Source organism: Nocardia sp. NPDC050697 (assembly GCF_040654395.1).
Lineage (GTDB): Bacteria > Actinomycetota > Actinomycetes > Mycobacteriales > Mycobacteriaceae > Nocardia.
The window spans coordinates 124,461-179,898 of the sequence record NZ_JBFAHY010000009.1 but is presented as its reverse complement, the minus strand read 5'-3'; the positions used below and the strand labels follow the sequence as shown (position 1 = coordinate 179,898).

Sequence of the window (55,438 nt, the reverse complement as noted above, 5' to 3'; positions counted from 1 at the left end):
GACCGGGGGTGGAGCGGCCCCGTCGTCGGCCCCGGCTATCAGCGCGCGCCGCAGGAGGGCCACGTGCCGCACGAGCCCGCGGTGCCGCTGATGAACATCGCGAACATCCTCACCATGCTGCGGATCGCGATCGTCCCGCTGTTCGTGCTGGCGCTCTTCGCCGCGGGCGGCCACGACACCGCCTGGCGCATCGGCGCCACCGTGCTGTTCGCGGTCGCCGCCATCACCGACCGCTTCGACGGGCAGCTGGCGCGCAAGTACGGCCTGGTCACCGATTTCGGCAAGCTCGCCGACCCGATCGCGGACAAGGCGCTGGTCGGCGCCGCGCTCATCGGGCTCTCCGTGCTCGGCGACCTGGCCTGGTGGATCACCATCGTGATCTGCGCCAGGGAGATCGGCATCACGCTGCTCCGGCTGGTCGTCGTCCGGCGCGGGGTGATCCCGGCCGGGCGCGGCGGCAAGCTCAAGACGCTGGTGCAGACGCTGGCCATCGGGGTGCTGCTGCTGCCGCTGAGCGGTGCCTTCGAGACCGCGGGGATGGTGCTGATGTACGTGGCGGTGCTGCTCACCGTCGCCACCGGGCTGGACTACGTCGGCCAAGCGGCCCGGGTCTGGCTGGCCGGCCCGGGGCGGGCCAGGGAATCGTGACCGACCCGCTGGCGGGCGCCGGCGCCGCCGAGCTGGTGGCCGCGCTGCGCGGCGCCGGGCAGACCGTCGCCGCCGCCGAATCGCTGACCGCGGGGCTCTTCACCGCCGCCCTGGCCGGGGTGCCGGGGGCGAGCACCGTACTGCGCGGCGGGCTCGTGGTCTACGCCACCGACCTCAAGCACACCCTGGCCGGGGTCGACGCCGAGCTGCTCGCCGGGCTCGGCCCGGTCGCCGCGGGCACCGCCGAGCAGCTCGCGGTCGGCGCCCGCACCCGCTGCGGCGCGGACTGGGGCGTCGGCCTCACCGGGGTGGCCGGGCCGGACCCGCAGGGCGGGCAACCGGTCGGCACCGTCTTCCTCGCGATCGCCGGACCCGGGCACACCAGCACCCAGCGGTTGAAACTCGCCGGTGACCGGTGGACCATCAGACTCGGTGCGACGCGCGCGGCGGTCGAGGAGTTGCTGCGCACGGTCGAGGCCGCCGAGCGGCCCTGACACCGGACCCCGGGAAACCAGCGGTGACCCGGGACAACCCGGAGCCGCGGCGGGCGGATCCGCGCCGTGAAATCCGGGTGAACCCGGAGGAGGAGCGGGAACCGATCGGCGCCGCGGCGCGTTGTGCTGGAGAACGGGTTGCGCCGGAGGTCCGGTCGCGCTGTGGCGCCGGGCGGATGGGCGGCGGCCGGTGTGCGAGGAAGAGGAGTGCGAGATGACGCTGCTGCGAGAGGCCATCGGGGACAGTCTGCGGCGTGCGCGGCTCGCGCAGCACCGCACCCTGCGCGAAGTGTCCGGCTCGGCCCGGGTCAGCCTCGGCTACCTCTCCGAGGTGGAGCGCGGGCGCAAGGAGGCCTCCAGCGAACTGCTGGCCGCCATCTGCTCGGCGCTGGACGTGCCGCTCTCCCGGGTGCTCTGGGACGTGAGCACGATCATGGCCGACGCCGACGGGTTCGGGCCGCTCGGTGAGCTGGAGCCGGTGCTGGCCGTGGCCCCCGCGGAGCGGGCCGAGGCGGCGCCGGAGCGGGGCGCCGAGACGGCCGGTTTCACCGACGCGAGCGGTCGCGCCGATACGGCCGCCGAGCACGGCGTCGGCTCGGAGGCGGCGGCAGCCCCGGCCGGAGCCACCATGTCGGCCGGGCCGGCCGACGTGCCCAGTCGGTTCACGCCGCAGCCGCTCGGAACGCCCGAGCCGGACGGCGAGGCGGTCCCGGTCCCGGTCGGAATCGGCACCGGGCCGGACGCGGTCGGCGCACCCGACGCCGCCGATCTCCCGGCCGGCGCGATCGTGCCCGGCAGCGTGGTGATGACGCCCGGCGCGGGCCGCCCGCTCCCGGTGGAGACCAGGATCGTGATCCCGGCCCCGCGCGGCGACACCCGCGCCCTGGTGAACAGCTGGTGACCGGCGGCGCACGCTGCGCGGGCGAGTGGTCAGCGACTAGATTCGGGGGGCCCGGCCTCGGTGGATCCGGGTGCCACATGGTGGAGGATAGAAACCGACAACGGGTGCGTGACGGTCGCGCACCGCAGCCGCGTCGTGACGTGGCGCGTCAGATGGAGGCGGGATCAATCGATGGCTAATCCGTTCGCGAAGGCCTGGAAGTACCTGATGGCCCTCTTCGACTCCAAGATCGAGGAGCACGCCGACCCCAAGGTCCAGATTCAGCAGGCGATCGAGGAGGCCCAGCGGCAGCACCAGGCGCTCTCGCAGCAGGCCGCGTCGGTGATCGGCAACCAGCGCCAGCTGGAGATGAAGCTGAACCGGCAGCTCGACGAGGTCGAGAAGCTGAACGCCAACGCGCGGCAGGCCGTGCTCCTCGCCGACCAGGCCATCGCCGCGGGCGACACCGAGAAGGGCGTGCAGTACACCAACGCCGCCGAGGCGTTCGCCGCCCAGCTGGTCACCGCCGAGCAGTCGGTGGAGGATCTCAAGGTGCTGCACGACCAGTCGCTGCAGGCGGCCGCGCAGGCCAAGAAGGCGGTCGAGCAGAACGCGATGCTGCTGCAGCAGAAGGTCGCCGAGCGCACCAAGCTGCTCAGCCAGCTGGAGCAGGCCAAGATGCAGGAGCAGGTCTCGGCCTCGCTGCAGCAGATGGACTCCACGCTCTCCGCGCCGGGCAGCACCCCCAGCCTGGACGCGGTGCGGGAGAAGATCGAGCGCCGCTACGCCAACGCGCTCGGCGCCGCCGAGCTGGCCCAGAACTCGGTGCAGGGCCGGATGCTCGAGGTGCAGCAGGCCAGCGTGCAGATGGCCGGGCACAGCAAGCTGGAGCAGATCCGCGCCTCCATGCGCGGCGAGTCGCTGCCCGCGGGCGGCGGCACCCCGGCCGTCGGCCAGGGGCAGCCGCAGCCCAACCCGGCCGTGCAGCAGGCCGACCTGAACAAGGGGCAGACCGCCCAGCAGTGAGTGCGCACCGGCCCGGCCGGTGCGGTGAGAACCGAGAAGGGGAGGCCCGCCCGATGAGCCGCCAGCAGCCCGAGCCCGGCTGGACCCGGCTCGGCCGCGCGAAACCCACCGCCGTGCAGCATGTTCCGGCGCCCACCGCGGCCGCGCTGCGGGACATCGGGGAGAATGCCCTGGTGGCGGTGCGGCGCTGGGCCGATCCGCGGGAACGCGAGCTGCGCAGGCGGCGCCGGGCCCGGCGCACCAGCCTGCGGCTCGGCACCGCGGGCGGGCTCACCACCGTCGGCGCGGTCGGGCTGGTGGTGCTCTCCGCGCCGGTCTGGGCCGTGGTCGTGCTCGGCGGCGGCGCGGTCGCGCTGGTCACCGGCGGCGCGATCAGCGCGCGGCGCTACCTGCGGCTGCGCCAGCTGCCCCTGCCGCAGGCCGCCTACCAGCCGCGCAAACTGCCGCCGCTGCGCTCCGCCGCCCGCACCGCGGCAGGCAGGCTGGACCGGGCCGAGCGGGCACTGCACGCGCTCGTCACCCAGATCGCGCGCACCGGCAGGCTTCCCCTGGACGAGCTCGCCGACCTGCGCGAGACCGCGGCCTCCGGCGCCGCCGCGCTCGCCGCGCTGATCACCGACGTCCAGGCCATGGAGCAGGCCGTCGACGCCATCGGCCAGGCCAACCCCGCGACCGCGGGCTCGCTGCGCGACACCGTCCGCGCCGCCGTCGCCAGGCTGGACGCCGGGGTGGCGGAGTACGAGCAGCTGGTCGCCGCCGCGGGCGGGCTGCTCGCGGTGCCGGAAACCGGTGTGGTGCACTACAACTTCGACGTTATCGTCGCCGACCTCAGGCACGCCGCCGACCGCCTCGACGGCTGGGCACAGGCGCTCACCGAGCTCGCCGACGACGGCCGCGCGCCGCTTCCGCCGCACGGCCGGTAGCACCCGCCCGGAGCCGCCGCGAAAGCACAACGCGCGGTGTCCGTTCGGCGACCGTAGGATGGCGGTGCGGCGACCGGCGACGCGCGGGAACCGCGCAGGTGCCGGGCGCGGAGCGGCAGGGGTGTGTAATGTGCTGTCTCCGAACGGTTCTGGCAGAAGGACAGGGAAACTATGGCGCAGCGGGTGGTCGTGACGACGGTCGACGATTTCGACGGGGAGTCGGCGGCCGACGAGACCATCGTGTTCGGTCTCGACGGAGTCACCTACGAGATCGACCTGTCGTCGGCGAACGCCGAGCGCCTGCGCGCCGAACTCGAGGAGTGGGTGCGGCACGCGCGCCGGGTCGGCGGCCGCCGCAGGCGCGCCGGGGAGCAGGGCGCCGCCGGGCGGGCGGGCGAGGACGCCACCGCCATCCGGCGCTGGGCCAGGGAGAACGGCTTCGACATCTCCTCCCGCGGCCGCGTGCCGGACGAGGTCGTCGCGGCCTACCGGACGGCGCATCCCGCTCGCTCCTGAGCTCGCCGCGCGGCGGGAAGTAGGTATCCTCCAGCGTAGGGAGGAGGTCGTCTCGTGGTGCTGCGCCCTGGCGAGATATTCGCCGGTTACCGTGTGCTGCGCCGGCTGGGGGCCGGTGGGATGGGCGCGGTGTACCTCGCGCAGCATCCGCGGCTGCCGCGGCGGGACGCGCTGAAGGTCCTCGATCCCGGGCTCGGGGCCGATCCGGAGTTCCGGGCCAGGTTCGAACGCGAGGCCGATCTGGCCGCGCGGCTGGAGCACCCGAATGTGGTGGCCGTCTACGACCGAGGCGCCGAGGGCGCGGTGCTCTGGATCGCCATGCGGTACGTGGACGGGGTGGACGCCGCCGAGCTGATCCGGCGCGGGCCCGCCGAGCTGCCGCCCCTGCGCGCCGCGCGGATCGTCGCGGCCGCCGCGCGCGGGCTCGATGCCGCGCACCGGCGCGACCTGCTGCACCGGGACGTCAAACCGGCCAACATCATGGTCGCCGCCGACGACGAGGGGAACGACGTCGTCCGGCTCACCGACTTCGGCATCGCCCGGCCGCTGGACGCACCCACCTCGCTGACCGGTACCGGCTCGGTGCTCGCCACCGTCGCCTACGCCGCGCCGGAGCTGCTCACCGGCGGGCCGGTCGACCGGCGCGCCGACGTGTACTCGCTCGGGTGCACGCTCTTCGAGTTGCTCACCGGAAGCAAGCCGTTCGGCGCGCTGCCGCCCGCGGCCGCCATGGCGGCGCAGCTCTTCGAGCCGCCGCCGCGCGCCTCCGCGCTGAACCCCGCGCTGCCGCCCGCGGTGGACGCGGTGATCGTCAAGGCGATGGCGAAGGAGCCGGGGGAGCGGTTCGGCAGTTGTGGGGCCCTCGCGGAGGCCGCGCTGCTCGTGCTCGGTGCCGAGGGGGCGTCGGACGGCCTCACGGGGACCGGTGGTGTGCCGGCCGCGGGGATGCTCACACCGCCCGGCTACCCGGTGGCGGGGCCGTTCGGCGGTACCGGTTCAGCCAACGCGGGTGGCGCTAGGCGTGTGGCCCCGCCCGGTGTCTCGCAGGAGCATTCCGTGGCGGGAGGTCCGGGTAACTCCGCCGGGAACTCTGTGGCGAAGGGCGAGGTCGGTGCGAGCGGGTATCTCGTGCCAGGAGCGCCGGGTGCGCCCGCCTTCGCGAGTGCGCCGCCCCCTTCGGGTGGCGCACCTGCCCGCCGGCTCCGCTGGCCGGTCCTGGCAGGTGCGCTGGTGGTGCTCGGCGTCGTGGCCGCCACCACGCTTGTGGTCCTGACCCGCCCCGACCTCACCGGCACCGCCGCACCCGCGGCGACCACAACGAACGCGCCGACGACCACCCGTCCGTCGACGACCTCGGCGCCAACGGCGGCGTGGGGCAATGCGGCCTACATCGCCGACGCCTTCCCCGGCCTGGTCCCGGCCGACCCGGCGGGCACCGGCTACCTCGGCATGCGCTGCGCGCTGAACGACGACCGCGGCGCCTGGCTGCACTGCCCGTCCGAGGCGGACGACGGCATCAGCGTCAATATCCGCTGCGACCCGAGCCGCCGCCCGGTCACCTACCGCCGGGAGACGCTCGGCTACGCCGACCCGCACGAGGAGCGCTGGACCAGGCCGAGCGGCACCGGCAGCGTCCGCTACGCCACCGACAGCACGGCCGGCTTCGGCCTGCTCGACATCGCCTTCGACGACCCGGACCGCAGCTTCTGCACGGTCGGCGCCTCCGGCGGCCGCGGCGGCCGGGACGTCTACGACCGCTGGTTCGCCGGCGCCCCGCTCTGAGGAGAGCCGCCCATGACCCTGACCCCGGGCACGGTGTTCGCCGGGCACCGCATCGAACGCACCCTCGGCGCGGGCGGTATGGGCACCGTCTACCTGGCCAGGCACCCCAGGCTGCCGCGCTCGGTGGCGCTCAAGGTGCTCGACCCGGTGGCGGGCGCCGACCCGGAGTTCCGCGCCAGGTTCCGGCGCGAGGCCGAGCTGGCGGTGCAGCTCGACCACCCCAACATCGTGGAGATCTACGACCGCGGCACCGAGGACGAGCTGCTCTGGATGTCCATGCGCTACGTCGCCGGGCCGGACGTCGCCGAGCTCATCCGCGCGGGCGGCGGCAGGCTGGACCCGCGGCGGGCGGTGCAGCTCCTCACCCAGGCCGCCGCCGGGCTGGACTCGGCGCACCGGCGCGGGCTGCTGCACCGCGACGTGAAACCGGCCAACCTGCTGGTCGCCGATGACGACGGGGCGGACCACGTCTTCGTCACCGACTTCGGGATCGCGCGCAGCCGCACCGACGACAGCGGGCTCACCGCGGCGGGGGCGCTGGTCGCCACGCTCGGGTACGTGGCGCCGGAGCAGATCCGGGGTGATCCGCTCGACCATCGCGCCGATATCTACGCGCTCGGCGCCACGCTGTTCCAGATGCTCACCGGCGCGCTGCCGTTCACCCGCAGCACCCCCGCCGCGGTGCTCGGCGCGCACCTCATGGAGCCGCCGCCGCGGCCGTCCGCGGTGGTGCCCGGGCTGCCGGTCGGGTTGGACGCGGTGGTGGCGACCGCCATGGCGAAGGATCGGGAGCAGCGCTTTCCCGACTGCCGCTCCTTCGCCGCCGCCGCGCGCGCCGCCCTCGACGCCGTCGTCTCGCAGGCGGTTTCGCCGCTCGCGGGCACCCGCATCCCCGCCACCCCCGGTGGCCCCACCCTGATCCGCCCGCAACCGGACGAGCCGACCCCCGCCCCGCGCCCGCCCCACCCCGGCAACCCGGGCTGCGCCGCGGGCACGCCGTCGCCCGGCATTCCGGGTACGCCGGCGCCCGGCAATCCGGGCGTGCCCCAATCCGGCGACCCGGGCTCGGTGCCGTCCGCCGGCTCGGGTTTCGTCTCCGCCTCCCCACCGACCGGCTTCCCGCCGCCCACGGTGCCCGGCGGCGCGCACCGGCGGCCGAACTTCCTGTCCACCACCTGGTTCCGCGCCGCCGCGGCGCTCCTGGCGGTGCTCGCGGTGGGCACCGCCGTCACCCTCGCCGCCAATCCCTCGACCGTCACCGGCACCGGCACCCCGGCCGAACCCGTCCGCACGACATCGACCACAGCACCGCCGACGACGCGCCCGGCGAACCCCGCCTGGGGCCGCGACGCCGAACTCGTCGCCCTCTTCCCCGGCCTCCTCCCGCCGGACCCCACCGCCACCGGCTACCGCGGCGCCCGCTGCACCAGCATGAACGTCCTGAACAACGGCGGCGCCCCCGCCCTGGAGTGCACCCAGGACGACGGCGTCGCGTACTCCGTCTGGTCCTACCGCCCGAACGACCCACGCCGGGACAGCGACTTCACCACCAGGATCGAGAACGCCACCACCCGCGAGGAACCGTGGACCCGCCCCTCCGGCACCGGCCGGGTCCGCTGGAGCCACTACCCGGGCGGCAATACCGGCCTGCTCACGGTCGAGTTCGACGACCCGGCCCGCGCCTGGGTCGTCATCGACGCCAACTGGGACTTCCACACCGGCGACGACCTGTACCGGCAGTGGTGGCCCGCGCTCCCGCTCTGATCAGCGGGTCGGCGCCGCCTCGGCGCTCCCGCTCCGGCCCCCGCCCGCGTCGGCGCCGCGCGGCGGCTCCGGCCGCACCGCCTCCCGCACGCCGGGCACGCCGTCCTCCACCACGTAGCTGGCCCTGGTGCTGATCGGCGCACCCTGCCTGCGCACGTACGGCAGCACCCGGAAGTCGGTGCGCCACAGCTCGTGGTCGAGCTCCACCCGGACGTACCCGCGCTGCCCGTTGAAGAACCGGATGTCCGGGTTGGCGTCGAGCATGGTGCGCCCGCGCGGCGTCATGTCCGAACCGTCGCCGCCGCTGGTTATCGAGGTGCCGGTGAACTCGGCCGAGACCACGGGGGAGTCCGGGTCGCCGTGGTCCCGGCGCAGGTCGGCGGCGTGGTTCTCGTGCCGGTCGCCGGTGATCACCACCATGTTCCGGCCGCCGAGCCGGGCGGCGGCGCCGAGCACGGCGGCCCGGTCGGCGAGGTAGCCGTCCCACGGGTCGGTGGCCAGCGCCACCTCCGGACCCGGGTCCATGTCGGTGCGGCTCATCCCGACCTGGTTGCCGAGCACCTGCCAGCGCGCGGGCGAGTTCGCCAGCCCGTCCAGCAGCCACTTCCGCTGCCCCGCGCCGAGTATGGTGCGCTCGGGGTTCGACCGCTCGTCGCAGCCGCGCACCACATTGCCGTCGCCGCAGGCCTGCGCGGTGCGGTACTGCCTGGTGTCGAGCATGGTGAAGTCGGCGAGGTCGCCGAAGCGGTAGCGCCGGTGCAGCAGCATCGACGGCCCCCGCGGCAGCTGCGCGAGCCGCAGTGGCTGGTGCTCGTACATGGCCTGGAAGGCGGCGGCCCGCCGCTTCAGGAAGAGCGGCCGGAGGCCCTGCACGGTGACGCCGAGCCCCGGCGAATCACCGGCCCAGTTGTTGTCGACCTCGTGGTCGTCCATGGTGACCAGCCACGGGAACGCCGCGTGCGCGGCTCGCAGCGGCGCCTCGGCCTTCGCCTGGGCGTAGCGCAGCCGGTAGCCGCGCAGGTCGACGGCCTCGCCCTCGAACTGCGGCTCCCAGACGTCCTGGCCCGCGCGGCCGCGGATCCAGCCCATCTCGTAGATGTAGTCGCCGAGGTGCACCACCAGGTCCAGGTCCTCCCGGCTCAGGTGGTCGTAGGCGGTGAAGTAGCCGGAGGTCCAGGACTGGCAGGAGGCGAAGGCGAAGCGCATGCGGTCCAGCCGCTGCCCCAGCGCGGGCGCGGTGCGGGTGCGGCCGACCGGCGAGATCGCCGATCCGGCGCGGAAGCGGTAGTAGTACCAGCGATCCGGCTCCAGCCCGCTGATCTCCGGGTGCACGCTGTGCCCGAGATCGCGGGTGGCCACCGCCGTGCCGCGCGCGACGACGGCGCGGAACCGCTCGTCGTGCGCCACCTCGTAGTCCACGCTCACCGGGGCCAGCGGGGTGCCCGCCAGGCCGTCGGGGGCGGTGGGGTCGGGGGCGAGCCGGGTCCAGAGCACGAAGCCGTCCGGCGTCGGGTCGCCGGAGGCCACCCCGAGCGAGAACGGGTCGCCGAGCCGGCGCGGCGCGGGGAACCGGGCGCTGCTCGCCGCCGCGGTACCGGCGAGCACCGCCGCCAGGGCGGCGCCGCCGAACCGCGAGAACTGCCGACGCGAGAGGGCCACCCCGTCAGGGTACGTGCGGATACCGCCGGGAACCGGGTCCGTGGACACCCCGAAATCTACCCTGATATCAGCTTTCACCTGCTGTTTCACCGCCGTTCGGCTGCCATGCTCGAAGCAGGACGAACCGAAGGAGAGATGGCAATGGTGTGGAAGATCATCGGAGTGGTGGTGCTGGCGTGGATCGCGGTGGCGATCATCGGGGCGCTGCTGAAGGGGCTGTTCCCGCTCCTGGTGCTGGCCGTGATCATCGGCGGGCTGTATTTGCTGTACAAGGCGGTGACCGAGAACAGCGACAACACCATCAGCAAGCTGTAGCTTCGCGGGTATGCGGCAGCTTCCGGAGGACTGGCGGCGCGGGCTGGTGATCGCGGCCCACCCCGACGACATCGAGTACGGGGCGGCGGCCGCGGTCGCCCGCTGGACCGGCCAGGGCAAGGACCTGCGGTACCTGCTGGTCACCAGCGGCGAGGCCGGGATGGCCGGGGTGCCGCCCGCCGAGGCGGGGCCGCTGCGCGAGCGTGAGGAGCGGGCCGCGGCCGCCGAGGTCGGGGTGCGCGAGGTGGAGTTCCTCGGCTATCCGGACGGCCGGATCGAGGAGGGCCTCGCGCTCCGCCGCGACCTGGCCGCCGCCATCCGCCGGCACCGCCCCGAGCTGGTGGTGCTCATGCACTTCGGCCCGGTCTGGGCGCCCGGCTACCCGAACAGCGCCGACCACCGGGCCACCGGCCGGGCGGCGCTGGACGCCATCGCCGACGCGGGCAACGAGTGGATCTTCCCCGAGCTGGCCGAGCTGCCGCCGTGGAGCGCGCGCTGGGCCGCCGTCTTCGAACCCGGCGGCGACCACGCCGTCGACGTCACCGAGGTCATCCCGCTGGCCCACGCCTCGCTCGCCGCGCACCGGCGCTACCTGGAGGTACTCGCCCCGGAGCGGCCGGTGGAGGAGCAGGTCGCGGAGATCGTCGAGATGGGTACCGGGCCGCGCGCCGGCTTCCCGGCCGCGCGGGCGGTCGGCTTCACGCTCTATCACTTCCGCGACTGACCGGTGTGGCAGGGTGGGCGGATGCGCGTAGCCGTCGTGGCCGGACCCGACCCAGGACATGCCTTCCCCGCGCTGGCCCTGTGCGCGCGCCTCCGCGCCGCCGGGGACGAACCGGTGCTCTTCACCGGCGCGCGCTGGTTCGACACCGCGCTGGCCGCCGGGATCGAGGTGCGCCGGCTCGAGGGGCTGGCGCCGCGCGCCACGGACGACGACGCCGACGCAGGCAGCCGGATCCACGAGCGCGCCGCGCACATCTCCACCGAGAACCTGCCCGAGCTCGGCGCGCTCCGCCCCGACCTGATCGTCTCCGACGTGCTCACCGCCGGTGGCGGGATGGCCGCCGAGCGGCTCGGCGTGCCCTGGGCCGAGCTCTCGCCGCACCCGCTCTACCTGCCCTCGAGGGGGTTGCCGCCGATCGGCAGCGGCCTCGCCCCCGGTACCGGGGTGCGCGGCCGGGCCAGGGACACCGTGCTGCGCGCGCTCACCGCCCGCGACATCAAGGCAGGCCACCGGCAGCGCGCCGCCGCCCGCGTCGGGGTCGGGCTGCCCGGCGCCGACCCCGGCCCCGCCGCCCGGCTGATCGCCACCCTGCCCGCGCTGGAGGTGCCGCGCCCGGACTGGCCGGAGCACACGCACCTGGTCGGGCCGCTGCTCTGGGAGCCGACCGACGCCGTGCTGGAGCCGCCGCCCGGCGCCGAGCCGCTGGTCGTGGTGGCGCCGTCGACCGCGCACACCGGGGTCGCCGGCATGGTGGAGACCGTGGTCGAGGCGCTGGACGGCGCCGGGGTGCGGGTCGCCGTCTCCATGCTCGACACCCCGCCGCCCGGGCTCCCGGCCTGGGTGCGCGCCGGGCTGGGCAGGCAGGACGTGCTGCTCCGGCAAGCCGCCGTCGTGGTCGGTGGCGGCGGGCACGGGCTGCTGGCCAAGAGCCTGCTCGCCGGGGTCCCGGTGGTCACCGTGCCCGGCGGCGGCGACCAGTGGGAGCTGGCCAACCGCGCGGCCAGGCAGGGCGGCTCGCTGCTGATCCGGCCGCTCACCGCCGCCGCCGTGCGCACCGCGGTGCTGCGGGTGCTGGAGCAGCCCGGCTACACCGCCGCCGCCGCGGCCGCCGCGGCGGGGATCGCCGAGGTCGCCGACCCGGTCGAGGTGTGTCATCGGGTGCTGCGACGGGCCGCGGTGCGCTGAGCCGCGGCCCCGGTCGCCGGGCGGGCCCGGTATCTTCGGCACGGTGCGGTTGACCGAATTCTCCGAACTCCTGCACACCGAATTCGGTGTGGCCAGGGGCGACACACTGCTCGCCGACCACGTCATCCTCGCGCTCGGCGGGCGGACCGGGGCGCAGGCCATCGAGGCGGGGGTCGATCCCCGCGAGGTCTGGCGCGCGCTCTGCGCCGAGTTCGACGTGCCCCGGGTGCGGTGGTGAACCCCCGTCGGCGGGGCGGCTTGACTCGAACACCTGTTCGTCTAGGCTGAGCGCCAGAACTTGTCGGTGCCGCGCTCTAGTGTGGGCGCCAACCACGAGGAAGCGCTCCTTCTCCCTCCGAGCCGGAGCGCCCACACATCAGCTTCCCGAGTGAAGGGGATCGACATGGCACCACAGGCTTACGACCGCGACAAGGCGCTGGAGCTCGCGCTCGCCCAGGTCGAGAAGAGCTTCGGCAAGGGCGCGGTCATGCGGCTCGGCGAGGAGGCGCGGCAGCCCATCTCGGTGATCCCGACCGGCTCCATCGCGCTCGACGTCGCGCTCGGCATCGGCGGGCTGCCCCGCGGCCGGGTCATCGAGGTCTACGGCCCGGAGTCGTCGGGTAAGACCACGGTCGCGCTGCACGCGGTGGCCAATGCCCAGGCCGCCGGCGGCGTGGCCGCGTTCATCGACGCGGAGCACGCGCTGGATCCGGAGTACGCCAAGAAGCTCGGCGTCGACACCGACGCGCTGCTGGTCTCCCAGCCGGACACCGGCGAGCAGGCGCTGGAGATCGCCGACATGCTGGTGCGCTCCGGCGCCATCGACATCATCGTCATCGACTCGGTGGCCGCCCTGGTCCCGCGCGCCGAGATCGAGGGCGAGATGGGCGACAGCCACGTCGGGCTGCAGGCCCGGCTGATGAGCCAGGCGCTGCGCAAGATGACCGGCGCGCTCAACAACTCCGGCACCACCGCCATCTTCATCAACCAGCTGCGCGAGAAGATCGGCGTCATGTTCGGCTCGCCGGAGACCACCACCGGCGGCAAGGCGCTCAAGTTCTACGCCTCGGTCCGGCTCGACGTGCGCCGCATCGAGACGCTCAAGGACGGCAGCGACGCGGTGGGCAACCGCACCCGCGTCAAGGTCGTGAAGAACAAGGTCTCGCCGCCGTTCAAGCAGGCCGAGTTCGACATCCTCTACGGCCAGGGCATCTCCAAGGAGGGCTCGCTCATCGACATGGGCGTCGAGCACGGCTTCATCCGCAAGTCCGGCTCCTGGTACACCTACGAGGGCGACCAGCTGGGCCAGGGCAAGGAGAACGCCAGGAAGTTCCTGCTGGAGAACATCGACGTGCGCGACGAGATCGAGAAGAAGATCAAGGAGAAGCTCGGCATCGGCGCCGACGTGACGGCGGCCGAGGGCGCCGAGGTGCCCGCCGATTTCTGAGCCCGTTCGCGACCGCCGCGCCGGGCCCGATCCGGTGGACGAGGTCCGGCGGCGGTTGCGGGAACTGGAGAACAGCTCCGGGGGGAACGATCTTCCGCCGGACGGCCGCGGTGGTGCCGGCCGTCGGCGGGCGGGTCCGGTGGCGGCCGGGCCCGGGCGGGAGGAACCCGCGCCGTCCGGCTCCGGCCGCGCGGCGCAGGGGGGTGACCCGCAGGGTGGGACGGTCGAGCAGGCGAAGGAAGCCTGTCTTCGCCTGCTCGCCGTCCGCGCACGCAGCCGCGCCGAGCTGGTGCAGCGGCTCTCCGTCAAGGGATTCGACGCCGAGGTGACGGCGGCCGCGGTCGACCGGCTCGCCGAGGTCGGGCTGGTCGACGATGCCGCCTTCGCCGAGCAGTGGGTGCAGTCCAGGCACACCTTCTCAGGGAAGGGGCGGGCGGCGCTCGCCCAGGAGCTGCGGCGCAAGGGGGTCGCGCCGGAGACGGCGGCGGCCGCGCTCGACGGAATCAGCGGGGACGACGAGCAGGAGCGGGCGGCCGAGCTGGTGCGGCGGAAGTTGCGGAGCCTGCCCGCGAGTGTGGATCGGGATACGGCGCTTCGGCGGTTGTCCGGGATGCTCGCTCGCCGCGGTTATCCGGCGTCGGTTGCCTTTCCGGTGGTTCGCGCCGAGCTCGATGCCGCCGGGTACAGCGGAGGTGCCGAGCCTGTCGATACCTGACCTGGGCCGGGTCGGGGGTGTGCCCGTCGGCGTGTCGGCCACCGACCGAGCGCGCGCCTGACCGAGGAGGGGCGTACAGCGCGGGGCCAGGGGCTCGAAGCGCACCGATCGGGGCCGAGCCGGTCTAGTGCCGCACTCGTTCCGGCGTCACCAGGGCGTGCAGATGCATGTCGTGCCAGCCGTCGGCGTGCAACCCGGCCTCGCGCTGCGTGCTCTCCAGGGGGAAACCGGACTTCGCCGCGGTGCGGCAGGAGGCGGCGTTGCGTACCGAGTGGGTGAGTTCCAGGCGATGGAAGCCGACGGCGAACGCCCACGACACGGCTGCCCGGACCCCGCGCGGGGCGAGACCGCGGCCGCGGGCGGCGGGGAGGGTCCAGTAGGCGACGGCCGCATTGCCGGAGCGGAAGTCGAAGCCGGTGAGCGAGACCCGGCCGGTGACCGCGCCGTCGGTGACGGCGGCCCAGTTGGCGGCGGTGCGGGCGGGCCAGGTGGCGCGCCAGTCGCGGATCCACCCCTCGGTCTCCGCCACCGAATCGGCGCGGCGGCGATGCCACCGCATGATCGCGGGGTCGGTGAACGCGGCGTACACCGCGGCCGCATCGGCCGTGGTCCACGGCCGCAGTGTGAGGTCGGCGTCGCGCAGGGTGGGCTGCGGGCCGTCGAACAGGGTCAGCTCGACCGGGGACGAATCCAGAAGGGGCACAGCACGATTCTGCGCAAAGGCGCTTCCGGACGCCACCTGCCCCGGGCCGGTGGCCGCCGCCCGGCCACGGCGGCCGAGCGTCACTTCTTGGCGATATCCACGCCCGGTGCGGCATCGGTGACCACCGAGTCCGCGGCGAGCACCGCGGTGCCCTTGCGCTTGCGCGTGCGCAACCGCCGCTCCACCCGGGTCGCGACGAAGGTGAGCAGGCTGTTCAGCAGGATCATGACCAGCGCCACCACCATGAGCGCGGGAATGGTGTTGCTCTCCGCCGAACCGAGCTGCTGCCCGGAGCGCACGATCTCGACGTAGGTGATCTGGTAGCCGAGCGCGGAGTCCTTGAGCGCCACCACCATCTGCGAGATCAGCGCGGGCAGCATGGCGGTGATCGCCTGCGGCAGCAGGATCAGCCGCATGAGCTGGTTCTTGCGCAGCCCGAGCGCCACCGCCGCCTCGGTCTGCCCGCGGGGCAGCGAGCGGATCCCGGCCCGCACGATCTCCGCGATCACCGACCCGTTGTAGATGGTGAGCGCGGTGACCACCGCGGCGAGCGCCAGATCCTCCGACTTGAACAGGTCGTACTCGGCGAAGACGGCGAACAGGAAGATCATCAGGATCAGCACCGGGATGGCCCGCGACAGCTCCACCACCACGCTGGCGAACCAGCGCACCGGCCGGTGCTCGGAGAGCCGCAGGATGCCGAAGATCATGCCGAGCACCAGCGCCAGCACGATGGAGAGCAGCGCCGCGACGATGGTGCCGCGCAGGCCGGGCAGCAGGTAGGTCTCCCACACCGAGGCTTCCAGGAACGGCGTCCACTTGTCCGCCGCGAACTGGCCCTTGTCCGCGAAGGCGGAGATCGCCACCCACAGCCCGGCGGCCACCAGCACCACCACGAGCGCCGTGTAGAGGTGGTTGCGCAGCCGGGCCTTCGGGCCGGGCGCGTCGAAGAGGACCGAAGACGCGCCGCTCATCGGGCCACCTCGAATCGCTTGGCCAGCCAGCCGAAGAAGAGGCCGGTGGGCAGGGTCAGGATCACGAAGCCGAGCGCGAAGATCGCGCCGATCGCCAGCAGGTCGGCCTCGGTCTCGTTCATGGTCGCCATCAGCGCGGCCGCCTCGGCGACGCCGATCGCGGAGGCGATGGTGGAGTTCTTGGTGAGCGCGATCAGCACGCTGCCCAGCGGCGCGACCACCGCGCGGAAGGCCTGCGGCAGCACGATCAGCCGCAGGTTCTGCGCGAAGCCGAGCCCGAGCGAGCGCCCCGCCTCGGACTGCCCGAGCGGCACCGTGTTGATGCCGGAGCGCAGCGACTCGCAGACGAAGGCGGCGGTGTACACGCTCAGCCCGACGATGGCCCAGCGGAAGTTGATGGCGTTCAGCGTCTGGCCGCCGAGCGTGAGCCCCATGGTGGAGTACAGCCCGAGCGAGCAGAAGACGATGATCAGCGTGAGCGGGGTATTGCGGATCAGCGTCACGTAGGCGGTGCCGACGCCGCGCGCGATCGGCACCGGCGAGACCCGCAGCCCGGCCACGATCGTGCCGAGCACCAGCGCGCCGACGGAGGAAAGCACGGTCAGCTGGATGGTCACCCAGAAGGCGTCCAGTATCTGGTCGTCGTACCGCGAGATCAGATCGAACACGAGCGCGCGTCCCTTGCGATCGAGGGTGGACGGGGAAAGACCGGCGAGGGCGGCCCGGCAGTCCGGGCCGCCCTCGCCGAGCGGGTCAGTAGCGGTTCACCGTGGGCGGCGCCGGGATCTGGTACCCGGTGGCGCCGAAGGTCTGGTTCAGCGCGGCGGCCCAGGAGCCGTCGGCGATCATCGCCTCGATGGCGTCGTTCACCGCGTCGCGGGTCTCCTGATCGCCCTTCTTCAACCCGATGCCGTAGTTCTCCGTGGTGAACGGCTTGCCGACCACCTTGAGCTGGCCCGGCGACTGCGCCGCGAAGCCGGCCAGGATGATGTCGTCGGTGGTCACCGCGTCCACCGAGCCGCTGCGCAGCGCCTCGACGCAGAGCGAGTAGGTGTCGTACTCCTGCAGCTGCACGTCGTTGGCGTACTTGTCCTTGACGTTCTGCGCCGGGGTCGAGCCCTTGACCGAGCAGAGCTTCTTGCCGCCGGTCAGCGACTCCGGCCCGGTGATGGTGGTGTTGTCCGCCTTGACCAGCAGCGACTGCCCGGCCACGAAGTACGGCCCGGCGAAGTCGACCTTCTCCTTGCGCTTGTCGTTGATCGAGTAGGTGGCGACGACCAGGTCGACCTGCCCGTTCTCGATCAGCGTCTCGCGCTGGGCGGAGGGGGCCTCCTTGAAGGTGATCTGATCCGGCTGCACGCCGAGCTTGCCCGCCACGTACTTGGCGACCTCGACGTCGAACCCGCTGTAGGAGCCGTCCTTGTTGCGCAGCCCCAGGCCGGGCTGGTCGAACTTGATGCCGATGGTGAGCTTGCCGTCCTTGGCATTCTCGGTGGCGGACTTGTCGGAGCCGCCCCCACAGGCGGCCGTGCTCGCCACGGCCAGCGCCAGAGCGACCGCACCGATCCCGGCGCGCAACGCGCGGTTGATCCTCATCGAGTTCCTTCTCTCTTTCCTAGTGGCTCAGGATCTTGCCCAGGAAGTCCTTGGCCCGGTCCGATTTCGGGGCGGTGAAGAACGCCTCGGGCTCCGCGTCCTCGACGACCTGGCCGTCCGCCATGAAGAGCACCCGGTCGCCCGCGCGCCGGGCGAAGCCCATCTCGTGGGTCACCACGAGCATGGTCATCCCCTCCTTGGCCAGCGAGACCATCACCTCGAGCACCTCGTTGACCATCTCCGGGTCCAGCGCGGAGGTGGGCTCGTCGAACAGCATGACCTTGGGGTTCATCGCGAGAGCGCGGGCGATGGCGACGCGCTGCTGCTGGCCGCCGGAGAGCTGCGCGGGGTACTTCTCCGCCTGGTCGGCGATGCCGACCCGCTCCAGCAGCGCCAGCGCCTGCTTGCGCGCCTCGTCCTTCTTCAGCTTGCGCACCTTCTGCGGCGCCAGCATGACGTTCTCGATGATGGTCTTGTGCGCGAACAGGTTGAACGACTGGAAGACCATGCCGACATCGGCGCGCAGCGCGGCCAGCGCCCTGCCCTCGGCGGGCAGCGGGACGCCGTCCACCGCGATCTCGCCGGAGTCGATCGGCTCCAGCCGGTTGATGGTGCGGCAGAGCGTGGACTTGCCGGAGCCCGACGGCCCGAGCACGATCACCACCTGCCCGCGCGGCACCTCCAGGTTGATGTCGCGGAGCACATGCAGCGCGCCGAAGTGCTTGTCCACCTTGCGCATCGCGATCATCGGCGGAGCGCCCGCCGGCGCAGCGGCGGGGGTGTCCCCGGTGGCCCCGGGTGCGGCGGCGTCGTCGGTCATGGTCACTGACCTTAAAGGGAAAACCGGGTTTTGCCCCGCTTTCCGGGACACACCGCCGCGCCGCGCCGATTCGACATACCGCCGTAACCTGGCGGTACCCTCGTCTGCCCACCCCTGGTGGCCCCCGTAGGCTGGGCGCGTGGATTCGATGGGACGGACGGCGGTGCTCCCGGCCGCGGAGGCCGGCGCCGGCCGCAGCTACGAGGTGCGCACCTTCGGCTGCCAGATGAACGTGCACGACTCCGAGCGGCTCTCCGGGTTGCTCGAGGAGGCCGGGTACGTCCGGGCGGTGCCGGGGGCGCAGCCCGATCTGGTGGTCTTCAACACCTGCGCGGTGCGCGAGAACGCGGACAACAAGCTCTACGGCACGCTCGGGCACCTCGCGCCGGTGAAGGCGGACCGGCCCGGCATGCAGATCGCGGTCGGCGGCTGCCTGGCGCAGAAGGACCGGGACGCCGTGGTGCGCCGGGCGCCCTGGGTGGACGTGGTCTTCGGCACGCACAACATCGGCTCGCTGCCGGTGCTGCTGGAGCGCGCCAGGCACAATGCCGAGGCCCAGGTGGAGATCCTGGACTCGCTGGAGGCGTTCCCGTCCACGCTGCCCGCCAAGCGCGAGTCGGCCTACGCCGGCTGGGTCTCCATCTCGGTCGGCTGCAACAACACCTGCACCTTCTGCATCGTCCCCGCGCTGCGCGGCAAGGAGGTGGACCGGCGCCCCGGCGATGTGCTCGCCGAGGTGCAGGCGCTGGTCGACCAGGGCGTGCTGGAGGTGACGCTGCTCGGGCAGAATGTCAATGCCTACGGCGCCTCGTTCGCCGATCCCACCGAGCCGCGCGACCGCGGCGCGTTCGCCAAGCTGTTGCGCGCCTGCGGCGGCATCGAGGGTCTGGAGCGGGTACGTTTCACCTCGCCGCACCCGGCGGAGTTCACCGACGACGTCATCGAGGCGATGGCGGCCACCCCGAATATCTGTCCGCAACTGCACATGCCGCTGCAGTCCGGCTCGGACCGGGTGCTCAAGGCCATGCGCCGCTCCTACCGGCAGGCGCGCTACCTCGGCATCATCGACAAGGTGCGGGCCGCCATGCCGCACGCCGCGATCACCACCGACATCATCGTCGGCTTCCCCGGCGAGACCGAGGAGGATTTCGAGCAGACCCTCGAGGTCGTCCGGCGGGCCCGGTTCACCAGCGCGTACACCTTCCAGTACTCCAAGCGGCCCGGCACTCCCGCCGCCGAGCTGCCGGAGCAGCTGCCCAAGGCCGTGGTGCAGGCGCGGTACGAGCGGCTGATCGCGCTGCAGGAGGAGATCTCGCTGGCCGGGAATCGGGAGCTGGTCGGCGCCGAGGTGGAGCTGCTGGTCGCCGACGGCGCGGGAAAGAAGAACGCCGCCACCGCCAGGATGAGCGGCCGGGCCAGGGACGGCAGGCTGGTGCACTTCCGCCCCGAGTTCGACGGCATCCGCCCGGGCGACCTGGTGACCGTCACGGTGACGGGCGCCGCGCCGCACCACCTGATCGCCGACTCGCCGATCATCGACCACCGCCGGACCAGGGCGGGGGACGCGCACGAGCGCGGGATCACCCCGAAGACCGCGCCCATCGGGATCGGGCTCGGGCTGCCGAGCATCGGCGCGCCCGCGGCGGCGCCGCCGGTGAGCAGCGGCTGCGCCACCGGGTGCGGCACGTGACCGGTCCGGCCGATCCCGGCGACGAGCCGGGCCGAGAAGGAGACGACGTGAACCCCGTCGAGAACCTGGAACAGATGCGCGCCGAGATCGACGCCGTGGAGCGGCGGGTCGCGGGGGAGATCGACCCGGGGGCCCGTGCGCTGGTGGTGGCGGTCGCGGTGTTCGCGCTGCTGATCTCGCTGGTGCTCGCGCACGCCGGGGCGGCGCGCGGCTTCGACGTGCTGCTCGGCACCGACGCGGCGCGGATCGAGCACATCGGGCTGCCCTCCCGGGTCTTCGTCTGGTTCGTGACGGTCTTCGGGATCGGCTTCTCGCTGCTGGCGCTGATGACCAGGCGCTGGGCGCTGGCCTGGGTCGCGCTCGCCGGGTCGGCGGTCGCCAGCGTCTTCGGCGTCTTCGCCATCTGGCACCGGCAGACGCCCGGGCTGAACAACTACATCGGCGCGGGGCCCGGGATCGGGCTCATCCTCGGCACCATCGCCGCCGTCGTGCTCACCTTCCACTGGGTGAAGGTGGTCTGGAGCCGGACCGCCGTGCACCTCGCCGCCGAGGAGCAGCGGCGCGCCGTCGCCGCCGCCGCGGAGGAGGAAGAGCGCCGCAAGCGCTTCGGCGAGAGCTGAGGAGCTCCGCCCGCGGCGTGCGCCCGACCCCGGTCAGAGGTTGCTGACGGCGCCTTCGGCCGCGTCGGCCCACTCGCGCCACTGCTTGGCCTGCTCGAGCGCGCGCTCGGCATCGCGGTGCTTCCCCGCGGCCTGCGCCTTGGCGGCCTGCTCCTCGAACTGCTGCACCCGCTCGCGGAACTGCGCGGCCCGGGCGACCGCCTCCGGATCGCTGCGCCGCCACTGGACGTCGGCCGCCTCGCGCACCTTCTTCTCGATGGCGCGCAGCTTGCCCTCCAGGTCCTGCATGCGCTCGCGCGGCACCTTGCCCAGCGCGTCCCACTTCTCCTGCAGGTCGCGCAGGGCGGCGCGGGCGGCCTCGAGGTCGGTGCCCGGGTCGATGTGCGCGTGCGTGCGGAGCAGCTCCTCCTTGGCGGCGGCGTTCTCCTCGAACTCCGCGTCCCGCTCGGAGGCGGCGGAGTTGCGGGCCGCGAAGAAGACGTCCTGCGCGCTCTTGAACCGGCGCCACAGCGCCTCGTCGGCTTCGCGCGGCGCCCGGCCGGCGGCTTTCCACTCGGTCAGCAGGTCACGGAAGACGGCGGCGGTGCCGACCCAGTCGGTGGAGCCGGAGAGCGCCTCGGCCTGCACGCACAGCTCCTCCTTGCGGGTCTTGGCGGTGGCGCGCTCGCGATCCAGCTCGGCGAAGTGCGCGCCGCGGCGGCGGTTGAAGGATTCCCGCGCCTTGGAGTAGCGGCGCCACAGCGCGTCGTCCACCTTGCGGTCGACGCCGCGGATGGTCTTCCACTCGTCCAGGATCTCGCGCAGCCGATCGCCCGCGGCCTTCCACTGGGTGGACTCGGCGGCGATCTTCTCCGCCTCGGCGGCCAGCGCCTCCTTGCGCTCGGTGTGCTCGTGGCGGGCCCGCTCCTTCTCCTCGCGGGCGTGCGCGGCGGCTTCCTCGGAGTGCTCGGCGATGGCGGCGAGCCGGGCGGCGAGGCCGTCGATATCGCCGATGACGGCGGCGTTCGGCAGCGATTCGGCCAGCGCGACGGCGGCGGCCCTGGTCTTGCGGGCGTCGGCGCCCGCCGCGAGCCTGGCCTCCAGCAACGCGACCTCGGTGGCCAGGTCGTCGAAGCGGCGGCCGAAGTGCGCCAGCCCCTCGGTGGCGTCACCGGCCTGCCAGGAGCCGATCTGCCGTTCGCCGTCGGCGGTCTTCACCCAGGCGGTGCCGTCCTCGTCGACGCGGCCCCACTTGCTCGGGTCGCTGACCGTCGGGACGACGACGGGGTGCGGATGCTGCTGGGCGGCGGGGCCGGGAGCGGGCTTGACGGCGTGCGGCTTGGGACGGGTGCCCGCACCGCCGGGCTTGGGCACACCGGACGGGCGCGGTACCTGCGCGGGGCGGCTGGCGTCGGCGGTTCCGTTGGTGTCGGTCATTGCTCCTCGTCCCTGCCGCGCGTCACGGCTGCCTGATTACGCCCTGGCTCACCCCATTCAACCCGGTGCGAGCCCTCGAGACCATTCGATCCACGCCCCCGCGAAGGGGACCACCAGGTCGCCCGACCCGTGGTGACCTGGGTTGTCGCTCCCCGAACACTATCAATCCCCTGCCGTTTTGCGGCAGAGACACTCGAACCCGCGGCACCCCCCGGGCAACCGGCGGCTACCGTTGTCGGGTGTTCTCTGTCGCGGCCCTGATGCCCGCGCCACCCGTCCTCGTTCCCGAGTTGTGCGGTGGTGCGGCGGAATCCGGCGTGCCCGATCCGGCTCGGGCCGTCGAGCAACTTCCCGGTGGCGCTACCGGCGACGCCCGCGGGATCGGCGCCGGGCTGCGCGGCGCCGGGGCCGGCGATCCCCGGACGGCGCTGCGCGCGGCGGTGCTCGGGGTGCTGGCCGAGCTGGCGGCGGAGGCAGCCACCTGGACGGTGCTCGGCACCGGGCAGGGGCAGTACGGTCCGGACACAACGGGCACCTTCCTCGGATACGGCGTCGACGTCCGGGTGGCGCTCGGCCCGGATGCCGCGGGCGAGCCCGACCCCGGGCTGGCGCTGCCGGTGCTGATCGCGGGCTGGGCGAGGGGCGCGGTCGCCCCCGGGGTGAACGTCGAGGTCCGGCTGTTGCCCGAGGAGACCTCGGCGCGCGACGCGGCGGCCTTCGGCGCCCGGCTGCGCGCCGAACTCGACGCCGCGCCGGAGCCGCGCGGGGTCCTGGTGGTCGCCGACGGGGCCGCCACCCTCACCACCGCGGCCCCCGGCTACCTGGACGACCGCGCCCCCGCCGTGCAGCAGCGGCTGGACACCGCGCTGGCGACCGGCGACCGCGCGGCGCTGCTCGATCTCGACGAGGAGCTGAGCGCGCGGCTGGTGCTCCGCGGCCGCGCCCCCTACCAGGCGCTGGCCGGGCTCTTCGCCCGCGACGACGGGGTGGCGGCGGAGACCCGCTACCAGGACGCGCCGTTCGGGGTCGGGTACCACGCCGGGCTGTGGCGGCCCGCGTGAGCACACCGGTGGCGGTGATCGGCCCCACCGCCACCGGGAAGTCCGAGCTCGGGCTGGTCCTGGCCGAGCGGCTGGGCGGCGAGATCGTGAACATCGACGCCATGCAGCTGTATCGGGGGATGGACATCGGGACGGCCAAGCTGCCGCCCGCCGAGCGCCGCGGCATCCCGCACCACCAGCTCGACGTCCTCGAGGTCACCGCGACCGCCACGGTCGCCGCCTACCAGGCCGCGGCCGCCGCCGATATCGAGGCGATCCGGGCGCGCGGGCGCACCCCGGTGATCGTGGGCGGCTCCATGATGTACGTGCAGGCGCTGCTCGACCAGTGGCAGTTCCCGGCCACCGACCCGGCGGTGCGGGCCAGGTGGGAGCGGGTCCTGGCGGAGCAGGGGCCGGCCGCGGTGCACGCGGCGCTGCGCGCGGCCGACCCGGTGGCGGCCGGCACGATCCTGCCCACCGACGGCAGGCGCATGGTGCGCGCGCTGGAGGTGGTCGAGCTGACCGGGCGCCCGTTCGCTGCGTCGGCGCCGGTGATCGGCGCCCCGCGCTGGAACACGCTGCTGCTCGGGGTGGACCGGGCGACCGCCGAGCTGGACGCCAGGATCGAGCGGCGCACCGCGCACATGTTCGCGGCGGGGCTGGTGGACGAGGTGCGCGGGCTGCTCGGGCGCGGGCTGCGGGACGGGGTGACGGCGCGCAGGGCCATCGGATACGCACAAGTCCTCGCCCACCTCGACGACGAATACGACCTGAACCACGCGGTCGAGCGCACGCTGATCGGTACCAGGCGGTACGTGCGCAGGCAGCGCTCGTGGTTCCGCCGCGACCCCCGGGTGCACTGGCTGGACGGCGCCGACCCGGCGCTGGCCGAGGCCGCGCTCGCCGCGGTGGCCGCGCACGCGGCGGGCGAACCGGCAGGCACGGGAAAGGAACCTTCAGCGCAGTGAGCCGATCAGCGCGGCCGCGCACGGCCTCGGTCCAGGCGTGGCAGGGGTACCTGACGAATCGCGGCAAGCGGCTGCGCGACGGGCGCTTCCTGGTGCACGGCGTGCGGCCGATCACCCGCGCGCTGGCCTGCGACTGGCCGCTGGAGACGCTGGTCTACCGGCTCGGCGGGCCGGAGCTCTCCGGCTGGGCGCGCGAGGTGCTCGACACCAGCGGGGTGCCCCGCGTCGGGCTGGTGCCCGAGCTCATGGCCGAACTCGGCGACGGCGTGCCCGAGCTGGTCGCGGTCGCGGTCGCGCGCCCCGGCGAGCTGGACGCCTTCGCGCCGGGTGTGCCCGGCGGGGCGCCGCCGACGGTGCTGGTCGCCGACCGCCCCGACTCCCCGGAGGTGCTCGGCGCGCTCATCCGCACCGCCGACGCCTTCGGCGCGGCCGGGGTGGTGATCACCGGCCCCGGCGCCGACCACCACGACCCGCGCACCGTGCGCGCCTCCACCGGCTCGCTCTTCGCCGTCCCGGTCTTCCGCGCCGGCGGCGCCGCCCAGGTCCTCGCCTTCGCCGAGCGCCAGCGCCGGCGCGGCATCCCCACCCGCGTCGTGCTCCCCGGCGCACCCGGAACACCCGTCGACGAGTACCCGTTCGACCAGGCGACCGTCATAGTCGTCGGCGACGACCGCGGCACCTGGCCCGACACCGACCCCCTCACCATCCCCGGCGCCGCCGACACCCTCGGCGCCGCCGCCACCGCCACGATCACCCTGTACGAAATAGCCAGACAGCACCACGACGACTACGGTCCCTACAACAAGCCATAACCACCATGGCCACCCCCCCCGGGTTCGCGGCCCGTCCCGCGATCGGGCGTCCGAAGCAATGCGGCAAAGCCGCGAGTCTCGGACGCCCGATCGCGGGACCCCGAAGGGCCGCGAACCCCGTCCGCGCCAGCGGACAAACAAACACAGGAGCTTGAAGGTTGGACGCGGTCGAGTTCAGCAAGGGGCACGGCACCGAGAACGATTTCGTCGTGCTTCCGGATCCGGAGGCGGCGCTCGACCTGAGCGCGTCCAAGGTCGCCGCGCTGTGCGATCGCCGCGCGGGCATCGGGGCCGACGGGGTGTTGCGGGTCGCCAAGGCCGGGAAACTGCTGGACGCGGGCGTGCTGGCGGCACTGCCCGAGGGCGTGGCGAGCGACGACTGGTTCATGGACTACCGCAATGCGGACGGCTCGATCGCGGAGATGTGCGGCAACGGGGTGCGGGTGTTCGCGCACTACCTGGCCGCGGCGGGCTGGGAGCCGCGCACCGACTACGTGGTGGGCAGCAGGGCGGGCGGCAAGCCGGTGACCGTGCACCGCGGGGATCCGGTCGACGGCGAGGTCACCGTGGCGATGGGGCCGGTCCGCGAGCTGGGCCCGTCCACCGCCTCGCTGGCGGGCTGGGCCTACCCCGGCATCGGCATCGACGTCGGCAACCCGCACCTGGCCTGCGTCGCCGCCGACCTCTCCGGCGACGACCTGGCCAAACTCGACCTCACCGTGCCCCCCGGCTACGACCCCGACCTCTTCCCGCAGGGCGTGAACATCGAGTTCGTCACCCCGCTCCCGGCCGACGCCGAACCCGCCGTCGACATGCGGGTCTACGAGCGCGGCGTCGGCGAGACCCGCTCCTGCGGCACCGGCACCGTCGCGGCCGCCGCCGCGGTGCTGCACCGGGAGGGGTTCCGGATCGCCGAGGACGCGGGCGAGGTCCGGGTGCGGGTGCCCGGCGGCGCCGTCTCGGTCCGGCTCGCCGGCGGGCAGGCGTGGCTGCGCGGCCCGTCGGTGCTGCTCGCGCACGGCCGGCTCGCGGGCGAGTGGTGGCTCGCGCACTGACCCGCCCGGCGAATATCACGATGCACCGGTCGCCGCAAAGTGGCAGCATGGATGGCGTATGAAAAAATCTGACAGGTTCCCGCTCCCGGTGACGTTCGAGGACGCCTTCGACATCGACCCCGCCGATGCCGAAGCCGATACCGATACCACCGCCGACGACACCCTCACCCGGCATGCCGAGCGCATGGCCCGCTCCGGCTGGTCCGCCGACCCGACCGTCGGCGAGCTGCAGCTCGACGAGCGCAGCTCGCTGCGCCGCGTGGCCGGGCTCTCCACCGAGCTCACCGACATCACCGAGGTCGAGTACCGGCAGCTGCGCCTGGAGCGCGTCGTGCTGGTCGGGGTCTGGACCGAGGGCACCGCCGCGGCCGCCGACGCCTCCATGGCCGAGCTGGCCGCGCTCGCCGAGACCGCGGGCTCGCAGGTGCTGCAGGCGCTCATCCAGCGCCGCGACCGCCCGGACCCGGCCACCTATATCGGCTCCGGCAAGGCCGAGGAGCTGCGCGCGGTGGTGCTGGAGACCGGCGCCGACACGGTGATCTGCGACGGCGAGCTGACCCCGGCGCAGCTGACCGCGCTGGAGAAGGTGGCCAAGGTCAAGGTGGTCGACCGGACCGCGCTGATCCTCGACATCTTCGCCCAGCACGCCACCTCCAGGGAGGGCAAGGCGCAGGTCACGCTGGCGCAGATGGAGTACATGCTGCCGCGGCTGCGCGGCTGGGGCGAGTCCATGTCCCGGCAGGCGGGCGGCCGGGCGGGCAGCAACGGCGGCGTCGGGCTGCGCGGCCCCGGTGAGACCAAGATCGAGACCGATCGCCGCCGGATCCGCGAGCGGATGGCCAAGCTGCGCAGGCAGATCCGCGAGATGAAGACCGCGCGCGACACCATGCGGGCCAGGCGGGTGAACGGCGGGGTGCCCGCCGTCGCCATCGTCGGCTACACCAACGCGGGCAAGTCCAGCCTGATGAACGCGCTCACCGACGCCGGAATCCTGGTGCAGGACGCGCTCTTCGCCACCCTGGATCCCACCACCCGGCGGGCCGCGCTGGACGACGGCCGCGAGATCGTGGTCACCGACACCGTCGGGTTCGTCCGGCACCTGCCGACCCAGCTGGTGGAGGCGTTCCGCTCCACCCTGGAGGAGGTCACCGCCGCCGACCTGCTGCTGCACGTGGTGGACGGCTCGGATCCGCTGCCCGCCGGGCAGATCGAGGCGGTGCGCGAGGTGATCACCGACGTGGTCAAGGACTCCGGGGTCCCGGCGCCGCCGGAGCTGCTGGTGGTCAACAAGATCGACGCGGTGGACGAGCTGGCGCTGGCCCGGCTGCGGGCCCAGCTGCCGGACGCCGTCTTCGTCTCCGCCGCCACCGGCGCCGGGGTGGCCGAGCTGCGCGAGCGGGTCGCCACCCTGCTCGGCGGGCTGGACGTCGACGTCACCGTGCTGCTGCCCTACACCAGGGGCGATCTGCTGGCCCGGGTGCACGCCGAGGGCCGGATCCTGGCCACCGAGCACGAGGAGGGCGGCACCCGCGTGCGGGCCCGGGTGCCGCACGCGCTCGCCGCGGCCTTGACCCCGTTCGCCGGATCCGCGCCGGAGCAGCGCTAGCGACCCGCACTCCCGCTGCGGCGCAGCGGATTCGGGTACCGGAGTTGGGGTAGCCGGGATGCTGCCGGTGTGATTAGGCTGAGCCTCGTCGCATCGCCCAGCAGGAGGACACCCCATGTCGCAGCACCGTTCGGGCGGGGCCGTACCGGCAGCGCCGCGTTCCGGCGCCACCGCCTCCGGCAGGCTCACCGACGGTGCGCCGCTCCGGGTTTCGCCGAGCGGTGTCGAGTTGCGGCTGCTGGACGCGGTGCTCGCGCCGCTGCGGGCGTGGTCCAGCCCGCGCTTCTACGGCCTGGAGAACATCCCGGCCGACGGCCCGGTGCTGCTGGTCGGTAACCACAACCTGCTCGGCGGCATCGACGCCCCGCTGTTGCTGCCCGAGGTGCTGCGCCGCCGCGGCAGGCTCATCCGCGGCCTCGCGGAGAACGTGCTCATGGCGGTGCCCGGCGTGCGGCACGTGCTGCACCGCTACGGCGTCGTCCGGGGGACGCGGGCGAACTGCCTGGCGCTGCTCGCCAGGGGGGAGGCGGTGATCGTCTTCCCCGGCGGCAGCCGGGAGGCGGCCAAGCGGAAGAACGAGAAGTACAGGCTGCAGTGGGACGGCCGCACCGGCTTCGCGCGGATGGCCATCGAGGCGGGCGCGCCGATCGTCCCGGTCGCCATGATCGGCATCGACGACGCCTTCGACATCGTGCTCGACGCCGACCACCCCGTCATGCGCCCGGTGCGCTGGGCCGCGCGGGCGCTGGGGTTGCCCGCCGGGCTGATCCCGCCGGTGGTGCGCGGCATCGGCCCCACCGTCGTCCCGCGCCCGGAGCGGTTCTACTTCGCCGCGGGCGCGCCCATCGACCCGGCGCCCTGGCGCGGCGCCCCCGACCTGGCGGCCGCCGCCACCGAGCTCGCCGGGGTGGTGCGCAAGGGGCTGGAGGAGGAGCTGCGCTTCCTCTTCGCCGAGCGCGAGCGGGATTCCGGGCGCAGCCTGACCGGCCGGGTCAAGGGGTTGCTCCGCCGGCTCTGAGCGCGGGCGAGCACCGCGGTACCGGGTACTGCCGTGCCCGCCGCCGAGGTTTGCCGAGAATTGCGGATACTCCCCACCCGGCCCGGTCGCGGGGCAGGTGACGGTATCGATTTCCGGTGTGAAGTGAACAGCCATTCTCATTGCGGGTACCGTGTGAGGCAACGACCGCCGGGGTGGCCCGGCCGGTGCCGCACAAGGAGGTAGGCGTGGAGCGCACACTGTTCGAACCCGAGCACGATCTGTTCCGGGAGTCGTTCCGCAAGTTTCTCGATCAGCACGTCGCGCCGAACCACGCGAAGTGGGAGGAGCAGGGCCTCGTCGACCGCGACGTCTGGCTGGAGGCGGGCAAGCAGGGCTTCCTCGGCATGGCGGTGCCGGAGGAGTACGGCGGCGGCGGGGTGAAGGACTTCCGCTACAACGCGGTGGTCACCGAGGAAGCCGTGCGCGGCCAGTACAGCGGCCTCGGCTTCGGGCTGCACAACGACGTCATCGCGCCCTACCTGCTGGAGCTGGCGAACGAGGAGCAGAAGCAGCGCTGGCTGCCCGGCTTCTGTTCCGGCGAGATCATCACCGCGATCGCCATGACCGAGCCGGGCACCGGCTCCGATCTGCAGGGCATCAAGACCAAGGCGGTCAAGGACGGCGACGACTGGATCCTGAACGGCGCCAAGACCTTCATCACCAACGGCATCAACGCCGACATCGTGATCGTGGTCGCGCAGACCGACCCGGCCAAGGGCGCCATGGGCTTCAGCCTCCTCGTGGTGGAGCGCGGCATGCCCGGCTTCGAGCGCGGCCGCAACCTGGACAAGATCGGGCTCAAGGCGCAGGACACCGCGGAGCTCAGCTTCACCGACGTCCGGGTGCCGGGCAAGAACCTGCTCGGCACCGAGGGCATGGGCTTCATCCACCTCATGCAGAACCTGCCGCAGGAGCGGCTCTCCATCGCCGTCATGGCCGCGGGCGCCATGGAGGCGTGCCTGGAGATGACCATCCAGTACGTGCGCGACCGCAAGGCGTTCGGCAAGCCGATCGGCGCCCTGCAGAACACCCGCTTCGTGCTGGCCGAGCTGGCCACCAAGACCACCGCGGTGCGCGTCCTGGTCGACCGCTTCGTCCAGGACCTGAACGACGGCAAGCTCTCCGCCGAGGACGCCGCCATGGCCAAGTGGTGGAGCACCGAGGAGCAGCTCGACCTGATCAACCGCTGCCTCCAGCTGCACGGCGGGTACGGCTACATGAAGGAGTACCCGATCGCCCGCGCCTACATGGACGCGCGCATCCAGACGATCTACGGCGGGACCACCGAGATCATGAAGGAGATCATCGGGCGGTCGCTCAAGCTGTCCTGATTCGTTGCCCCGTTCGCCCCTGTCCCGCCGCCGGGACGGGGGCGTCCGCGTTCAGGCGCCGAAGTGGTGGTGCACCGCCTCGACATTGTTGCCGTCCGGGTCGCGCAGGAAGACGGCGTAGTAGCCGGGGTGGTACTCCGGCCAGAGCCGGGGCTCGTGCAGGATCTCGGCGCCGTCGGCGACGGCGGCCTCGTGCACCCGGTGCACGGCGTCGCGGGAGCCGGCGGTGAGCGCGAGGTGCACCGGGCGGTGACCGGGGTCGACGCGCGGGCCGAGCCAGAGGTGCGGGAAGCCGTCCGGGCCGCCGAGCCCCACGACGGCGCCCTCCGGGCGGTCGACGCGCATGGCCTCGCGCACGCCGAGCGCGGCGAAGACCCGGGTGTAGAAGGCGGCGGCTCGATCCGGGTCGGCGCACTGCAGGGCGAGGTGATCGAGCATCCGCCCACGGTAGCCGGTGCGCGGTGGGCACGGGGGGACCCCGCGCGGGGGTCTGTCGGCGCGACCGGGCACGCCGGTACGCGTGGCTCCGCACCCGGAGGCCGACGGGGTCGCGGGCCCCGGGTCGTCGGACCGTCCGGTTTCGGGCAGGATCGACGACATCATGACCGAGCAGTTCCCGGCCCCGAGCCGCCGCCGCGCCGCCGTGCGGCTCGGCATCCTCGTCCTCTTCCTCGCGGTGCTCTTCTACCTGGTCGCGGTGCGGCGGGTGATCGATATCGACGAGGTGCGCGAGCTGATCCGGGCCGCCGGGCCACTGGCGCCGCTGGTCTTCGTGCCGGTCTCGGCGCTGCTCGCCGCGGTCTTCGTGCCCGGCACGCTGCTCGCCGCCACCAGCGGGCTGCTCTTCGGGCCACTGGTCGGCACCGTCGTGACGCTCTTCTCCGCCGTCGGCACGGCGATGATCACCAGCCTGCTCGGCAGGCGCGCGGGGCGGGCGAGCGCGCGCGGGCTGATCGGGGCCGAGCGGTCGGACCGGATCGACGCGCAGATCGCGCGCGGCGGGCTGTGGGCGGTGGTCGGGCAGCGCTTCGTCCCCGGCATCTCCGACGCCATGGCCTCGTACGTGTTCGGCGCCTTCGGCGTCCCGCTGTGGCAGATGGTGGCCGGGTCGTTCATCGGCTCCGCGCCGCGCGCCTTCGTCTACACCGCGCTCGGCGCCTCGATCGGCGAGTTCTCGGCGCCGCTCGCCTACACCGCGATCGGGGTCTGGTGCGTCACCGCCGTGCTCGGCGTGTACGCGGCGCACCGCGGGTACCGGATGTGGCGGCGGCCGCGGCCGGAGCCCGCCGCCGAGCCTCCCGTGCCAAGCTGAACCCATGACCGACGAACGCTTCGAGGTGCGGCGGCAGATCGCCGCCGCCCCCGGCCAGATCTTCGCCCTGCTGTGCTCCCCCGACGGCCACGTGGCCATCGACAGCTCCGGCATGCTGCAATCCGCGCAGGGCGAGCCGGTGCGCGCGGCGGGCGACCGCTTCGTGGTGCACATGGACCGGGAATCGCTCAACGACTACCCGATGGGCAAGTACGACGTCACGGTGATCATCACCGAGTTCGAGCCGGACGCGCACCTCGAGTGGACCATCTCCGGCCAGATTCAGCCGCCGATCGAGCACCGCTACGGCTACCGGCTGGAGCCGAGCGAGATCGGCACCCTGGTCACCTCGTACTACGACTGGAGCAAGATCGCGGAGAAGTACCGGGAGCGCGGCATCTTCCCGGTGATCCCGGAGTCCGCGCTACGCGCCACCCTCGGCATTCTCGCGCGCACCGTCGAGCACTAGCGCGGGCTCGCGCTGCGCGTGGTGCAGGTTGCGGATGACCTCGCGGGCCAGCGCGTTGTTGCCGACGCCGCCGATCACCGCGCCGATCCCGGCCGGGATCACCTTGCCGAACGCCAGCGCGCCGCGCTTGACCAGGAACTGCACCACGAAGCGCTTCACCGGCCCCTCTTGCATCTTGGAGATCACCGGCAGCCGATTGGCCAGCGCGGTGTCCCACTGCTTGGCCGAGCGGCCCGCGGTGCCGAGCGCCTTGGCGCCCGCGCCGCCCAGGATCACCGCCGAGACCAGCGGCCCGCGCACGGTGCCGGTGGAGCGCTCCGACACCTCCTTGGCGCCGACCACGAAGACCGTCGACGCCTCCAGGAACAGCACCGTGTCGGCGCCCGCGGCGGCCAGCCCGATCAGCGTGCCGACCCCGGGCACCGCCGCGCTCAGCCCGGCCGCGACGCCGCTGGCCGTCACCGTGATCAGGTAGTGCTTCTCCAGCCGGCGCACCAGCTCGTCCGGCGATTCCTCCGGGTGCCTGCCGCGCACGAAGCCGGCGTAGCGGGCCACCAGCGGCGCCTGCACCTCCGCCGCCCGGTCCAGCACCGTGACGACACCCTTGTCCAGGAACTTCTGCAGCACGCCGTTCGCCTCTTTCGTTCGCTCGCCGGCCCGTCGCCGGCGCGATCAGCGGAGGGGTACCCGGCGGCGCGCGGGATTCACGGTCAGCTCTCGGCGGCTTCGGCGCTGACCGGGCGAACGGTGCCGTCCGGCAGCGTCTGGTCGCCGGCGAGCGCGGTCACCCGGCCGTCCGCCCGGCAGCCGGTGACCCGCAGGTCGAGCGCCGAACCGGCCGGGTTGCCGTGCTGGTCGGTGTCGAGCCGCAGCCGCAGCCCGAACCCGGCGTCGCCCGCGGCGACCGTGGTCCAGGTGCCGCGCAGGGCGTCGGTGCCGGTGTGCAGCGCGGCGGTCTCCGGGTCGAGGGTGAGTTCGCCGGTCGGCTCGGCCGCGGTCGCCACCCGGTAGGTGACGCCCTGGTAGGCGGCGCCGTCCAGGCCGCAGGGCGGCTCGGCGGCCTGCACCGTCAGGGGCAGCAGCGCGACGGTGAACGCCACCAGGGCGGTCACTCCGGCGGCGGGCGCCAGCAGCGCGGGCACCATCCTCGATCCTGGCATGGGGGAGACCTCCGTATCGGGTGTCGGCGGGTGCCGCCCGTGTCCGCAGGCTTAGCCCTCGGCCGCGTCCTCAAACGCGGTGGTCCCAGACCAGGGTGTAGCGCCAGAAGAGCCGGCGCCGGATTCGCGCGCCCGGCAACTCCCTGGCGGCCGCCGCCCGGATCTCGGCCAGCGTCTCCCGCGGCTCGGCCACCGGGGCCCGCATGTGCGGGGGCGGCCCGGTGGCGCGGGCGGGGTGCTTCAGCAGCCCGATGACGGGGTTGAGCAGGACCGCGGGGAGCCGGGCGAGCAGGTCGGCGGTGGTGTCGCGGTGGCAGCCGACCACGACGAGCCTGCCGCCGGGGGCGAGGCTCGCGCGCAGGGCGCGCAGGGTGGGGGCGAGCGGGAGGTGGTGCAGGACCGCGACCAGGGTGATGGCGTCCCAGCGGGTGTCCGGGTCGCGGTCGGCGAAGGCGAGCGGCAGGATGCGCACGGCGGGGTCGGCGCGGAAGCGGGCGGCGGCTGTGGCCGCGGTCTCCGGATCGCGCTCCAGCCCGGTCACGGTGTGGCGCTCGCGCAGCCGGGCGACGAGATTGCCGGTGCCGCAGCCGATGTCGAGGACATCGCGGGCGCCCGCGGCCTCGACCCGGCGCACGACCCAGCCGAGGTAGTGGTCGTTGTGGCTCCACGGGTGGGCGCGGTTGACGCGGTTCAGCCAGGCCGGCACAGCGCCACCCTAGCCGGGGTCAGTTTGCTCAAAGTGTGCTGCGGGGTGGGCGGGGAATCTAGACTCGCCGGATGACGGATGCGGATGTGCTCGTCGTGGGCGCGGGGCCGGTGGGGCTGGCCGCGGCGGTGGAGCTGGCGCGGCGCGGGGTGCGCTGCCGGGTGGTGGAGCAGCTCGCCGAGCGGCCCCGCTTCGCCAAGGCGGTCGGGGTGCAGCCGCGCACGCTCGAGGTGTTCGAGGGGATGGGGGTGCTGCGGGAGATCCTCGATGCCGCGGTGCGCATGCGCGGGCAGCTGGTGTACGCCGACGGCGCCGAGGTGGCGCGGCTCGATCTCGAACCCCCGCCGGACATTCCGTACGGCTTCGCGGCGCTCCCGCAGTACGAGACCGAGCGCGTGCTCGGCGCCCGGCTGGTGCGCTGCGGGGTCCGGGTCGAGTACCGGACCGCGCTGGTCTCCTTCGCGCCGGACGACGGCGGCGTCACCGCGGTGCTGCGCGGGCCCGGCGGCGCGGAGACGGTGCGCGCCGGGTACCTGGTCGGCGCGGACGGCGCGCACAGCGTGGTGCGCAAGGGGCTCGGGCTGACCTTCGAGGGCGCGGCCTTCGCCGAGCAGTACATGCTCGGCGACGTGGAACTGGAGTGGAGCGCGCCGCCCGGCTACGGCGTGCGCTCGACCCGCGGCGCCGACGTGCTGGTCTGCATTCCGCTGCCGGGGCACCGCCGGTACCGGGTCTCCATGCTGGCGCCGGAGGAGCTCGCCGTCCCGGCGACCGATGGCGTCGCGCACGGCATGGAGGGTGACCGGGCGCCGGAGCTGCACCACATCCAGGCGGTGCTGGACCGGCTCGCCCCGGAGCCCGCGACCGCGCGGAACCTGCGCTGGTCCTCGGTGTTCCGGATCAGCCACCGCATCGTGGACAGCTACGGCACCGGCCGGGTCTTCGTGGCGGGCGACGCCGCGCACATCCACCCGCCGACCGGGGCGCAGGGGATGAACACCGGCATCCAGGACGCGCACAACCTGGGCTGGAAGCTGGCGCTCGCCGTCGCCGGGGTGGCCGGGCCGGAGCTGCTCGGCAGCTACGACGCCGAGCGCAGGCCGGTCGGGGAGGAGGTGGTGGGGCGCACGGTGCGGCACGCCAGGGAGGGGATCGGGGCCGGGGCGGACGATCCGGAGCGGATGCTGCGGCGCGAGGCGCAGTTGCTGCTCGATTACCGGGACAGCCCGATCGTGCTGCTCTCCACCCTGGGCGGGGTCGCGGCCGGGCAGCGCGCGCCGGACGCGGCGGGGCTCACCCGGGAGCTGGTGCAGTTCCCGATCCGGCTCTTCTCGCTGCTCGCCGGGGCCGATCACACGCTGCTGCTGTACACCGGCGGGGAGCGGGGGCCGGACTGGTTCGCCGCGCTCGAGCGGGTGGTGGAAGACGCCCGCCGGGTGACGCGCGGGCAGCTCGACGTGTACCTGGTGGCGGGGCCGGAGACGCCGGTCGACACCGTGCTGCCGGTGATCCGCGACAGCGCGGGCGATTTCGCCCGCACCTACGCCGACGCGGACGCCGCGTACCTGGTCCGCCCGGACGGGTACCTGGCCTACGCCGGTGCGCCGGAGGCGGTTCCGCGCGCCCTCGCCGCCACGTTCGCGGCGCCCGCCGAGCACTGAGGGCGGCTCGCACTCCGCGCCCGGCCGCGCGGGCGGCGACTACCCGCCCGCGCGCACCCGGTGCTTCGCGAGGTGGTTCAGCACCGCGTGATTCGCCTCCCACCCGTCCGGGAACTTGACCGGCACCCCCAGGTGCACCGGCTCCGCGGACGGGTGCGAGTCGAGGAGTTCGGGAATCCCGGCCCGCCCCACCATGACGCAGGCGTGCCGGTGCCGGGAGGCGAGCACGCAGAGCCGCCCGGCCTCCAGGTGGAAGGCGCCGGCGTCGCGGCGGCCGGAGAGCGGGTGCAGGACCACGGTGATGTCGTACTCGCGCCCCTGCAGCCGGTTCGCGGTGTCCACGGTGACCCCGTCGGCGACCCCGCCGCGCAGCGCGTTGCGCACCGCCTCGGCCTGGTCGCGGTGCGCGGTGCCGATCGCCACCCGCTCCGCGGTGACCGGCCGCGAGCCCTGCTCGGAGTGCGCGGTGGCGGCCCGCTCCAGCACCCGGCGGGTGATCTCGGCGACCGCGCGCACCGCCTCGCTGTCGGTGCGCAGGGTGTGTCGCCGCGGCAGCTCGTACCAGCCCCAGCCGTGCTCCGCGGCCTCGTCCAGCACCAGGTCGACCGGGGTGCGCAGCCCGCGCGCGGCGAACTCCAGCCGCCGGTCCGCGCTGCCGGTCCCGGCCCGGAACGGGGTGAACGGGTAGAACGCCGCCGACACCACCGGCGCGGCCGCCGCCGAGAGCCGCCAGGAGACCGGCAGCGTGTGCGGCCGGATCTCCGGGTTGTTGGTGAGCATGACCGCGACCGCGCTGGTGGTCGGGTCCCAGCCGAGCCCGGCCCAGCGCCCGGTGTCCACGGTGGCGAAGGGGTCGAGCTGGCCGGGGTCGCCGACGAAGAGCCCGCGCTCGAAGCGGTTGGCGATGCGCAGCAGCATGTCCGAGCGCATCTGGTACGCCTCGTCGATGATGGCGTGCTCCCAGCGGCCGTCGTCGATGGTGGCCCACTTGGCCGCGGTGCCGATGAGCACCGTGCGGTCCTCCAGGTCGGCGATCTTCTGCCTGCACACCACGTTCGGGTGCTGGACGCGCGCCGACTCGACGTAGCTCTGGCTCGACACCCGGCCGATGGCGAGCGCGGGGTCGGCGGTGGCGAGCCGCTCGATGAGGTCGTCGACCTGCTCGTTGGTCTGCGCCACGATCATGTGCGGGCGGCCGGACTCGGCGAGCTGCCTGGCCGCGCGCACCACGAGCGTGGACTTGCCCGCGCCGGGCGGCGAGTCCACCACGACGGCCCGGTTGGTGCCGCCGGCCAGGTCGGCGAGGATGCCGGTGACGGCGGCCTCCGCCGCCGCGGACAGGTTCTCGGTCACAGTTCCTCGAAGGTCTCCGCGGTGGGCAGCCACTCCGGGGGCGGCCCGCCGTGCGTCCACGGCGTCTCCTCCCGGCTCGGCAGCGAGGTGGGCCGGGACGACCCGGCGGGGGAGAAGCGGGCGAAGCCGACCGCGGCGCCGACGCCGGGCACGGTGCCCGGCTCCGGGACCAGCTTGCGCCCCATGCCGCCGGAGAGCTCGAGCAGCACGGTGTCGCCGTCGGCCTCGAGCACCTCCCCGGACTGCTTGGGGTAGCCGATATTGCAGAGTTTCTCGCCGGGCACCGGCACGAACGGGTCGCTGGTCCGCACCCGCAGGCTCGGCCGCAGCACCTTCTTGCTCTTGCCCGCCGGCACGGTGACCCGGGTGGGATCGGCCTCGGCCACGGTGCCGTGGAAGGCCGCGCCCGCCAGCCGGTGCTCCAGCATGAGCCGCGGGTCGTCGAAGGCGCGCTCGGCCTCGTACCGCTCCAGCGCGCGCTCCCGGTCGAGCAGCCTGCGCACCGCCGAGACCGCGGAGTCGCGGCGCGGCTGCGGCACCCCCTCCGGCACCGTGCCGAGGAAGTAGCTGAACGCCCCGATATCGTCGTTCCAGCGGCCGGGGACGTGCGCGCCCTGCGGCAGCGCGCGCAGCAGGTTCAGCCCCTGCCAGAGCAGCTGCCAGGTCGGCTCCAGCTGACGCAGCAGGGCGCGGCGCAGCCGCTGCTCCGCGGTGACCTTGGCCGGGCCGGCGGGCGCCTCGTCGTAGCCGGTGATGAGCGGGGCCAGCTCCTCGTTGTCGAAGCCGGGGTCGGTGGCCGGGCCCGCGGGCGGCACGGCGAGCGGGTCCTCGGCGCGGGCGGCGGCCTCGGCGCCGGAGCGCCCCGGCGGCGGCGCGATCCAGCCGAGCAGCGCCGCGAGATTCGCGTCCTCCAGCGCGGACTGGCCGCTGGCCCAGTGCGCGGCGAGCACCGAGGTCATCGGCAGCAGCACCGCCGAGCCGGGGTGCTCGGCGCGGTCGCAGAACCAGGTGAGCCAGCGGCCGAGCAGCGGAACCTCCGGCGGCACCGGGTTCTCGCCCTCGGGGCTGTGGAACCGCACCGAGCGCCCGAGCAGCCGCAGGAAGTCGATGCCGCCGGTGTTCGGCGTCCACAGCTGCGGGGCGTCCAGGCAGCGGGTGTAGGTCTCGCCCGCCTTGGTGGTCTTCTCCTCCACCTCGACGGTGTGCTCGGTGACGTAGGGCAGCACGATCTCGGCGAGCTGCGCGACGAAGCGCAGCCGCAGCACCCGGTCGCGCGGCTGCGGCACCACGAGCAGCCGCGGCTCGTCGGCCGCGGTGCCCGCCAGCAGCGCCAGCGGCGCCGCGGCCTCGCCCGCGAGCTTCAGCGGGACCAGCACCAGCGGCCGCCGGGCCAGGTGCGTGTGGCAGACCCCGGCGATCGGCTGCGCGCGCCCGGCGCGCACCGCCTCCAGCCGGGCCAGCGCGGTCAGCACGCTCACCCGGCGATCTCCAGCCGCATCCGCCGCGCCTGCCGGAGCAGCCGGGCGATGTCGTCGAATTCGGCGGGGGGCTCGATCGAGCCGTCGGCGAAGCCGAGCACGGTGGTCATGTCCTCCAGCCCGCCGAGGTCGTCGCAGACGCCGCGGCCGAGCACGTCCACCGTGCCCTCCTGCCTGGCCTCGGCGCGGCAGGCGAAGGCCAGCTCGCAGCTGGCCATGCACTCGGGGGTGTAGCGGGCGTCGATCCCGGCGACGGTGCGGGCGAGCTCCGGCCCCGGCTCGAAGCTGACGCCGTCGGGCAGCTCGTCCAGCAGCTCCTCGATCGAGGTGAGCCGGGAGAGCTGGCGGCCCACCACCGCGATCTGCTTGCGCAGGTCGACCAGGGCGGCGGTGGGGCGGTTGCTGAAGTCGTTGGTGCACACCAGGATGCCGTTGTGCGAGACCAGCGCGTCCGGGTCCTCGCCGAGGTCGGCGATGAGCTCGCGCAGCGCGATCACGTACACCGCGGACTGCCTGGCCGCCGCGGCCACCTGCGCCGGGTCGGCCTGGCCGTCGACCACCGGGAAGGACTTGATCTCCACCACGTGGAACTGGCCGCCGAGCCGCAGCGCGACCACGTCGGGCTCCAGGTACGCGGTGGCACCGGCGATGTCGAGGCGCAGCAGCGGGTGGTCGAAGAGCGTGCCCTCGCCGGTGACGACGGCGTGGTCGAAGAGCTGCCTGGTGCGCCGGTAGCGGACCGCGTTCGCGGTGTTGTCGCCGACCGAGGCGAGGTCGTAGTACTCGACCTCGGGAACGCTGAGCTCCAGCTCGGTGCGGAGCAGCGCGAGCAGCTCGGCGCAGCCGTTCGCCTTCACCATGGCCTCGAAGGCATTGCCCCTGGTGATGGCGAACTGGGACTGCCCGAAGCGGGGCGGGAAGCCGAGTTCCCTGGCGATCACGGTCTTGTCGACGGCGGCGGCGTCGAGCAGGGCGCGCCGCGCGCAGCCGGGGTTCGCGGTGAGCGCCGCGATGGTGCGGGCATTGTGCCTGCACGCGGTCGCGGTGCCGCGGAGCCGGTCCAAGCGTGCCGGGAGCGGAGTGGTCACCCGGCCTCCTTTCGTCGCGTGCCGGTCACAGCGAGGCGGACGCCGAACAGCTGTGCCGTGTCGTCGAGTTGCGCGCTCGCCCGCTCGGCGGCGCGCAGCCGGTGCGCGGCGTCGTCGGCGCGGTGCACGGCCAGTTCCCGGCCCGCGGACTCGACGACCCGCTCGAGGTCGATGGCGTCGGGGGCGCCGCGCACCCCGGGCACCGAGACGGCGAGCTTCCACACCACGCGCCGCGCGTCCGGGCCCGGCTCGGGCAGCGCGGCGAGGTGCTCGGCGAGCCGGATGGTCGCGGTCAGCAGATCGACGCGCGGGCTGAGCGGCCCGACCACGCGCCGTTCGGTGGGCCAGGTGCTCACCGCGAGCAGGCCGCGCGCGGGGGCGAGCAGGTCGGCGTTGAGCGCCGAGCAGATGTAGTAGGGCCGGGCCAGCGGCGCGGCCCGGAAGGAGCGCTCCTCGTCGCGGCGCAGGCTGGTGAGCCGGGCGGCCACCAGATCGCCGGAGAAGAACGCGTCGTGCACCGCGAGCACCAGTTTCGGCGCGGCGGGGGCGCCGAGCAGGGTGAGCGCCCGGTGCACGTGCTCGCGCACCGGGACCGCCGGGACGACCTCGCGGACCGGCTCCGCGCCCGGCTGCAGCCCGAGCACGGCATCGTCCCAGTCGTTCTCCGCGCGGCGCAGCTCCGCGCGCAGTTGCCGGGCCGTGGCACGATCACCCGCCGCCACCGCCCGCCGAACCGCGGCGCGCAGTTCGGCGATGCGATCCTCGAGTTGCTCGGCATTGTCCGGCACACTGCGGGACTGTAATCAGAACTTCCAGTGAAGTCCAGTATCTTCCAGTATTCGCCGGGTCAGCTCCGCTTGGGCCGGATGACGGCGGTGAACGTGGCGGTGGCGACCGCGGTGTCGTCCCGGCCGGTGATCCGCACCGGCACGGTGAACTCCACCGGCCTGCGCGCCGCGGCCTCGGCCCGCACCGTCTCCAGTGTGCTGGCTGGCAGCTCCGCGCTCGCCACGAATGGCCCGGCTTCACCCTTGGCCCTGGCCAGGTACTCGATCCGGCCATCCCGGGCGACGACGAACGACTCACCCATGTGCGCCGCGATGCCGGAGACCGCCGCGCCCATGGCCGCCGTCTCCGCCAGCCCGAACAGCACCGCCGCGTGCACGTCGCCATTGTGGTTGAGGTGCTCCGGGCCCGGCGTCATGCCGACGACATTGCGGCCCTCGGCGAACTCGACCCCCTCGATTCCGGCGTACCGGATGAAGCCGAGCCTCCGGAACCCGGTCATCACCAGCTCGCCCAGGGTTGCGATATCCACGCTGCTCTCCTCCGAAAGTGAAACCTGTTCCAATTTTCCCATCATCTAACACAGCGGATACATCCGGGCACATCCGGAGTTACACACCCTTTTCACAATCGACGGGTGCCGAAGCTCGGCGCGGAAGGACACCGCCATGACATCCCGTCACGTGCCGGCGCAGCCGGACCAGTTCACCTTCGACCCCGGCCGCACCGCGCTCCTGGTGATCGACATGCAGCGGGACTTCCTGCTACCCGGCGGATTCGGCGCGAGCCTCGGCAACGACGTGGAGCAACTGCGCGGCGTGATCCCGCCGCTGGCCCGGCTCATGGCCGCGGCGCGGGCGGCCGGGCTGCCGGTGATCCACACCAGGGAGGGGCACCTGCCCGACCTCTCCGACTGCCCGCCCGCGAAAATCCGGCGCGGCACCCCGTCCCAGCGCATCGGCGACCCCGGCGCCTTCGGCCGCATCCTGATCCGCGGTGAGTACGGCCACGACATCGTGGACGAGCTGGCGCCGATCGACGGCGAGGTGGTGATCGACAAGCCGGGCAAGGGCGCGTTCTACGCGACCGAGCTCGGCGCGGTCCTCGAACGTCTCGGCATCACCTCGCTGCTCGTCACCGGCGTCACCACCGAGGTGTGCGTGCACACCACCGTGCGCGAGGCGAACGACCGCGGCTACGAGTGCCTGGTCGTCGCCGACTGCGTCGGCTCGTACTTCCCCGAATTCCAGCGGGTCGGGCTGGCCATGATCGCCGCGCAGGGCGGCATCTTCGGCTGGGTCGCCGGCTCGGCGGCCGTGCTCGACGCGCTCGCCCCCGCTGCAAGCCCGGCCCGGTGAACAGGATTCCGCGATGACGCTCGACACGAAACCGGCCGAGCAGGCCGAACCCGCTCCGCCGCAGAAGCTTCCGTGGTGGACCAGGGGCGACACCAATGCCTTCTTCGGGCTGGCCTTCAATATCCTGGTCAATGTCCTCACGCTCACCACGCTCTCCATCGCGGTGGTGAAGATCCCGAGCGGCGATGTGCTCGGCACCGTGCTGCCCGCGCTCGGCGTCGCGCTGGTGCTCGGCAACCTCTACTACATGGTGCTGGCGCGCAGGCTGGCCCGGCGCGAGCAGCGCGACACCGTGACCGCGCTGCCGTACGGGCCGAGCGTGCCGCACATGTTCATCGTGGTCTTCGTCGTCATGCTCCCCATCTACCTGCGGACCGGCGATGCCCTGCGGGCCTGGTCGGCCGGGCTGGCCTGGGCCTTCATGATCGGCGTCATCGTGATGATCGGCGCCTTCGTCGGGCCGTTCATCCGCAAGATCACCCCGCGCGCGGCCATGCTCGGCACCCTGGCCGGCATCTCCATCACCTTCATCGCCATGCGCCCCGCCGCGCAGATGTGGGAGGTGGCGTGGATCGGGCTCCCGGTGCTCGCCATCATCCTGATCGGCTTCTTCACCGATGTGAAGCTGCCGGGCAATGTCCCGGTCGGGCTGGTGGCGCTGCTGGTCGGCACCGCCATCGGCTGGATCGGCGGGTACATGTCCGCACCGGACGTCTCGGCGGCGGTCGGCGATATCGCGCTCGGCCTGCCGGACCTGCGGCTCGACCTGCTCTTCGACGGCCTCGGCGACCTGGCCCCGCTGCTCGCCACCGCCATCCCGCTCGGTGTCTACAACTTCACCGAGGCCATGAGCAATGTGGAGAGCGCCGCCGCCGCGGGCGACAACTACAACCTGCGCAGCGTGCTGCTCGCCGACGGCTTCGGCGCGGTGCTCGGCGCCGGATTCGGCTCGCCGTTCCCGCCCGCGGTCTACATCGGCCACCCCGGCTGGAAGGACGCGGGCGGCCGCACCGGCTACTCGCTCGCGGCGGGCGCGGCCATCGGCGTGATGTGCCTGCTCGGCCTCTTCGGCGTGCTCGCCACCATCCTGCCGATCCCGGCGATCGTGCCGATCCTGCTCTACATCGGGCTGCTCATCGGCGCCCAGGCCTTCCAGGCGGTGCCGCGGCTGCACGCCGTCGCGGTGGTCGCGGCGCTGCTGCCGAACCTGGCGGAGTGGGCGGTCGGGCTGATCGACAACGCGTTGAGCGCCGCGGGCACCAGCGCCGAGAAGGTGGGGGAGGAGGCGCTCGGCCAGGCGGGCGTCGTCTACCACGGGCTGCAGATCCTCGGCGAGGGCGCGGTGCTGGCCGGGCTGGTGCTCGGCGCGCTGGTGACCTTCGTGCTGGACAAGCGGTTCCACGCCGCCGCGATCGCGGCGGCGGTGGGCGCGCTGCTCAGCTGGATCGGGCTGATCCACGCCCCCGAGGTGGCCTGGGCGGCCGCACCCCAGGTCGCGCTCGGCTACCTCTTCTTCGCCGTGGTCTGCCTCGCCTACGCGCTGCTGCCGAAACCGGCACCGGCGGAAGAGCCGAAGGAGGAGCCGGCCGCTCAGGAGGGCTGACGGATCCCCATCACCCCGGTGACCGGCGCCGGCCACTCCAGTTTCCCGGAGGCCGCGATCATGTCGTCCAGCGCGGCGGCCAGGTCATCGGGGATGGGGGCCGAGCGGCGCTGCTCCAGATCCACGTGCACCAGCAGGATCTCCAGCGTGTTGGCGAGCCGGTCGCGGCCCTGGTCCACCAGGAAGGCCATCATGTGCACCGCCTTGGCGCTGCGCTCCAGCACCCGGGCGTGCACCGCCAGCGCGTCGCCCTGCCGCAGCTCGCTGTGGTAGCGCAGGTGGTGCTCGGTGGTGAAGAGCCCGAGCCTGCGCTCGGCGCGGTAGCGGTCGTCCAGCCCCGCCGTCTGCAGCAGCAGGTCCGCGGCCACGATGCCGTGCCGCAGGTAGTACACGACGTTCATGTGGCCGTTGGCGTCGATCTCGCGCTCGGTCACGTCCGCGGTGAGCGTGGCCGGGATCTCGCGGATCTGCGCCACGGTGGGGAGGTCGGTAGCCATGCTTCCGATCCTGCGGTACCGGTGCGCGGGGCCGCGCACCGGGTCGCCGGTCAGGGCGCCGAGCGGATCATGCCCTTGCTCCGCATGAGGTGTTCGCCCAGGTAGCCGTCGTGCGGGACGCCGGGGCGGAGCCAGGTCGTCGGGTTGTCGCCGAGGTACAGGTTGGTGATGGTGGGCTCGTCGAGCAGCCGGTCGATGAGGTCGCGGCGGGTGGTCACGGCGGTGAGCACCAGCGAATTCCGCAACGGGCCGACGCCGTCCTCCGGCCGCCACCGCCCGACCCACACGCACGGGAAGCCGAGCTCCACCCCGAGCCGCGGGTCGGTGCCGTCCGGCACCAGGTGCACGGCGGGCCGCAGCACCGCGCCGCCGGAGGGCAGCTCGTCCACGATGGTGTCGCCGCCGAGCAGCGCCCGCGCGTCCCCGGCGACCTCGCGCAGGTACCGGTCCATGGCGCGCGCCGACTCGGTGGGCTGCACGGTGAGAATGGCGTCCGGGTGGTCGGCGGGCAGGCTCGGAATGGCGTCGAGCGCCGCGGCCAGCGCCGCCGCCACCGGCTCCGGATCGCCCTCGACCAGCACGGCGGTCGCGCAGGTGCAGGCAGTGCCGCCGAGGTGGCTCACCGAGCCCGCGATCAGCTCGATCCGGGGCCGCCAGTCCACCTCCGCGGTGATCAGGATCTTGGAGCGCCCCGGCCCCTGGGTGAGCACCCGCGGGTTGCCGCCGTACTTGTCCACCACGTCCTGCCCGCCGTAGACGATGGCGTAGTCGGACTCCGCGATGATCACGTCCGCGGCGGCGTAGCCGGTGGGAAGCAGGGTCACCGTGTCCGGCGGGAAGCCGGCCTCGCGGAGCGCGCTGATCAGCCGGAACGGGGTGAAGGGTTCGCGGGTGGACGGCCGCACCGCCACCTTGTAGCCGAGCGCGAGCGCCTCCGGCCAGAGGCCGTGCACCGCGGGGGTGTTGCCCGCGGCGTGCACCGCGAACAGGTCGCCGCGGCGGGTCCAGACCGCGGAGCCGGTGCGCGTGCGCTCGGCGTCCCACCCGTCCACCGCGCCGAGCGGCATGGCGAGCGTGCGGGTCTCGCGCTGGGCGCACAGCACCTCCGCCACCCACTGCACCGACTGCCGCACCACCGCGAGCGGCACCCCGGAGACCGTGGAGACCAGCCGGGCGTACTCGTGCGGGTCCAGCCCGGCCACCGTGCCGTGCAGGAAGAGCTCGGCCGCCTTGTCCAGCGCGGCCAGCCGCTCCGGCACCGGGAGCACGGTGGCGGCGCGCATGGCGGTCAGCGTGCGGCGCACGTAGAGCGGCGGCACCTGGCTGATCTCGCCGACCACCGCGCCGGAGAGCGCGGTCAGCGGCAGCCGCTCGCGGGCGCGGTAGGCGCCGGCCGGGCCGAGCGCGTCGATCCGGACCTCCATCAGTACACCCCTTCGATCACGGCGCGATCGCCGAATGTCCTGACCGGTCCCACATCCGCGACGGCACAGCCGAGCGCGCCGGGCAGCGGCGGGAGTTTCAGCGCCGTATCGCGCTCGGTATTGTTCGGCAGCAGGGCGTATTTGGTGAGGTGGTTCATCACCACCTGCCCGCGCTCGCCGTATTCCACATCCCGCCCGGTGGCCGGATCCACCACCCGGAAGGCGATATACGGGCTCGGGGCGTCGAATATCGGCAGCCCGTCCGGATGGTCCTCGTCGCGCTCCCTGGACATGCCGAGAATGGTCGTGCTGCCGTACAGCCCCTTCAGCGGGATACCCGGGAAGATCTCGGTCCGGAAGATATCGCGGGTGTCGGCGTCCATGTGCGCGCCGCTCCAGCAGATGAATTTCACCTGCGCGCGGATGGCGTCCACCAGCTCCGGCCGCCGGGCCACCCGCTCCAGCAGCGGCGGGGTGGTGATCAGGATGCCGACCGGCTGCGTGCCGAGAATGTGCCCCACCTGGTCGATCAGGTGTCCGGCGTAGCGCTCCGCCTCCTCGGTGGCGCCACGGGCGAGCAGCTGCTTGATCCAGCGCGGATCCAGGTCGATGGTGAACTTCAGGCCGTCGTGCCTGCGCGCGCGGCGGGTCGCGAACTCGCCGAACATGTGCGGGCCGCTCGGCGCGATGGCGAGCGTGTTCACCGTGCCGAGCCCGGCGTAGTGGAATTCGTCCCAGCCGAGCGCGAACTCCATCCACGGCTCGAACATGACGAAGCGCTTCGGCAGCCCGGTGGTGCCGCCGCTCTCGAAGATCCCGGCGATCTCCCGGTCCGCGCCGGTGAGCCCGCGCGGAATCAGCTCGGACACCGCGATGTCCCGGAATTCGTCCACCACATTGGGGAATCGGGTGAGGTCGTCGAAGGTGCGGATATCGGTGCGCGGATCGAAATCGAGGGTGCGCGCCCGGCGCAGCCAGTACGGGCTACCGCTCTCCGGGTCGAAATGCCAGCGCATCAGGGCCCGGATGTAGGCGTCGGGATCGACCGGCTCGGCGCCGAGGTCGAGAATGGCAGAACACATGCGTCCTCCAGGGCGTGGAACTCACGCACACTGTGGCCGACCGGTCACCCCCGCTGAAACTCCCGCGGCCCGACTTCGATGACGCGATCACGGAATCCGGGTCGCGCCCGCCGCCGGGGATATGTCTGGTACGTCCGCATCGCGGCAATCGAGCCGCTACCGCCGGCCGGGCAGCAGCGAATCGTCCCTGGCGCCGGGGCCGAGCTGCGCGCGCAGCTCGCCGCGGTGCACCGGCTCGCCGCACTCCGAGCACACCGGTTCGACCGTCATCCGGTGCCCGCAGGTCTGGTGCTGCAACTGGATCGGCGGGCCGCCGGGGGCCGCCCACTCGTCGCCCCACTGCCGCATGGCGGTCACCACCAGCCAGAGCGAGCGGCCCTTCTCGGTGAGCCGGTAGTCGTACCGCACCGGATTCTCCTGGTACGGCTCGCGGGCCAGGATGCCGTGCTCGACCAGGTGCTCCAGCCGCTGGGTGAGCACATTGCGGGCGATCCCGAGCCGGCTGCGGAAGTCGTCGAAGCGGGTGACGCCGAAGAGGGCGTCGCGCACGATCAGCAACGTCCACCACTCGCCCACCACCTCCAGGCACTGGGCCAGGGAGCAGTTCATGTCGGCGAAGCTCGTTCTGCGCATGCCGCCAGGGTAGTCGGTTGCGTGAAAGAACTCACGCCCCCTAGAGTACGTTGCATGACGCAACTCACTACCCCGGGGCTGGCCGGGGTCTTCGATCTGACCGCGACCGGGGGCGGACGCCATACCGCGCGGATCGACGCGACCTGGCAGGGGTGGAGCGGGCCGCACGGCGGTGTCGTCGCGGCGCTGCTCGTCGAGGTGGCCGGGCGCGCCGCCGCCGAGCCGCTCCCGGTGCGCGCGGTCGACCTGCGGTTCCTCGGCCGTCCGGCGATCGGTCCGATGGAGTTCGCGGCGGCGGTGACCGCCGTCGGGCGGAATACCGCCGTGGTGGATGTGCGGGCCGAGCAGGGCGGGGTCGCGGTCGCGGCGGCCGCCGTGACGCTGGGGCGCGCGGTGCCGAGCGAGGTGCCCGCGTACGCCGGGGCCGCGGCACCGGCGGTGCCCGCGCCGGAGGAGTGCGCGGAGTTCGCGCTGCCGCCCGAGATCGTCCCGGCCGGCGCGCACTTCGAGATCCGCCCGGCGACCGCGGTGCTGCCGCTGACCGGAGCGGCGGAGCGCGAGCTCTGCGCCTGGGTCACGCTCCGCCTCGCGGCCGCGCTGCCGATCGATGCCGCCGCGCTGGCGATCCTCGCCGACGCGCTGCCGCCCGCGCTCTTCCCGGTACTCCGCGCCCCGGTCGCCGCGCCGACCGTCGCGCTCTCGCTGCACCTGCACGCCGAACCGGCTCCGCCGCAACCGGTGCTGGTCCGCACGGTGAACGCCTCCACCGGCGGCGGCTGGTCGGTGGACGACACCGAGATCCGGGCCAGGGACGGGCGGCTGCTCGCCACCGCTCGGCAGACCCGCCGCGTGCTGGGCTGAGGCGCGCCGTGACCTCCGTGACCGCGGCGCCGCGCGCCGCCACCGATCTGCGCCTGGTTCTCCTCGTGGTGAACGCGGGCGTGCTGCTCTCCAGCCTCGACCTGTTCATCGTCAATGTCGCGCTCTCCGATATCGCCGCCGACTTCGCCGGGGTGCCGATCGCCGAGCTCTCCTGGGTGCTGAACGCCTACGCCATCGTCTTCGCCGCGCTGCTGGTGCCAGCGGGGCGGCTCGGCGACCGGAGCGGCATCCGCACCACCTTCCTGCTCGGGCTCGGGCTCTTCGTGCTCGGCTCGGCGCTCTGCGCGACCGCCTGGAACGTGGAGTCCCTGGTCGGCTTCCGCGTCCTGCAGGCCGCCGGGGCCGCCGTGCTCACCCCGGCCTCGCTCGGGCTGGTACTCGCGGCCAGCCCGCCGGAGCGACGCCCGATGGCGGTGCGGCTCTGGGTCGCCTTCGGCGGAGTCGGCGCCGCGCTCGGGCCGGTGCTCGGCGGCCTGCTGGTGCAGGCCGACTGGCGCTGGGTGTTCCTGGTGAACGTGCCGCTCGGGCTGGCGGCGCTGCTGGCCGGGGTGCGGGTGCTCCCGGCCGTGCCGGGCGACGGCGGCCCGCTGCCCGACCTGCGCGGCGCGGTGCTCGCCGCGCTGGCGGTCGCCGGGCTGGTGCTCGGCCTGGTGCAGGGGCCGGAGTGGGGGTGGGGCTCGCCGGGCGTGCTCGGCGCCTTCGCGCTGGCGCTGCTCTGCGGCATCGGCTTCGTGGTCTCCTCCGCGCGGCACCACAGCCCGATCGTGGCCCCCGCGTTGCTGCGCGCCCCGAACTTCGCGCTCATGACCGGCAATGCCGTGTTCTTCAATATCGCCTTCGGCGGCATGCTGCTCTCCGCGGTGCTCTGGGCGCAGACCGTGTGGGGGTGGTCGGCGCTGCGCACCGGGCTCGCCATCGCCCCGGGGCCGTTGCTGGTGCCGATCGTGGCGGTGCTGGCCGGGCGGCTGATCGGCCGGGTCGGCCCCGGCCCGGTGCTGGTGGCCGGTGGCGTGGTGTTCGGGGCCGGGACGCTCTGGTGGTCGCAGGCCGTCACGCTGCACCCGGACTACGCGGGCGGGCTGCTCGGCGGCATGCTCGTCACCGGCATCGGGGTGGGGCTGGTCATGCCGACCTCGTTCGCCGTCGGCACCGGCGGGCTGCCGCCGGAGCGCTTCGCCACCGGATCGGCGGTGCTCAGCACGGCCAGGCAGGTCGGGCTCGCGGTCGGCGTCGCGGTGCTGGTCGCGCTGCTCGGCACCCCCGGCGGGCCGGAGCGGGCGCTGGAGGTCTTCCACCGGGCCTGGATCGTGATCGCCGGATTCGCGGTGCTGGCCGGGCTCTTCGGGCTCGCGGTGCGGCGGCCGCGGCAGGGCTGAGGCTCAGGGCCCGAGCAGGGCGCGGAGCACGGTCCGCGCGGCATTGGTCGGGGTGCGCCCGGCGGCGTGCCCCACCGCCAGCCGCCACGGGATCGGCGCGCCGGCCCGCTCGCCGAAGCGGATGCCGGGTGCCCCGGCCGCCACCGACCGGGGCACCAGCACCACGCCGAACCCCTTGGCCGCCAGCTCCAGCGCGAAGGCCTGCTCGGCCACCTCGATCACCGGACGCCGGCGCGGCAGCACCGCGTCGGCCACCGCCCTGGTACCCCAGCCGGGCGGGAAGTCGATGAACCGCTCCCCGTCCAGCTCGTCCGGGCGGAACGGCCGCCCCGCCAGCGGATGCTCCGGGGCGGCGCAGAGCACCACGCTCTCCTCGGCCAGCGGATACCAGGTCACCCCGGACGGCTCGGCGGGCAGCCCGGCCAGCAGCGCCAGATCCAGGCTGCCGTCGCGCAGCCCGGCCAGGTTGCCCGCCGCGCCCGCCGTGCTCTGCCGCATCCGCACCGTCACCGCCGGATACCGCCGGTGCAGCCCGGCCAGCACCCCGGCCAGGTCGATCAGGTGGATGTTCAGCAGGTTGCCGAGCACCACCTCGCCGCGCACCTCGCCGCGCGCCGCCGCCACCCCGTCTCCGATCGCCCGCCGCGCCCGCAGCATGGCCCGGGCCGGCTCCACCACCGCCGCGCCCGCCTCGGTGAGCACCAGCGCGCGCGGGGTGCGGTCGAAGAGCCGGGCGCCGAGCTCGCGCTCCAGCTTCGCCACACTCGCCGAGACCGCCGACTGCACCATGTTCAGCGACCGCGCCGCCGCGGTGAACGAGCCGTGCTCCCGGCAGGCCAGGAAGCACTCGATCTGCCGCAGCTCCATCGGCCGATGATATCTCCGCTGTCGATGGCGCCATCGACAGCTATCGCTTTTGTCGATCGGTATACCGGCGCATGCTCGGTCCATGACCACCGCCACCGCCACCCGGGCCGTCGTGCTCGTGTTCGCCCTCGCCGCCGGCTCCTCCGCGGGCTGCCTCTACTACCTGCAGCCGCTGCTGCACGAGGTCGCCGCCGACCTGGCCGTCTCCACCGCCACCGCCGCGCTGCTGGTGAGCACGGCGCAGATCGGATACCTCTGCGGGCTGGCGCTGCTGGTGCCGCTCGGCGACTTCCTGGAGCGCAGGCGGATGGTGCCCGCGCTGCTCGCGGCCTCGGTGCTGGCACTGCTGGTCTCGGCGTTCACCCCGATCTTCCCGCTGCTGCTGGCGAGCGTCTTCGCCACCGGGGTGACGGCGTCGGCGGCGCAGGTCGTGGTGCCGTGGGCCTCGGCGCTGGCCGAGCCGGAGCGCCGCGGCGAGGTGGTCGGCGCGGTGATGAGCGGGCTGCTGCTCGGCATCCTGCTCTCCCGGGTGCTGGCCGGGGCCGTCGCCGAGGTCGCGGGGTGGCGCGCGGTGCTGCTGGTCGCGGCCGGGCTGCAGCTCGCCACCGCCCTCGCGGTGTACCGGCTCGCCCCCGCGAGCGGCCGCGCGGCGGACGGTGAGCGCTACCGCGAGGTGCTGGGGTCGGTGCTCGCGCTGATCCGCAGGCACCCGGTGCTGCGGCACCGGATGATTCTCGGCTTCCTCAGCATGGCCTGCTTCTCCGCCGTCTGGACCGCGCTCGCCTTCCTGCTCTCCGGCGCGCACGGCAGCCCCTACCACTACCCGGAGTTCGTGATCGGGCTCTTCGGCCTGGCCGGCGCGGCGGGCGCGCTCGGCGCCCCGGTGGTGGGGAGGCTGGCCGATCGCGGCAACCTGCGCGCGGTGACCACCGGGGTCTGGCTGACCGTTCTCGCCGGTTGGGCGCTGCTGGCCTGGGGCGGGCAGCAGGTGCTGGTGCTGATCGTGGCGCTGCTGGTCTTCGACTTCGGCATCCAGGGTGTGCAGCTGGCCAACCAGAACGCCGTCTATGCCCTCGACCCCGCCGTGCGCAGCAGGCTGACCACGGCCTACATGGTCACCTACTTCGCCGGGGGCGTGGCGGGCTCGACGGCGGCGGGCCTCGCCTACCAAGCCGGTGGCTGGCCGCTGATCTGCGCGCTCGGCGCCGCGACCACGCTCCTCGGAATCGCGCTCTGGGCGGGGCTCTTCGCCCGCCACGCCGTCCCCGCGCGGGAGCCGGTGCCCGCCCGCTGAGTGGGCGCCCGGATCGGGGTGACGCCCACCGCGGAATGCGAGAATGACCCGGCTTCCGCTGGGTATCTCTCGCTGGACCGGGCCATACCTGTGTGGCCCGGTTCGTGCTACTTTTCGTCACACTTAGTACAGGTCTCAACGACTGGAGGTCTGCCGTGCCGAGCGCCGCGCCCGATTTGTCAGTGTTCGCCCAGACCGGAGGGGAAGGTGGGGGTGCGGCGCTCGATCAGGTTCTGATCATGACCGGCGCCGCCGGAGTGCTCGCCCTGGTCCTGCTGTGGATCGGTTACCTGCACCGGAACCGCCGGATCACCTGGTTGCAGGCGGTCGCCGATCGCCTCGGCACCTACTTCAACCAGCCCGGCTGGGTGGCGCTGCCGCTGGCGCTCTTCCTGGCCACCATCCTGACCGCGCTGCTCGGCTTCATCTGGGATGTCAGCCTGCACGTCGGCAAGGGCAGGGACGCGGGGCCGCTGGCCAACCCCGCGCACTACTTCATCCTGGTCGGGCTGTTCTTCCTCTTCATGGCGGGGATGGCCGCGATCGTGCTGCCGCTGGACGAGAAGCCGGGCCCGGCCGCGGTGCGGATCACCCGCACCTGGTACGCCCCGGTGGGCGGCATCCTGCTGGCCGGCGCCGGGCTCTACGCGCTCATCGGCTTTCCGCTGGACGATGTCTGGCATCGCATTTTCGGTCAGGATGTCACGCTCTGGGGCCCCACCCACCTCATGCTCATCGGCGGTGCGGGGCTCTCCCTGATCGGCGTGCTGCTGCTGGAGTTCGAGGGCAGGCACAACCGCCCGCGCCCGGACGAGCCGGACAGCAGGCGGATGTGGCTGCTGCGCTCCTTCGCCTTCGGCGGGCTGCTGATCGGGCTCTCGGTCTTCCAGGTGGAGTTCGACTTCGGTGTGCAGCAGTTCCGGATGGTGTTCCAGCCCATGCTGATCGTCGCCGCCGCTACCGTCAGCCTGGTCGCCGCGCGGCTCGTGCTCGGCCGGTTCAGCACGCTCGTCGTGGTCGGCTTCGCGGTGGTGGTCCGCACCATCGTGGCGCTGCTGGTGGGCGGGCCGATCATCGACGCCCCGCGCAATGTCTTCCCGCTGTACCTCGGTATCGCGCTGGTGGTCGAGGTGCTCGCGCTGCTGCCGCTGGTGCGCAGGCCGGTACTGTGGGGCGCGCTCTGCGGCCTGGCCGCCGCCACCGTCGGGCTGTGGCTGGAGTCGCTGTGGGTCGACGCCATGTTCGTGAATCCGTGGCCCGCCTCGATCTGGCCCGAGCTGCTTGCCATGTCGGTGCCGGTCGGTGTGGCGGGCGGCGTGATCGGCGGCATGCTCGGCACCGTGCTGCGCGGTGAGCCGCTGCCGCGGCCCGCGGTGCGCCGCACCCTGGTGGTAGCGGCCGTGCTGATCGTCGGCGCCGCCGTCGCCAACGGCCTCGCGCACACCGTGCCGGAGAACGCCACCGCCACCGTCACGCTCACCGAGGCGCCGCAGCAGAACGGCGAGCGCATGGTCTTCGCCGACGTCCGGCTGACCCCGGCCGACCTGGTCTCCGACGATCCGGAGTGGCTCGAGATCCTGGGCTGGCAGGGCGGCGTCGGCAGCGAGAGCCCCGGCCGCGGCCTGGTGGTGGACCGGCTGGAGCGGGTCGAGGCCGGGCACTACGTCTCCACCGCGCCGGTGCCGGTCTCCGGCAGCTGGAAGACGGTGCTGCGGGTACAGGACGGCCGCATGCACACCGCGCTGCCGGTCTTCATGCCCGCCGACCCCGGCATCAATGCCGAGGAGGTGCCCGCGCTGAACACCTTCACCCGGCCGTTCGTCCCGGAGATCACGGTGCTGCAGCGGGAGCGCAGCTTCGACTACCCGTCCTGGCTGTTCGGCGCGGCCTCGCTGGTGGTGCTGGCGTGCAGCCTGATCCTGGTCGCGGCGCTCTCCTGGGGCGCGGGCCGGATCAACGACCGCTACCCGCACACCACCCGCAGCGCGCCGGCGGAGCCGGTGGCCTCGGCATGACCACCGCGGCCGTCGCGGGGTACGACGGCGTGGATGTGCTGGCGGATCACTCGCTGCTGCTCGCCATCCCGGCCTTCCTGCCCGCCTTCGCCCTCGTCGGCGTCGTCGTGTTCATCGCGGTCCGCGACCGCAGGGCGGGCGACGACGACACCGAATCGACCGAGGAGAACGACACGTGAGGAACGTGCGCCGGGGCTGTGCCCTCGTGCTGCTGGCCGGGCTGCTCACCGCGGGCTGCGCGAGCGCCGAGGAGGGCGGGCACGCCGACCACGGTGCGGCCCACCAGAGTTCGGCGCCGGGTTCGGCGACCGCGCAGCCGCAGGCCGGGCAGCAGGCGGTGGTCATCGCGGTGCGGCTGGCGGGCGGCACGGTGACCCCGGACGACGCCAGGGTCGAGGCCGCCGTCGGCCAGCCCATCGAACTCGTCGTGGACAGCGACACCGCCGACGAGCTGCACGTGCACGCCGACCCCGACCACACCTTCGAGGTGGAACCCGCCGCCGGGCAGCGCTTCTCCTTCACCGTCGCCGTGCCGGGCCGGGTGGAGATCGAGCTGCACGACGCCGGCCGCACGGTGGCGACCGTCCTGGTTCGATGACGCTGCTCGCCCACGGGCTCGGCGGCGCGACGGATCTCCCGATCCCGCTCACCTACGCCCTGATCGGCGCCGCCTGGGCCCTCACCTTCTCCTTCGCGGTGCTGCTCTTCGCCTGGCGCGAGCCGCGGCTCGACCCGGACTCGCCGGGCCGCCCGCTGCCCGCGGCGCTGCGGGCGCTCGCCGATTCCCGGTGGACCCGCGCGGCGCTCGGGGTGCTGGGCGTGGCGGCGACGGCGCTGGTCGCGGCGGTCGCGCTGCTCGGCTCGGCCGATCCGGCGCGCAACCCCGTGCCCGGTGTGCTCTACGTGTACCTGTGGGTCGCGGTGGCGGTGCTCTCGCTGCTGGCCGGGCCGGTGTGGAAGGTGCTCTCCCCGGCGCGGGCGCTGCACCGGGCGCTCTGCGCGGTGCTGCGGCGGCCGCCCGAGCGCGGCTTCCTGACGTACCCGGAGCGGCTCGGGATATGGCCCGCGGTGCTCGGGCTCTTCTCCTTCGTCTGGCTGGAGCTGGCCGCGCCGGACCCGGGCGCGGTCGCGGCGGTGGCGACCTGGCTCGGCCTCTACCTGCTGATCACCTTGGCCGGGCTGGTCGTCTTCGGCACCGCCTGGGCCGCGCACGCCGACCCGTTCGAGGTGTACAGCGCGCTGCTCGGGCGGCTCAGCCCGATCGGCAGGCGCGCCGGGACCGGCGAGCTGGTACTCCGCGCGCCGCTGGCGAACCTCGCCGGGACGCCGGTGCTGCCCGGCTCGGTGGCGGTGGCGGCGGTGCTGCTCGGCTCCACCGCCTTCGACAGCTTCTCCCAGTTCCCGGTCTGGCGGCGGCAGCTCGTCGACTCCGGCCAGCCGATGCTGCTGAAGACCGCGGCGCTGCTCGGCTTCGTGCTGACCGTGGCGGTGCTCTTCTGGGGCGCCGCGCGGGCGACCGGCGGCGTCACGCCGGCCGAGCGCCGCCTGCTGCCCGGCACGCTGGCGCACAGCCTGACCCCGATCGTGGCCGGCTACATCGTGGCCCACTACCTGACCTTCCTTCTGGAGAAGGGCCAGGCCACCGCGATCCTCTTCGCCGACCCCTTCGACCGGGGCTGGAACCTGCTCGGGCTCGCCGACCGCGAGGTCGCCTACCTGCTCTCCAGCCATCCGGCGGTGCTCGGCACGATCAAGGTGCTCGCGGTGGTCACCGGCCACGTTCTCGGCGTCGCCGCCGCGCACGACCGCAGCCTGCGGGTGCTGCCGAAGGCGCACCGGGCCACCGGCCAGCTGGCGCTCATGCTGGTCATGGTCGGCTTCACCTTCACCGGGCTCTACCTGCTCTTCGACGCCTGATCGGCGCCGCGCCGCCGCCGCACCTCGTTGACCACGGCGAGCAGCACCCCGATGCCGATGAGCACGAGCCCGCGCAGCCACACCGCCGCCGTCACCTGCGTGGCGAGCAGCAGGCAGGAGGCGAGGCCGAGGATCGGAACGGCGATCGGCACCCGGAAATAGTCGCCGTCGCCCGGGTCCCGGCGCAGCGCGATGGCGGCCGCGTTCACCCCGCCGAAGACCACGAGCAGCAGCAGCACCAGGGTTTCGGCGAGGGCGTCGATCTCGCCGGTGAGCGCGAGCAGCACCGACGCGGCGGTGGTGACCAGCACGGCCACCCACGGCGTCCGGCGCCGCGGCAGCACCCGCCCCAGCGCGCCGGGCAGCAGCCCGTCCCGGGCCATGCCGTAGGCCAGCCGGGACCCCATGATCCCGGTGAGCAGCGCGCCGTTCGCCACCGCCACCAGGGCGATCACCGCGAACAGCCGCTCCGGCACGCCACCGGCGATCCGCACCACCTCCAGCAGCGGCCCCGACGATTCGGCCAGCACCTCGGTCGGCACCGCCGCCGAGGTGAGCACCCCGAGCAGCACGTAGACCGCGCCCGCGGTGAGCAGCGCGCCGAAGAGCGCCCTCGGGTAGCTGCGGCGCGGCTCGGCGACCTCCTCGGCCAGGTTCACCGAGGTCTCGAAGCCGACGAAGGAGTAGTAGGCGAGCACCGCGCCGGCCAGGATCGCCCCGGCCGCACCG

At 73.7% G+C, this 55,438-nt stretch carries 56 protein-coding genes and 1 pseudogene (1 of these 57 running past the window's edge); 35 read left to right on the top strand and 22 right to left on the bottom strand.

Annotated elements, in window-relative coordinates; translation table 11 throughout:
* Positions 1–90: 90 nt before the first annotated feature.
* The 8 genes and pseudogenes from pgsA (at position 91) to AB0H71_RS27870 (ending at position 8,033) form a co-directional block, all read left to right on the top strand.
* Complete coding sequence (gene pgsA, locus AB0H71_RS27905; RefSeq protein ID WP_357026926.1) at positions 91–648, top strand: CDP-diacylglycerol--glycerol-3-phosphate 3-phosphatidyltransferase; 558 nt, start codon at positions 91–93, stop codon at positions 646–648.
* Positions 645–1,142, top strand: a complete 498-nt coding sequence (locus tag AB0H71_RS27900) for a CinA family protein (protein ID WP_357026672.1) — start codon at positions 645–647, stop codon at positions 1,140–1,142. Before pgsA ends, AB0H71_RS27900 begins: the two co-directional genes overlap by 4 nt.
* A 214-nt stretch (positions 1,143–1,356) precedes the next feature.
* Positions 1,357–1,584, top strand: a pseudogene (locus tag AB0H71_RS27895) (helix-turn-helix transcriptional regulator); the annotation flags it as partial.
* A 630-nt stretch (positions 1,585–2,214) separates the two neighbouring features.
* Entirely contained in the window at positions 2,215–3,048 is an 834-nt protein-coding gene (locus AB0H71_RS27890) for a PspA/IM30 family protein (protein ID WP_357026670.1), read from the top strand.
* Positions 3,049–3,101: 53 nt separating this feature from the next.
* Positions 3,102–3,971 carry a hypothetical protein gene (locus tag AB0H71_RS27885; protein WP_357026668.1) on the top strand — a complete coding sequence of 290 codons (870 nt, stop codon included), beginning with the start codon at positions 3,102–3,104 and terminating at the stop codon, positions 3,969–3,971.
* A 171-nt stretch (positions 3,972–4,142) separates the two neighbouring features.
* Positions 4,143–4,487 carry an Lsr2 family protein gene (locus AB0H71_RS27880; RefSeq protein ID WP_357026666.1) on the top strand — a complete coding sequence of 115 codons (345 nt, stop codon included), beginning with the start codon at positions 4,143–4,145 and terminating at the stop codon, positions 4,485–4,487.
* 54 nt (positions 4,488–4,541) lie between these two features.
* Positions 4,542–6,269: a serine/threonine-protein kinase gene (locus tag AB0H71_RS27875; protein ID WP_357026664.1), complete on the top strand. Its 1,728-nt coding sequence runs from the start codon at positions 4,542–4,544 to the stop codon at positions 6,267–6,269.
* Positions 6,270–6,281: 12 nt separating this feature from the next.
* Positions 6,282–8,033 carry a protein kinase gene (locus AB0H71_RS27870; RefSeq protein ID WP_357026662.1) on the top strand — a complete coding sequence of 584 codons (1,752 nt, stop codon included), beginning with the start codon at positions 6,282–6,284 and terminating at the stop codon, positions 8,031–8,033.
* Here AB0H71_RS27870 and AB0H71_RS27865 read toward each other — a convergent pair whose 3' ends face one another.
* Entirely contained in the window at positions 8,034–9,692 is a 1,659-nt protein-coding gene (locus AB0H71_RS27865; RefSeq protein ID WP_357026660.1) for an alkaline phosphatase D family protein, read from the bottom strand. It abuts the gene before it with no gap.
* Positions 9,693–9,827: 135 nt separating this feature from the next.
* Between AB0H71_RS27865 and AB0H71_RS27860 the strand changes: the two genes are divergently transcribed.
* The 6 genes from AB0H71_RS27860 to recX all read left to right on the top strand — a co-directional run bounded on the left by AB0H71_RS27860 (position 9,828) and on the right by recX (position 14,078).
* A complete protein-coding gene (locus AB0H71_RS27860) occupies positions 9,828–10,007 on the top strand; it encodes a hypothetical protein (protein WP_357026658.1) in 180 nt (59 codons plus the stop codon).
* Positions 10,008–10,017: 10 nt separating this feature from the next.
* On the top strand, positions 10,018–10,731 hold the full coding sequence (locus AB0H71_RS27855; protein ID WP_357026655.1) for a PIG-L deacetylase family protein: 714 nt from the start codon (positions 10,018–10,020) through the stop codon (positions 10,729–10,731).
* 21 nt (positions 10,732–10,752) lie between these two features.
* Complete coding sequence (locus AB0H71_RS27850; RefSeq protein ID WP_357026653.1) at positions 10,753–11,916, top strand: nucleotide disphospho-sugar-binding domain-containing protein; 1,164 nt, start codon at positions 10,753–10,755, stop codon at positions 11,914–11,916.
* 43 nt (positions 11,917–11,959) lie between these two features.
* Positions 11,960–12,154, top strand: coding sequence for a DUF3046 domain-containing protein (locus AB0H71_RS27845; RefSeq protein WP_067656752.1), 195 nt, complete (start codon positions 11,960–11,962; stop codon positions 12,152–12,154).
* A 165-nt stretch (positions 12,155–12,319) separates the two neighbouring features.
* On the top strand, positions 12,320–13,363 hold the full coding sequence (recA, locus tag AB0H71_RS27840) for a recombinase RecA (RefSeq protein ID WP_357026651.1): 1,044 nt from the start codon (positions 12,320–12,322) through the stop codon (positions 13,361–13,363).
* A gap of 139 nt (positions 13,364–13,502) precedes the next feature.
* A complete protein-coding gene (recX, locus tag AB0H71_RS27835) occupies positions 13,503–14,078 on the top strand; it encodes a recombination regulator RecX (RefSeq protein ID WP_357026650.1) in 576 nt (191 codons plus the stop codon).
* A 124-nt stretch (positions 14,079–14,202) separates the two neighbouring features.
* On the opposite strand, the gene AB0H71_RS27830 is transcribed toward recX, so the two are convergent.
* The 5 genes from AB0H71_RS27830 to AB0H71_RS27810 all read right to left on the bottom strand — a co-directional run bounded on the left by AB0H71_RS27830 (position 14,203) and on the right by AB0H71_RS27810 (position 18,099).
* Positions 14,203–14,781, bottom strand: a complete 579-nt coding sequence (locus AB0H71_RS27830; protein WP_357026648.1) for a GNAT family N-acetyltransferase — start codon at positions 14,779–14,781, stop codon at positions 14,203–14,205.
* Between the two features lie 80 nt (positions 14,782–14,861).
* Positions 14,862–15,755 carry an amino acid ABC transporter permease gene (locus AB0H71_RS27825; RefSeq protein ID WP_357026646.1) on the bottom strand — a complete coding sequence of 298 codons (894 nt, stop codon included), beginning with the start codon at positions 15,753–15,755 and terminating at the stop codon, positions 14,862–14,864.
* On the bottom strand, positions 15,752–16,423 hold the full coding sequence (locus AB0H71_RS27820; RefSeq protein ID WP_357026644.1) for an amino acid ABC transporter permease: 672 nt from the start codon (positions 16,421–16,423) through the stop codon (positions 15,752–15,754). The genes AB0H71_RS27825 and AB0H71_RS27820 overlap by 4 nt, the downstream gene beginning before the upstream one ends.
* 85 nt (positions 16,424–16,508) lie before the next feature.
* A complete protein-coding gene (locus AB0H71_RS27815) occupies positions 16,509–17,351 on the bottom strand; it encodes a glutamate ABC transporter substrate-binding protein (protein WP_357026642.1) in 843 nt (280 codons plus the stop codon).
* Positions 17,352–17,370: 19 nt separating this feature from the next.
* On the bottom strand, positions 17,371–18,099 hold the full coding sequence (locus AB0H71_RS27810; protein ID WP_357026924.1) for an amino acid ABC transporter ATP-binding protein: 729 nt from the start codon (positions 18,097–18,099) through the stop codon (positions 17,371–17,373).
* Positions 18,100–18,319: 220 nt separating this feature from the next.
* Between AB0H71_RS27810 and miaB the strand changes: the two genes are divergently transcribed.
* A complete protein-coding gene (miaB, locus tag AB0H71_RS27805) occupies positions 18,320–19,861 on the top strand; it encodes a tRNA (N6-isopentenyl adenosine(37)-C2)-methylthiotransferase MiaB (RefSeq protein WP_357026922.1) in 1,542 nt (513 codons plus the stop codon).
* Between the two features lie 74 nt (positions 19,862–19,935).
* Entirely contained in the window at positions 19,936–20,481 is a 546-nt protein-coding gene (locus tag AB0H71_RS27800; protein ID WP_357026920.1) for a hypothetical protein, read from the top strand.
* A gap of 33 nt (positions 20,482–20,514) precedes the next feature.
* Here the strand turns inward: AB0H71_RS27800 and AB0H71_RS27795 are convergent, their stop codons facing one another.
* Positions 20,515–21,897 (bottom strand): DUF349 domain-containing protein, encoded by a 1,383-nt coding sequence (locus AB0H71_RS27795; protein WP_357026640.1) that lies wholly within the window; start codon positions 21,895–21,897, stop codon positions 20,515–20,517.
* A gap of 317 nt (positions 21,898–22,214) precedes the next feature.
* Here AB0H71_RS27795 and AB0H71_RS27790 point away from each other — a divergent pair, with 317 nt between their 5' ends.
* From AB0H71_RS27790 to AB0H71_RS27760, 7 genes are all read left to right on the top strand, one after another.
* Positions 22,215–22,958 carry a hypothetical protein gene (locus tag AB0H71_RS27790; protein ID WP_357026637.1) on the top strand — a complete coding sequence of 248 codons (744 nt, stop codon included), beginning with the start codon at positions 22,215–22,217 and terminating at the stop codon, positions 22,956–22,958.
* Positions 22,955–23,905 carry a tRNA (adenosine(37)-N6)-dimethylallyltransferase MiaA gene (gene miaA / locus AB0H71_RS27785; protein ID WP_357026635.1) on the top strand — a complete coding sequence of 317 codons (951 nt, stop codon included), beginning with the start codon at positions 22,955–22,957 and terminating at the stop codon, positions 23,903–23,905. The genes AB0H71_RS27790 and miaA overlap by 4 nt, the downstream gene beginning before the upstream one ends.
* Positions 23,902–24,717, top strand: coding sequence for a TrmH family RNA methyltransferase (locus AB0H71_RS27780; protein WP_357026634.1), 816 nt, complete (start codon positions 23,902–23,904; stop codon positions 24,715–24,717). The genes miaA and AB0H71_RS27780 overlap by 4 nt, the downstream gene beginning before the upstream one ends.
* A 158-nt stretch (positions 24,718–24,875) precedes the next feature.
* Entirely contained in the window at positions 24,876–25,772 is an 897-nt protein-coding gene (dapF, locus tag AB0H71_RS27775) for a diaminopimelate epimerase (RefSeq protein ID WP_357026632.1), read from the top strand.
* Between the two features lie 184 nt (positions 25,773–25,956).
* Positions 25,957–27,378: a GTPase HflX gene (hflX, locus tag AB0H71_RS27770; RefSeq protein ID WP_357026918.1), complete on the top strand. Its 1,422-nt coding sequence runs from the start codon at positions 25,957–25,959 to the stop codon at positions 27,376–27,378.
* A gap of 115 nt (positions 27,379–27,493) precedes the next feature.
* Positions 27,494–28,396: a lysophospholipid acyltransferase family protein gene (locus AB0H71_RS27765; protein ID WP_357026630.1), complete on the top strand. Its 903-nt coding sequence runs from the start codon at positions 27,494–27,496 to the stop codon at positions 28,394–28,396.
* Between the two features lie 206 nt (positions 28,397–28,602).
* Positions 28,603–29,748, top strand: coding sequence for an acyl-CoA dehydrogenase family protein (locus AB0H71_RS27760; RefSeq protein ID WP_357026628.1), 1,146 nt, complete (start codon positions 28,603–28,605; stop codon positions 29,746–29,748).
* 51 nt (positions 29,749–29,799) lie between these two features.
* On the opposite strand, the gene AB0H71_RS27755 is transcribed toward AB0H71_RS27760, so the two are convergent.
* On the bottom strand, positions 29,800–30,186 hold the full coding sequence (locus AB0H71_RS27755; protein WP_357026627.1) for a VOC family protein: 387 nt from the start codon (positions 30,184–30,186) through the stop codon (positions 29,800–29,802).
* Positions 30,187–30,349: 163 nt separating this feature from the next.
* Between AB0H71_RS27755 and AB0H71_RS27750 the strand changes: the two genes are divergently transcribed.
* Together AB0H71_RS27750 and AB0H71_RS27745 are read left to right on the top strand one after the other, a co-directional pair.
* Positions 30,350–31,060 (top strand): TVP38/TMEM64 family protein, encoded by a 711-nt coding sequence (locus tag AB0H71_RS27750; protein ID WP_357026625.1) that lies wholly within the window; start codon positions 30,350–30,352, stop codon positions 31,058–31,060.
* A gap of 4 nt (positions 31,061–31,064) precedes the next feature.
* Positions 31,065–31,529 carry a polyketide cyclase gene (locus AB0H71_RS27745; protein ID WP_357026623.1) on the top strand — a complete coding sequence of 155 codons (465 nt, stop codon included), beginning with the start codon at positions 31,065–31,067 and terminating at the stop codon, positions 31,527–31,529.
* Here AB0H71_RS27745 and AB0H71_RS27740 read toward each other — a convergent pair.
* From AB0H71_RS27740 to AB0H71_RS27730, 3 genes are all read right to left on the bottom strand, one after another.
* A complete protein-coding gene (locus AB0H71_RS27740) occupies positions 31,485–32,156 on the bottom strand; it encodes a hypothetical protein (RefSeq protein WP_357026621.1) in 672 nt (223 codons plus the stop codon). The genes AB0H71_RS27745 and AB0H71_RS27740 overlap by 45 nt on opposite strands.
* Positions 32,157–32,239: 83 nt before the next feature.
* Positions 32,240–32,689 (bottom strand): hypothetical protein, encoded by a 450-nt coding sequence (locus tag AB0H71_RS27735; protein ID WP_357026619.1) that lies wholly within the window; start codon positions 32,687–32,689, stop codon positions 32,240–32,242.
* A 70-nt stretch (positions 32,690–32,759) separates the two neighbouring features.
* Complete coding sequence (locus tag AB0H71_RS27730; RefSeq protein WP_357026617.1) at positions 32,760–33,395, bottom strand: class I SAM-dependent methyltransferase; 636 nt, start codon at positions 33,393–33,395, stop codon at positions 32,760–32,762.
* Between the two features lie 71 nt (positions 33,396–33,466).
* On the opposite strand from AB0H71_RS27730, the gene AB0H71_RS27725 reads away from it, so the two are divergent.
* Positions 33,467–35,056, top strand: coding sequence for an FAD-dependent monooxygenase (locus AB0H71_RS27725; RefSeq protein WP_357026615.1), 1,590 nt, complete (start codon positions 33,467–33,469; stop codon positions 35,054–35,056).
* A 39-nt stretch (positions 35,057–35,095) separates the two neighbouring features.
* Here the strand turns inward: AB0H71_RS27725 and AB0H71_RS27720 are convergent, their stop codons facing one another.
* From AB0H71_RS27720 to AB0H71_RS27700, 5 genes are read right to left on the bottom strand one after another with little or no spacing between them, the layout of a single operon-like run.
* Positions 35,096–36,409, bottom strand: coding sequence for an AAA domain-containing protein (locus AB0H71_RS27720; RefSeq protein ID WP_357026613.1), 1,314 nt, complete (start codon positions 36,407–36,409; stop codon positions 35,096–35,098).
* A complete protein-coding gene (locus AB0H71_RS27715; RefSeq protein WP_357026611.1) occupies positions 36,406–37,887 on the bottom strand; it encodes a hypothetical protein in 1,482 nt (493 codons plus the stop codon). The genes AB0H71_RS27720 and AB0H71_RS27715 overlap by 4 nt, the downstream gene beginning before the upstream one ends.
* The gene (locus tag AB0H71_RS27710; protein ID WP_357026609.1) at positions 37,884–38,975 is read right to left on the bottom strand and encodes a hypothetical protein; all 1,092 of its coding nucleotides are present in this window, start codon (positions 38,973–38,975) and stop codon (positions 37,884–37,886) included. Before AB0H71_RS27710 ends, AB0H71_RS27715 begins: the two co-directional genes overlap by 4 nt.
* Positions 38,972–39,763, bottom strand: a complete 792-nt coding sequence (locus AB0H71_RS27705) for a hypothetical protein (protein WP_357026607.1) — start codon at positions 39,761–39,763, stop codon at positions 38,972–38,974. Before AB0H71_RS27705 ends, AB0H71_RS27710 begins: the two co-directional genes overlap by 4 nt.
* Before the next feature lie 59 nt (positions 39,764–39,822).
* Entirely contained in the window at positions 39,823–40,293 is a 471-nt protein-coding gene (locus AB0H71_RS27700; RefSeq protein ID WP_357026605.1) for a PaaI family thioesterase, read from the bottom strand.
* A 136-nt stretch (positions 40,294–40,429) separates the two neighbouring features.
* Here AB0H71_RS27700 and AB0H71_RS27695 point away from each other — a divergent pair, with 136 nt between their 5' ends.
* The gene (locus AB0H71_RS27695) at positions 40,430–41,119 is read left to right on the top strand and encodes a cysteine hydrolase (RefSeq protein ID WP_357026603.1); all 690 of its coding nucleotides are present in this window, start codon (positions 40,430–40,432) and stop codon (positions 41,117–41,119) included.
* A gap of 13 nt (positions 41,120–41,132) precedes the next feature.
* On the top strand, positions 41,133–42,722 hold the full coding sequence (locus tag AB0H71_RS27690; protein ID WP_357026601.1) for a regulator: 1,590 nt from the start codon (positions 41,133–41,135) through the stop codon (positions 42,720–42,722).
* Here the strand turns inward: AB0H71_RS27690 and AB0H71_RS27685 are convergent.
* From AB0H71_RS27685 to AB0H71_RS27670, 4 genes are all read right to left on the bottom strand, one after another.
* Entirely contained in the window at positions 42,710–43,219 is a 510-nt protein-coding gene (locus AB0H71_RS27685) for a thioesterase family protein (protein WP_357026600.1), read from the bottom strand. The genes AB0H71_RS27690 and AB0H71_RS27685 overlap by 13 nt on opposite strands.
* Positions 43,220–43,269: 50 nt before the next feature.
* Positions 43,270–44,643 carry an aldehyde dehydrogenase family protein gene (locus AB0H71_RS27680; protein ID WP_357026598.1) on the bottom strand — a complete coding sequence of 458 codons (1,374 nt, stop codon included), beginning with the start codon at positions 44,641–44,643 and terminating at the stop codon, positions 43,270–43,272.
* Entirely contained in the window at positions 44,643–45,725 is a 1,083-nt protein-coding gene (locus tag AB0H71_RS27675; protein ID WP_357026596.1) for a phenazine antibiotic biosynthesis protein, read from the bottom strand. Before AB0H71_RS27675 ends, AB0H71_RS27680 begins: the two co-directional genes overlap by 1 nt.
* A gap of 156 nt (positions 45,726–45,881) precedes the next feature.
* Positions 45,882–46,358: a helix-turn-helix domain-containing protein gene (locus tag AB0H71_RS27670; protein ID WP_357026594.1), complete on the bottom strand. Its 477-nt coding sequence runs from the start codon at positions 46,356–46,358 to the stop codon at positions 45,882–45,884.
* A 54-nt stretch (positions 46,359–46,412) separates the two neighbouring features.
* Between AB0H71_RS27670 and AB0H71_RS27665 the strand changes: the two genes are divergently transcribed.
* Both AB0H71_RS27665 and AB0H71_RS27660 read left to right on the top strand, forming a co-directional pair.
* Positions 46,413–47,219, top strand: coding sequence for a thioesterase family protein (locus AB0H71_RS27665; RefSeq protein WP_357026592.1), 807 nt, complete (start codon positions 46,413–46,415; stop codon positions 47,217–47,219).
* 8 nt (positions 47,220–47,227) lie between these two features.
* The gene (locus tag AB0H71_RS27660) at positions 47,228–48,616 is read left to right on the top strand and encodes an MFS transporter (RefSeq protein WP_357026590.1); all 1,389 of its coding nucleotides are present in this window, start codon (positions 47,228–47,230) and stop codon (positions 48,614–48,616) included.
* Between the two features lie 3 nt (positions 48,617–48,619).
* Here the strand turns inward: AB0H71_RS27660 and AB0H71_RS27655 are convergent, their stop codons facing one another.
* Positions 48,620–49,483, bottom strand: coding sequence for a LysR family transcriptional regulator (locus AB0H71_RS27655; protein WP_357026588.1), 864 nt, complete (start codon positions 49,481–49,483; stop codon positions 48,620–48,622).
* An 82-nt stretch (positions 49,484–49,565) separates the two neighbouring features.
* Here AB0H71_RS27655 and AB0H71_RS27650 point away from each other — a divergent pair, with 82 nt between their 5' ends.
* The 5 genes from AB0H71_RS27650 (at position 49,566) to AB0H71_RS27630 (ending at position 54,709) form a co-directional block, all read left to right on the top strand.
* Positions 49,566–50,777 (top strand): MFS transporter, encoded by a 1,212-nt coding sequence (locus AB0H71_RS27650; protein ID WP_357026586.1) that lies wholly within the window; start codon positions 49,566–49,568, stop codon positions 50,775–50,777.
* Positions 50,778–51,016: 239 nt separating this feature from the next.
* A complete protein-coding gene (locus AB0H71_RS27645) occupies positions 51,017–52,792 on the top strand; it encodes a hypothetical protein (RefSeq protein ID WP_357026584.1) in 1,776 nt (591 codons plus the stop codon).
* Positions 52,789–52,971, top strand: coding sequence for a hypothetical protein (locus tag AB0H71_RS27640; RefSeq protein ID WP_357026583.1), 183 nt, complete (start codon positions 52,789–52,791; stop codon positions 52,969–52,971). Before AB0H71_RS27645 ends, AB0H71_RS27640 begins: the two co-directional genes overlap by 4 nt.
* Positions 52,968–53,390: a hypothetical protein gene (locus AB0H71_RS27635; protein WP_357026581.1), complete on the top strand. Its 423-nt coding sequence runs from the start codon at positions 52,968–52,970 to the stop codon at positions 53,388–53,390. Before AB0H71_RS27640 ends, AB0H71_RS27635 begins: the two co-directional genes overlap by 4 nt.
* The gene (locus AB0H71_RS27630; protein WP_357026579.1) at positions 53,387–54,709 is read left to right on the top strand and encodes a hypothetical protein; all 1,323 of its coding nucleotides are present in this window, start codon (positions 53,387–53,389) and stop codon (positions 54,707–54,709) included. Before AB0H71_RS27635 ends, AB0H71_RS27630 begins: the two co-directional genes overlap by 4 nt.
* Here AB0H71_RS27630 and AB0H71_RS27625 read toward each other — a convergent pair.
* Positions 54,688–55,438 carry the 3' portion of an APC family permease gene (locus AB0H71_RS27625; protein ID WP_357026577.1) on the bottom strand. 557 nt of this gene lie beyond the right edge of the window, so the window shows 751 of its 1,308 coding nt (coding positions 558–1,308); the start codon falls outside the window, past its right edge; it ends in the stop codon at positions 54,688–54,690. The two genes, AB0H71_RS27630 and AB0H71_RS27625, sit on opposite strands and share 22 nt — an antisense overlap.

Coding starts and splice junctions, on each gene's coding strand:
- pgsA (WP_357026926.1), top strand. CDS start 91: ATGAACATCGCGAACATCCTCACCATGCTGCGGATCGCGATCGTCCCG.
- AB0H71_RS27890 (WP_357026670.1), top strand. CDS start 2,215: ATGGCTAATCCGTTCGCGAAGGCCTGGAAGTACCTGATGGCCCTCTTC.
- AB0H71_RS27885 (WP_357026668.1), top strand. CDS start 3,102: ATGAGCCGCCAGCAGCCCGAGCCCGGCTGGACCCGGCTCGGCCGCGCG.
- AB0H71_RS27880 (WP_357026666.1), top strand. CDS start 4,143: ATGGCGCAGCGGGTGGTCGTGACGACGGTCGACGATTTCGACGGGGAG.
- AB0H71_RS27870 (WP_357026662.1), top strand. CDS start 6,282: ATGACCCTGACCCCGGGCACGGTGTTCGCCGGGCACCGCATCGAACGC.
- AB0H71_RS27860 (WP_357026658.1), top strand. CDS start 9,828: ATGGCAATGGTGTGGAAGATCATCGGAGTGGTGGTGCTGGCGTGGATC.
- AB0H71_RS27855 (WP_357026655.1), top strand. CDS start 10,018: ATGCGGCAGCTTCCGGAGGACTGGCGGCGCGGGCTGGTGATCGCGGCC.
- AB0H71_RS27850 (WP_357026653.1), top strand. CDS start 10,753: ATGCGCGTAGCCGTCGTGGCCGGACCCGACCCAGGACATGCCTTCCCC.
- recA (WP_357026651.1), top strand. CDS start 12,320: ATGGCACCACAGGCTTACGACCGCGACAAGGCGCTGGAGCTCGCGCTC.
- AB0H71_RS27825 (WP_357026646.1), bottom strand. CDS start 15,755: ATGAGCGGCGCGTCTTCGGTCCTCTTCGACGCGCCCGGCCCGAAGGCC.
- AB0H71_RS27815 (WP_357026642.1), bottom strand. CDS start 17,351: ATGAGGATCAACCGCGCGTTGCGCGCCGGGATCGGTGCGGTCGCTCTG.
- AB0H71_RS27810 (WP_357026924.1), bottom strand. CDS start 18,099: ATGATCGCGATGCGCAAGGTGGACAAGCACTTCGGCGCGCTGCATGTG.
- miaB (WP_357026922.1), top strand. CDS start 18,320: ATGGGACGGACGGCGGTGCTCCCGGCCGCGGAGGCCGGCGCCGGCCGC.
- AB0H71_RS27800 (WP_357026920.1), top strand. CDS start 19,936: ATGCGCGCCGAGATCGACGCCGTGGAGCGGCGGGTCGCGGGGGAGATC.
- AB0H71_RS27795 (WP_357026640.1), bottom strand. CDS start 21,897: ATGACCGACACCAACGGAACCGCCGACGCCAGCCGCCCCGCGCAGGTA.
- hflX (WP_357026918.1), top strand. CDS start 25,957: ATGGCCCGCTCCGGCTGGTCCGCCGACCCGACCGTCGGCGAGCTGCAG.
- AB0H71_RS27765 (WP_357026630.1), top strand. CDS start 27,494: ATGTCGCAGCACCGTTCGGGCGGGGCCGTACCGGCAGCGCCGCGTTCC.
- AB0H71_RS27755 (WP_357026627.1), bottom strand. CDS start 30,186: ATGCTCGATCACCTCGCCCTGCAGTGCGCCGACCCGGATCGAGCCGCC.
- AB0H71_RS27750 (WP_357026625.1), top strand. CDS start 30,350: ATGACCGAGCAGTTCCCGGCCCCGAGCCGCCGCCGCGCCGCCGTGCGG.
- AB0H71_RS27745 (WP_357026623.1), top strand. CDS start 31,065: ATGACCGACGAACGCTTCGAGGTGCGGCGGCAGATCGCCGCCGCCCCC.
- AB0H71_RS27735 (WP_357026619.1), bottom strand. CDS start 32,689: ATGCCAGGATCGAGGATGGTGCCCGCGCTGCTGGCGCCCGCCGCCGGA.
- AB0H71_RS27725 (WP_357026615.1), top strand. CDS start 33,467: ATGACGGATGCGGATGTGCTCGTCGTGGGCGCGGGGCCGGTGGGGCTG.
- AB0H71_RS27695 (WP_357026603.1), top strand. CDS start 40,430: ATGACATCCCGTCACGTGCCGGCGCAGCCGGACCAGTTCACCTTCGAC.
- AB0H71_RS27690 (WP_357026601.1), top strand. CDS start 41,133: ATGACGCTCGACACGAAACCGGCCGAGCAGGCCGAACCCGCTCCGCCG.
- AB0H71_RS27685 (WP_357026600.1), bottom strand. CDS start 43,219: ATGGCTACCGACCTCCCCACCGTGGCGCAGATCCGCGAGATCCCGGCC.
- AB0H71_RS27680 (WP_357026598.1), bottom strand. CDS start 44,643: ATGGAGGTCCGGATCGACGCGCTCGGCCCGGCCGGCGCCTACCGCGCC.
- AB0H71_RS27675 (WP_357026596.1), bottom strand. CDS start 45,725: ATGTGTTCTGCCATTCTCGACCTCGGCGCCGAGCCGGTCGATCCCGAC.
- AB0H71_RS27670 (WP_357026594.1), bottom strand. CDS start 46,358: ATGCGCAGAACGAGCTTCGCCGACATGAACTGCTCCCTGGCCCAGTGC.
- AB0H71_RS27665 (WP_357026592.1), top strand. CDS start 46,413: ATGACGCAACTCACTACCCCGGGGCTGGCCGGGGTCTTCGATCTGACC.
- AB0H71_RS27655 (WP_357026588.1), bottom strand. CDS start 49,483: ATGGAGCTGCGGCAGATCGAGTGCTTCCTGGCCTGCCGGGAGCACGGC.
- AB0H71_RS27650 (WP_357026586.1), top strand. CDS start 49,566: ATGACCACCGCCACCGCCACCCGGGCCGTCGTGCTCGTGTTCGCCCTC.
- AB0H71_RS27645 (WP_357026584.1), top strand. CDS start 51,017: ATGACCGGCGCCGCCGGAGTGCTCGCCCTGGTCCTGCTGTGGATCGGT.
- AB0H71_RS27640 (WP_357026583.1), top strand. CDS start 52,789: ATGACCACCGCGGCCGTCGCGGGGTACGACGGCGTGGATGTGCTGGCG.
- AB0H71_RS27630 (WP_357026579.1), top strand. CDS start 53,387: ATGACGCTGCTCGCCCACGGGCTCGGCGGCGCGACGGATCTCCCGATC.